At 61.6% G+C, this 54,010-nt stretch carries 36 protein-coding genes (1 of these 36 cut by a window edge); 17 read left to right on the forward strand and 19 right to left on the reverse strand.

From position 1 onward, the window contains the following. Positions 1-1,084, forward strand: partial view of an AAA family ATPase gene (locus tag GHT07_RS06615; RefSeq protein WP_194792858.1) — the end only. It extends 4,175 nt beyond the left edge of the window; only the last 1,084 of its 5,259 coding nucleotides appear in the window; the start codon falls outside the window, past its left edge; its stop codon occupies positions 1,082-1,084. Here the strand turns inward: GHT07_RS06615 and GHT07_RS06620 are convergent. Further along, complete coding sequence (locus GHT07_RS06620) at positions 1,078-1,554, reverse strand: FKBP-type peptidyl-prolyl cis-trans isomerase (RefSeq protein WP_153584264.1); 477 nt, start codon at positions 1,552-1,554, stop codon at positions 1,078-1,080. The two genes, GHT07_RS06615 and GHT07_RS06620, sit on opposite strands and share 7 nt — an antisense overlap. 65 nt (positions 1,555-1,619) lie before the next feature. On the opposite strand from GHT07_RS06620, the gene GHT07_RS06625 reads away from it, so the two are divergent. Both GHT07_RS06625 and GHT07_RS06630 read left to right on the forward strand, forming a co-directional pair. Next, on the forward strand, positions 1,620-2,300 hold the full coding sequence (locus tag GHT07_RS06625) for a ProQ/FinO family protein (RefSeq protein ID WP_228488208.1): 681 nt from the start codon (positions 1,620-1,622) through the stop codon (positions 2,298-2,300). 42 nt (positions 2,301-2,342) lie between these two features. Beyond that, entirely contained in the window at positions 2,343-3,224 is an 882-nt protein-coding gene (locus tag GHT07_RS06630) for a glycosyltransferase family 2 protein (RefSeq protein WP_153584265.1), read from the forward strand. Here the strand turns inward: GHT07_RS06630 and fusA are convergent. Further along, positions 3,221-5,272 carry an elongation factor G gene (gene fusA, locus GHT07_RS06635; RefSeq protein WP_153584266.1) on the reverse strand — a complete coding sequence of 684 codons (2,052 nt, stop codon included), beginning with the start codon at positions 5,270-5,272 and terminating at the stop codon, positions 3,221-3,223. The two genes, GHT07_RS06630 and fusA, sit on opposite strands and share 4 nt — an antisense overlap. A 264-nt stretch (positions 5,273-5,536) precedes the next feature. Between fusA and GHT07_RS06640 the strand changes: the two genes are divergently transcribed. From GHT07_RS06640 to GHT07_RS06650, 3 genes are all read left to right on the forward strand, one after another. Beyond that, positions 5,537-10,537 (forward strand): RHS repeat-associated core domain-containing protein, encoded by a 5,001-nt coding sequence (locus GHT07_RS06640; RefSeq protein WP_153584267.1) that lies wholly within the window; start codon positions 5,537-5,539, stop codon positions 10,535-10,537. After that, positions 10,510-11,127 carry a hypothetical protein gene (locus tag GHT07_RS06645; protein ID WP_153584268.1) on the forward strand — a complete coding sequence of 206 codons (618 nt, stop codon included), beginning with the start codon at positions 10,510-10,512 and terminating at the stop codon, positions 11,125-11,127. The genes GHT07_RS06640 and GHT07_RS06645 overlap by 28 nt, the downstream gene beginning before the upstream one ends. 215 nt (positions 11,128-11,342) lie before the next feature. After that, a complete protein-coding gene (locus GHT07_RS06650; protein ID WP_153584269.1) occupies positions 11,343-11,624 on the forward strand; it encodes a DUF6980 family protein in 282 nt (93 codons plus the stop codon). A 218-nt stretch (positions 11,625-11,842) separates the two neighbouring features. Here the strand turns inward: GHT07_RS06650 and GHT07_RS06655 are convergent, their stop codons facing one another. From GHT07_RS06655 to GHT07_RS06685, 7 genes are read right to left on the reverse strand one after another with little or no spacing between them, the layout of a single operon-like run. After that, positions 11,843-14,248 carry a GcvT family protein gene (locus tag GHT07_RS06655; protein ID WP_153584270.1) on the reverse strand — a complete coding sequence of 802 codons (2,406 nt, stop codon included), beginning with the start codon at positions 14,246-14,248 and terminating at the stop codon, positions 11,843-11,845. Positions 14,249-14,258: 10 nt separating this feature from the next. Further along, positions 14,259-15,017, reverse strand: coding sequence for an FkbM family methyltransferase (locus tag GHT07_RS06660; protein WP_153584271.1), 759 nt, complete (start codon positions 15,015-15,017; stop codon positions 14,259-14,261). A gap of 29 nt (positions 15,018-15,046) precedes the next feature. Then, on the reverse strand, positions 15,047-15,892 hold the full coding sequence (locus tag GHT07_RS06665; protein WP_153584272.1) for a DMT family transporter: 846 nt from the start codon (positions 15,890-15,892) through the stop codon (positions 15,047-15,049). Continuing rightward, a complete protein-coding gene (locus GHT07_RS06670) occupies positions 15,889-16,455 on the reverse strand; it encodes a phosphonate degradation HD-domain oxygenase (protein ID WP_323740824.1) in 567 nt (188 codons plus the stop codon). Before GHT07_RS06670 ends, GHT07_RS06665 begins: the two co-directional genes overlap by 4 nt. Before the next feature lie 19 nt (positions 16,456-16,474). Further along, the gene (gene phnY, locus GHT07_RS06675; protein ID WP_153584274.1) at positions 16,475-17,926 is read right to left on the reverse strand and encodes a phosphonoacetaldehyde dehydrogenase; all 1,452 of its coding nucleotides are present in this window, start codon (positions 17,924-17,926) and stop codon (positions 16,475-16,477) included. Continuing rightward, positions 17,916-19,130, reverse strand: coding sequence for a phosphonoacetate hydrolase (phnA, locus tag GHT07_RS06680; protein ID WP_228488209.1), 1,215 nt, complete (start codon positions 19,128-19,130; stop codon positions 17,916-17,918). The genes phnY and phnA overlap by 11 nt, the downstream gene beginning before the upstream one ends. Further along, positions 19,117-19,854, reverse strand: a complete 738-nt coding sequence (locus tag GHT07_RS06685; RefSeq protein WP_153584276.1) for a phosphonate utilization associated transcriptional regulator — start codon at positions 19,852-19,854, stop codon at positions 19,117-19,119. The genes phnA and GHT07_RS06685 overlap by 14 nt, the downstream gene beginning before the upstream one ends. A 209-nt stretch (positions 19,855-20,063) precedes the next feature. Here GHT07_RS06685 and GHT07_RS06690 point away from each other — a divergent pair, with 209 nt between their 5' ends. The 11 genes from GHT07_RS06690 to GHT07_RS06740 all read left to right on the forward strand — a co-directional run bounded on the left by GHT07_RS06690 (position 20,064) and on the right by GHT07_RS06740 (position 32,423). Then, the gene (locus GHT07_RS06690; RefSeq protein WP_407646595.1) at positions 20,064-21,113 is read left to right on the forward strand and encodes a putative 2-aminoethylphosphonate ABC transporter substrate-binding protein; all 1,050 of its coding nucleotides are present in this window, start codon (positions 20,064-20,066) and stop codon (positions 21,111-21,113) included. 104 nt (positions 21,114-21,217) lie between these two features. Further along, positions 21,218-22,270: a putative 2-aminoethylphosphonate ABC transporter ATP-binding protein gene (locus GHT07_RS06695; RefSeq protein ID WP_153584278.1), complete on the forward strand. Its 1,053-nt coding sequence runs from the start codon at positions 21,218-21,220 to the stop codon at positions 22,268-22,270. Next, the gene (locus GHT07_RS06700; RefSeq protein WP_153584279.1) at positions 22,270-23,988 is read left to right on the forward strand and encodes a putative 2-aminoethylphosphonate ABC transporter permease subunit; all 1,719 of its coding nucleotides are present in this window, start codon (positions 22,270-22,272) and stop codon (positions 23,986-23,988) included. Before GHT07_RS06695 ends, GHT07_RS06700 begins: the two co-directional genes overlap by 1 nt. A 49-nt stretch (positions 23,989-24,037) precedes the next feature. After that, positions 24,038-25,156 (forward strand): 2-aminoethylphosphonate--pyruvate transaminase, encoded by a 1,119-nt coding sequence (locus GHT07_RS06705; protein ID WP_153584280.1) that lies wholly within the window; start codon positions 24,038-24,040, stop codon positions 25,154-25,156. A gap of 40 nt (positions 25,157-25,196) precedes the next feature. Further along, on the forward strand, positions 25,197-26,555 hold the full coding sequence (locus GHT07_RS06710; RefSeq protein WP_153584281.1) for a glutamine synthetase family protein: 1,359 nt from the start codon (positions 25,197-25,199) through the stop codon (positions 26,553-26,555). Between the two features lie 95 nt (positions 26,556-26,650). Next, entirely contained in the window at positions 26,651-27,928 is a 1,278-nt protein-coding gene (locus tag GHT07_RS06715) for a M20/M25/M40 family metallo-hydrolase (RefSeq protein WP_228488210.1), read from the forward strand. Beyond that, positions 27,928-28,437, forward strand: coding sequence for a GNAT family N-acetyltransferase (locus GHT07_RS06720; RefSeq protein WP_153584283.1), 510 nt, complete (start codon positions 27,928-27,930; stop codon positions 28,435-28,437). The genes GHT07_RS06715 and GHT07_RS06720 overlap by 1 nt, the downstream gene beginning before the upstream one ends. Beyond that, entirely contained in the window at positions 28,434-29,567 is a 1,134-nt protein-coding gene (locus GHT07_RS06725) for an iron-containing alcohol dehydrogenase (RefSeq protein WP_153584284.1), read from the forward strand. Before GHT07_RS06720 ends, GHT07_RS06725 begins: the two co-directional genes overlap by 4 nt. After that, complete coding sequence (locus GHT07_RS06730) at positions 29,567-30,361, forward strand: gamma-glutamyl-gamma-aminobutyrate hydrolase family protein (RefSeq protein WP_153584285.1); 795 nt, start codon at positions 29,567-29,569, stop codon at positions 30,359-30,361. Before GHT07_RS06725 ends, GHT07_RS06730 begins: the two co-directional genes overlap by 1 nt. After that, positions 30,358-31,728: an aldehyde dehydrogenase family protein gene (locus tag GHT07_RS06735; protein ID WP_153584286.1), complete on the forward strand. Its 1,371-nt coding sequence runs from the start codon at positions 30,358-30,360 to the stop codon at positions 31,726-31,728. Before GHT07_RS06730 ends, GHT07_RS06735 begins: the two co-directional genes overlap by 4 nt. A 14-nt stretch (positions 31,729-31,742) precedes the next feature. Continuing rightward, positions 31,743-32,423 (forward strand): HAD family hydrolase, encoded by a 681-nt coding sequence (locus tag GHT07_RS06740; protein ID WP_153584287.1) that lies wholly within the window; start codon positions 31,743-31,745, stop codon positions 32,421-32,423. A 515-nt stretch (positions 32,424-32,938) separates the two neighbouring features. Here the strand turns inward: GHT07_RS06740 and GHT07_RS06745 are convergent. The 10 genes from GHT07_RS06745 to GHT07_RS06790 form a co-directional block, all read right to left on the reverse strand. Continuing rightward, positions 32,939-33,157 (reverse strand): hypothetical protein, encoded by a 219-nt coding sequence (locus GHT07_RS06745; protein WP_153584288.1) that lies wholly within the window; start codon positions 33,155-33,157, stop codon positions 32,939-32,941. A 503-nt stretch (positions 33,158-33,660) separates the two neighbouring features. Further along, the gene (locus tag GHT07_RS06750; protein WP_153584289.1) at positions 33,661-34,014 is read right to left on the reverse strand and encodes a hypothetical protein; all 354 of its coding nucleotides are present in this window, start codon (positions 34,012-34,014) and stop codon (positions 33,661-33,663) included. An 82-nt stretch (positions 34,015-34,096) separates the two neighbouring features. Continuing rightward, positions 34,097-36,322, reverse strand: coding sequence for a LysM peptidoglycan-binding domain-containing protein (locus GHT07_RS06755; RefSeq protein WP_194792859.1), 2,226 nt, complete (start codon positions 36,320-36,322; stop codon positions 34,097-34,099). 236 nt (positions 36,323-36,558) lie between these two features. After that, the gene (locus GHT07_RS06760) at positions 36,559-39,264 is read right to left on the reverse strand and encodes a DEAD/DEAH box helicase (RefSeq protein ID WP_153584291.1); all 2,706 of its coding nucleotides are present in this window, start codon (positions 39,262-39,264) and stop codon (positions 36,559-36,561) included. An 18-nt stretch (positions 39,265-39,282) separates the two neighbouring features. Beyond that, positions 39,283-40,797, reverse strand: coding sequence for a site-specific DNA-methyltransferase (locus GHT07_RS06765; protein ID WP_153584292.1), 1,515 nt, complete (start codon positions 40,795-40,797; stop codon positions 39,283-39,285). Between the two features lie 308 nt (positions 40,798-41,105). After that, the gene (locus GHT07_RS06770; protein ID WP_153584293.1) at positions 41,106-41,573 is read right to left on the reverse strand and encodes a hypothetical protein; all 468 of its coding nucleotides are present in this window, start codon (positions 41,571-41,573) and stop codon (positions 41,106-41,108) included. Between the two features lie 11 nt (positions 41,574-41,584). After that, entirely contained in the window at positions 41,585-43,369 is a 1,785-nt protein-coding gene (locus tag GHT07_RS06775; RefSeq protein ID WP_153584294.1) for a hypothetical protein, read from the reverse strand. Positions 43,370-43,561: 192 nt separating this feature from the next. Further along, a complete protein-coding gene (locus GHT07_RS06780) occupies positions 43,562-43,798 on the reverse strand; it encodes a hypothetical protein (RefSeq protein WP_153584295.1) in 237 nt (78 codons plus the stop codon). Next, positions 43,795-44,070, reverse strand: a complete 276-nt coding sequence (locus GHT07_RS06785) for a hypothetical protein (protein ID WP_153584296.1) — start codon at positions 44,068-44,070, stop codon at positions 43,795-43,797. The genes GHT07_RS06780 and GHT07_RS06785 overlap by 4 nt, the downstream gene beginning before the upstream one ends. A gap of 2 nt (positions 44,071-44,072) precedes the next feature. Further along, positions 44,073-53,972: a LysM peptidoglycan-binding domain-containing protein gene (locus GHT07_RS06790; RefSeq protein ID WP_323740825.1), complete on the reverse strand. Its 9,900-nt coding sequence runs from the start codon at positions 53,970-53,972 to the stop codon at positions 44,073-44,075. Between the last annotated feature and the right edge of the window lie 38 nt (positions 53,973-54,010).

Consider the following 54,010-nt stretch of genomic DNA (forward strand, 5'->3'; position numbering starts at 1 on the left):
CAATGTCCATCAGTGTTCGCTGCTGGTGGTGCCAATTTCCGCCCAGGGCGGCCCGCGCGCCCTGCTGGTGCTGGAGAACCGCGACGGCCGTGCTGCGTTCAACACAGACGGCCTCGACACCGTGATGCTCATTGCTGGCCAATTGGCGGTCTCGCTGGCCAATGCGGCGCTCTACGACGAAATGGAGCGGCGCGTGGAAGCCCGCACGCGGGAGCTGCAGCAGACGCAGGCGCAACTCGTGGCGACTGCGCGGCGCGCAGGCAAAGCGGAGGTGGCCAACAACGTCCTGCACAACGTCGGCAACGTGCTCAACAGCGTCAGCGTGTCGGCGAGCATCGTGCGGCGCACAGTGACCCACTCGCGCCTCCAAGGCTTGTCCCACGTGGTCGCGTTGATGAATGAACATCGCAGCGACCTGAGCGCCTTCATGGAAATCGACCCGAGAGGCTCCGCCCTGATGCCCTACCTCAATGGTCTGGAGCATGCGCTGGCCGAAGAGCGTGAGCAGGTGCTCGGCGACCTTGACAGGCTGACGCACAGCGTTGACCACATCACACACGTCATCGCGACGCAGCAGTCAGAAGCGGGGCAGTCCGGCTTTGTCGAGCTGGTGCGCCCGCGCGAGATCATGGACGAGGCCGTGCGCGTGTGCGCTCAGGCCATAGCGCGCGCCGGCTGTCAGGTCATTCAAAGTGATGAAGAGATTCCTGCTCTCCTGCTGGATCGCCCGCGCCTGCTACAAATCCTTGTGAATCTGATCGTCAATGCCACGCAGGCGATGGAAGGGGTGCCCGAAGCCGACAGGACGCTGGAGCTAAGCGCGCACGTGGAGCCAGGCGAGCCGCCCGTCCTGCTGATGTGGGTGAAGGACAGCGGCGAAGGCATTGCGAGCGAGAACCTGGAGCGCGTGCTGGCACACGGCTTCACGACTCGCCAGTTCGGCCATGGCTTTGGCCTGCACAGCAGCGCACTGGCGGCCATGGAGATGGGCGGCAAGCTCACGCCCTACAGCGCCGGCCGCGGCCACGGCGCAACCTTTACGGTGGCTGTGCCGCTGCAGCAGGCGGCAAGCCGGCCTCAGTGATGGTGCCCGTGCTCACCATGCACGTGGCGGTGGGCGATCTCTTCACCGCTGGCCATTCGCACGCTGACCACCTTCAGGTAGAACTTCAGCGCCTTGCCTGCGAGCGGATGGTTGCCGTCGAGATGCACCGTGTCGCCCTTGATCTTCATCACGTGGAACACATGCGGGTCGCCGCCATCGGTGCGGCCTTCGAGCTGGCCGCCGACCTTCACGCCCGGCGGAAACTCTTTCTTCGGGATGGTGCGCACCAGCGATTCGTCGCGCACGCCGAAAGCGTCTTCGGGCTGCAGTGACAGCTGCACCTCGAAGCCGGCCTCATGGCCGTCGAGCGCCTGTTCGATGGCGGGCAGCGTGTTGTCATACCCGCCGTGCAGGTAAACCATGGGCTCGCGGCTTTCCTCGATGAGCTTGCCGGTGAGTTCGGCGACCTTGTAGCGCAAGGTCACCACGGTGTCTTTGGCGATTTTCATGAGCGCAATTTTGCCCGCGATCGCCCGCGGGCTTGTGCCCGGCCGAATTTGCGTACAGTCACGCCATGTCAGAAACCGCCACGCATTCCGAAATGCCCCCCGAAGAAGCAGCCCCAGCGGCTGTCCAGCCACCTGCCCAACCGCCCGCCGGCGCGAAGTCGCCACGCCCTGCGCAGCAAGTGCTCGAGCGCCTGTTCCAGCTGTATCCGAAGATGTTTGGCGCACGCTTTTTGCCGCTCAAGCTCGGCGTGTTCCATGACCTGATGGAGCGCCACCCGGGCGACTTCGCCAAGGATGACCTCAAGGTTGCGCTGGGCCTGCACACGCGTTCCACCCGGTATCTTGAAGCCGTGGCAGCCGGCCATGCACGCCACGACCTTGATGCAAATCGTGTGGAAGACATCGCGCCCGAGCACGTGCATCACGCCATCATGGAAATCGGCCGCCGCCGCAGCGCTCGTGGCAAGGACGCAAGCGCATGGGTGCGCGAGCGGCTGGTCGCCGCGATCGAGGCGAGCGGCCTGTCACGCGACGACTACGAAGCGCGGGTGAGCCCCAAGGACGACGCAACGCTCGCCGCGCTCGATGCGGCGTTCGCCGACATTCGCGAGAAGCACGCGCGTGCCGAAGCACTTCGCCGCGCCTTCGAATCCAGCGGCAAGACGGTCGCCGAATTTGCAGACATGTATGGCATGCCGGCTGGTGACGTTCGCAAGCTGCTCGGCCTGGCCAAAGAAACACCCTGACCCCTGCCATCGCGCGCTTGCAACGCGCTGCGACGACGCACCATGACTGACCTTTGCTTCATCACGACCTGCCGCGGCCGGCTGGCGCACCTGAAAGACGCGCTGCCGACGTTCATCGCACAGCCAGGTGCCGGCACCGTCGTGGTGGACTACGACTGCCCGGATGGCACGGCAGACTGGGTCGCAGCGAATCATCCGCAAGTCACGGTCGTGCGCGTGCACGACAAGCCGCACTTCGAGATCGCCCGCGCACGCAACCTCGGCGTGCAGGCCGCCAACGCGCAGTGGCTGTGCTTTGTCGACGCCGACAACCGGCTCGCACCTGATTTCGCCGACCGTGTGCGGCCGCTGCTCCAGCGAGGGTTTTTCTATCGGCCCAGCCCGCGATCGATCGACGCTTCGGGCATGTGCATCTGCCATGTGGAAGACTTCCGCGCCATCGGTGGCTATGACGCCGTGCTGCAAGGCTACGGCGAGGAGGACGTCGACCTGTACAGGCGGCTGGACATGCTGGGCGTGAAGCTGGCGCCGTTTCCGGGTGAACTCCTGCAGATCGCCGCTCATGACGTCGGGCTGCGCACGCAGAACTACACCGTCAAGAGCGTGCGCCTGAATGCTGCGCTCAACCAGCTGTACTGCAACGTCAAGCTGGACATTGCGCGTCTCAAGGGCCTGAGCCACATTCCCGAAGACTGGCGCGCCAGGCTGTATGCCCAGGTATCCGAAGGCGTGCTGAAGGCCTACGCAGCGGGGCAGGACCTGACGTTTCGCATCGCCGTGGCGCAGCAGCGCACCAACTTGAAGACCGAGTTGACCACCGCGCTCGAATACCACCTGCGGCTGACGGCGCTGCCGCAGAACGCACCGCAAAACGCACCGCATAACGCACCGCAGATCGCACCGCAAGCAGCGAAAGCGCCCTAGGCGTCGTCCTTGATGCGGAACTGCGAGACGAGCAGCGCCTGCACCGAAGGCGGCACCGGCTCGTAGTGGCTGAACGCCAGCGTGTAGCGCCCTTGTCCGCCCGTCAGCGCATTCAGGCGCGACTGGTAGCTCGCCAGCTCCGACAAAGGCGCCTGCGCCAGCACCGCAAGGCCACTGGCAACCGTCGCGGTGCCGCTGACTTGCCCGCGCCGCGACGCGAGATCGCCCGTGATGTCGCCGATGTGGTCCTGCGGCGCAGCGATCTCGACATGAACGATCGGCTCCAGCACGCTGGGCCGCGCGGCCTGCACGGCAGCGATCACCGCCTTCTTGCCCGCCTGGATGAAAGCGATCTCCTTGCTGTCCACCGTGTGGTGCTTGCCGTCATAGACGATCACGCGCAGGTCCACCACCGGGTAGCCCGCGATCACGCCGGACTCCAGCGCCAGCCGCACGCCCTTCTCGACGGCGGGCATGAGGTTGTACGGAATCGCGCCGCCCTTGACCTGGTCGACAAATTCAAATCCCGCACCACGCGGCAGTGGCTCGACCTTGAGGAACACTTCGCCGAACTGCCCTGCGCCACCCGTCTGCTTCTTGTGGCGATGGTGGCCTTCAGCGGCAACGGAAATCGTTTCGCGATAAGCGATGCGTGGCGGGCGCGTGGTCACCTCGCACTTGTGCACGTCGGCGAGGCGTTCGAGCAATGTGCGCAAGTGCAAGTCGCCCAGGCCGTACACCACCGTCTCGTTCGTCTGCGCCACATGTTCGAGCCGCAGGCACGGGTCTTCGCTCACCAGCTTTTGCAGGATGTCGTGCAGCCGCTGCTCATCGCCGCGCCGCTTGGGCTCAATCGCCAGCCCGTGCACGGGCACGGGAAACTCCAGCGGCATCAGGTGAATGTGGTCGTCTTCTGCCGCGTCGTGCAGCACGGCGTCGAAGTGAAGCTCTTCCACCTTGGCGATGGCACACAAGTCGCCCGGCACGGCCTTCGCGATCTCCTTGAATTCCTTGCCGTGCAACGAGAAGAGATGCCCGACCTTGAAGGGCCGCCGCGCATCGCCGACATATAGCTGGCTGTCGCGCGTGAGCGTGCCCTGGTGCACGCGGATCACACCCATCTTTCCGACATACGGGTCCTGCGTGATCTTGAAAACATGTGCGAGCACATGCTTGTTCAAATCCGGCGCGGCGTAGAGCGGCTTGGCACTCGCGCCCTCACCATGGAGGAACTGCGGCGGGTTGCTCTCGGTCGGGTCGGGCAACAGGCGTGCGATCACGTCGAGCAATTCCGCCACGCCCGCACCCGTGCGCGCCGAGACGAAGCAGATTGGAATCAGGTGCCCTTCGCGCAGCGCCTGCTCCAGAGGCGCGTGCAGCTCCTGCGGGTCCACATCGCCATCGTTGAGGTAGCGCTCGACGAAAGCAGCGTCCACTTCCACCACCTGCTCCACCAGTGCGCGGTGCGCTGCAGCGACTGATGAAAAATCGGTCTGCGCGTCATCCTGCGCCAGGTTGAAAAAGCAATCGACCACTTTGCTGCCGCCCTGTGCGGGCAAGTTCAGCGGCAGGCATTCCTTGCCGAAGGCGGCTTGAATGTCGGCCACCAGCGCTTGCAGGTTGACGCCTGCTGCGTCGATCTTGTTGACGATGATGATGCGGTCGCGCTCGCGCTGCGCGGCCCAGTGCATCATGCGTGCGGCCATGGGCTCCACACCGGTTGTCGCGCTGATCACGATGGCCGCCGTCTCCACCGCTTCCAGCGCGGGCAGCGACTGGCCGAGAAAGTCCGGCGCGCCCGGCGTGTCGATCACATAGGCGTGCACGCCGCCGTGGCGCAGGTTGACGATGGACGAGTTGAGCGATCGCTGCGCCTTGCGCTCAAGCGGATCGAAGTCGCTGACGGTCGTTCCGCGCTCCACACTGCCGGGCGTGCCTGTCGCGCCGGCCTTCCAGAGCAGCGCCTCCACCAGGCTCGTCTTGCCCGCTGTCGCCGGGCCAACGAGGGCCATCGTGCGCACCGAGGCGATATCCGTGGGTGTTGGCATCGCATTCTCCTGTTCAGGGAAGAAAACCGGACGACCATCGTACGCCCGCCGGCACGGCGCCGCAGCTTGGTGTTACACCCGATGTAGTTTTAGCGAATGAAAGTCTGGAGAAGGCTGGCGACCATACCGCGTGATGGAGCAGGTCGTGCGGTGGCAGCTGTTGCTGAATGTCAGCTTCGCGAGAGCTGCGAAATCAGCCAAGTTGATCCAGCTCTTCAAGAGCCGCTATAGTCCGCGCATCAAAAAGTGTTCAGGGAGTGGACGGTGAAGAAAACCGTGAGCGTGGCAGTGGCCACCGCGTTGCGCTGCGTCATCGCGCTTGTGTTCGTTGTGTCGGGCATTGCACCTGCGCAGCAGCCCATGCAGTTTGGCGGGCCAGCCCCCGCACCCATGTGTTACGTGCAGGCCGACCAGATCTGGGGTGGACCGGAATGTTCACCGCCGATGATTGTGCAAGGTGCGTACGCGGCCATCCAGGAAGCCTGCAAACGTTTCGCGCGCAGTCACTCCCTGCACTTGGGGGGTGCCCACACGTGGTCGTGCGTGGCCGGATCGGAAGTGACATCGTGCGAGTTCTCCAATCCCACCATTCGGCCCGATTACGTAGGCGGTGTGGGCGCGAACGTCCTGTTGGATTTCGCTGCGCTGGACGTGCAGCCCAGCGGCAACCCGCTTGTACGCCAGCCGTGGGGCACAAGCATCTACGGCCCGGGCTGCGACTGCGCGGGCGGCTCCCTCATCAAGGCCGACGCAACATGCGCATGCCCGGTAGGCCAGTCGTGGAACGAGCAGACGCAGCGCTGCGAAGTGGCACCGTACCGCATTGAGTTGATTGGCGCGAGCAGCACCAAGGCGTTGATTGCGGGGCCGGTGCTCGCGCAGACAGCGAAGGTGACGAGCAATGGTGCGCCAGTAAGTGGGCGCAGTGTCACCGTCACCATCACTGGCGGAGCGACTGCAACAGGCACCACCAACGGCGCAGGCGAATTCAACTTCACGTACGTGCCGCCGTACAAGGCCACGACCGATACGTTGACGGGCACGTGTGACGGCTGCGCGAGCCCCGCAACCAAGCAGATCATCGTGCAATCGTGCGACCTGTGCGGCGGTGTTGGGAACCCGATCCAACCCGCCACCGGCGAGAAGCTGCAAGACGAATCCGATTGGCTCGACAGCGGCGCACATCCCCTGTCGTTGGTGCGGCACTACCGTAGTCTGTACAACACCGATGCAGGCATGGGCCCGATGTGGAGCCACGACTACGCAGCGACGGCGTTCAAGGGCGATGCAGACAGCCACATCCGCTTTGGCGATGGGCGCAAGGTGCTGTTCAAACGCGCAGCAACTGGCGGTTGGGTGGCAGACAACTACAAAGACACGCTTGCAGAAGATGCAGCGGGCCTGACGTACACGCGAGCATCAGACGAATCGCGTTGGCGCTTTGATACGGCAGGCAAGCTCCTGTCGATCACGCAGCGCAATGGATGGACGATGAGCATGGCGTATGCGGCCGATCGCCTTCAGTCGGTCACCAACGCATTCGGCCGGCGTTTGCAGTTCGCCTACAGCGCGCAAGGCAAGCTCGTTGGTGTCACAGCGCCGGATGGCCAGCAGATCAGCTACGGCTATGACAGCATGGGCCGCCTGGTCACAGCGACCTTCGCAGGCAACGTTACGCGCAGCTATCAATACAACGACACGCGCTGGCCGTGGGCGCTGACAGGCATCGTGGATGAAACCAACACGACCTATGCCACCTTCAGCTACGACGACACAGGCCGTGCAGTGAGCACCCAACATGCGGGCGCAGCTGGCAGCTTCAGCGTGACCTACTCGGGTGGCACCACGGCAGTCGGCACGCTCACTACGGGCGCGGTGAACTCGAACCTCTTCCAGTCCAGCGCACAGGTGAACGACCCGCTCGGCAACCCGCGCACCTACACGTGGCACGGCGGCGATGGCCAGATCCGGCTGGCCGGCACAAACGGCTCGTTCGACGGCAACCGCACAGCAAGCACCGGCTTCGGGCCACTGCACCTGCCGCAGTCCGAGACTGACTTCACCGGCGTGCAGACCACGTATACGTGGGACACAGCACGCGTGCTGAACCTGTCCACCACGCGTGCGGCAGGACGCCCCGAAGCCCAAACGCGCACAACGCAGTGGCACCCCACATTCCGCCTGCCCACGCTCATCACCGAAGCAGGCCGCACGACCGCGTACGAGTACGACGCGCAGGGCAACACGCTGAGTGAGACCGTGACCGACACGGCCAGTGGCGCATCGCGCACCACACGCTGGAGCTATACGAGCAACGGATTGGTCGCCACGATGACAGACGCCAACGGCGGCGTCTGGCGCTATGGCTATGACAGCGTTGGTAACCAACGCTCAGTCAAGAATCCGGCAGGCCACGAGACCACGTACACCCACGACGGCGCAGGCCGTGTGCTGAGTCAAACCGAGCCCAGTGGTCTTGTAACGACCTACGTGTACGACGCACGCGGTCGCATGACCAGCGTCATGCAAGGCGGCGAAACCACGAGCTATCAGTACAACGCACTTGGCCTGCTGACCAATGTGCAGCTGCCCAACGGCTATAGCCAGAGCTACCAATACGACGCCGCACAACGCCTTCGCACGATCGCCGACAACCTCGGCGCGACGATCCAGTATGAGTTGGACGCCGCAGGCAACCGCGTCAGCGAACGAGTGCTGGACGCCAACGGCAACCTCGCGCTGCAAACCGGCAAGCTCATCGACAGCTTCAACCGTGTACGTGCTCTGACCGGCGCGCAAGGCCAGACCACGCAGCTGGGCTACAACGCCAACGGCGAGCCGGTATCGGTCACGGACCCCCTGCAGCAAACAACAGCCCAATCGCTCGACGGCCTGAGCCGCCCAGTTCGCACCACCATGCCCGACAGCGCGAGCGTGACGACCGACTGGAACGCGTTAGACCAGCTCACACAAGTTACCGACCCCAAGGGCGTGAAGACCGGCTACGAGCAAAACGCCTTGGGCGATGTGAAGCGCCAGACCAGCGCTGATGGCGGCAACGTCACCTACGAGCACGACGCCGCAGGCAATGTGATCGCAAGCACCGATGCCAAAGGCATCAGAACGGTCATCACCCGCGACGCCCTCGGCCGCCCTACAGAAATCCGCTACGGCAGCGAGCCGGCCCAGCAGTTCGAATGGGACAGCAACAAGACAGGGTATCTGGCCAGCATCAGCGACAAGACGGGTTCACTCGTCTTCGTGCGCGATGCGCAGGGCCGCATCACCAGCAAGACATCCACGGTGCAGGACAACCCCACCACGCCCAGCAGCTACACGGTGACCTACAGCTACGCAGCCGGAGAGCTCGCAGGCATGACCTACCCCAGCGGCCTTGCAGTGAGCTACCAGCGCACGGCAGGCCGCATCACAGGCGTGACCGTGCGCGAGCCAGGAACCGCTCGCAAACCCAAGCCCACGATCCCGTTCATCAGCAGCCTCACGCACAACGCGCTCGACCAGCCGCAATCATGGACGTGGAGCACCGGCGACACCGCAGCACGCGCCTTCGACACAGATGGCCGCATGACGGCCACCGAGTTCTCAAGCTACGGCTACGACGCGGCAGGCCGCATCACCAGCATTACGCAAGAGCTGTGGGCGCAACGCACCACGACGCTGGAGCTGTACCGCACGCCCCTGACCTGGACTGTCGGCTACGACAACCGCGACCGCCTCACTTCCTTCACCCGAGCAGGCGCGAGCACCAACTACACCTACGACGCCAACTCCAACCGCCTCACGTCCATCGACAAGACCACCAGCGACACGGACATAGACGGCCAGTTCACCGAGCAAGACGCAGCCAGCACCACAAGCCAGGTGTCGTTGATGGATGGCGACAGCAACCGGCTGCTCGGCTTCACGCAAACACTGACCACCATGAGCAACGGCAAGGTCAAGAGCGTAGTGACCGCGCCCGTGAACTACATCGTCAACGCGAACGGATCAATGACGAGCGATGGCCTGCGAGAGTTCGACTACGACGCGGCGAACCGACTCGCCAAAGTGACGGTCAGCAAAGACGGCGAAGCCGCAAGAGTTGTGTATCTCACCAACGCGATGGGCCAGCGTGTGTTCAAGAGCGTCCCGCAAGCCGAACAAACGCTGCCGAATGAAACGACGCTGGACGCGGGCTTCATCGCCTGGCTCAAGAAGTCGTTCGGCTGGCTGTTCACGACACCGACAACAACCGGTGCAGGCCTAGGCACGGCATACGTTTACGGCGATGGCCCGATCCCCGCCTGGGCGATGCTGGGCGAGTATGACAACGGAAGCGCAGTGGGCAAAGGCAGAACGGAGTACATCTGGCTGCCGACGCAAGACGGCCAGGCATTGCCCGTGGGCATGTACCGCAACGGCAAGTTCTACGCGGTGCACGCAGATCACCTCGGCACGCCAAGACTGATCACGGATGAAGCGAACAAGCCAGTCTGGCAGTGGCCGTATTCAGCCTTCGGCAACAACACGCCGACGGGAGTGCTGCAAGCGACACCAAACCCGAAGCAGGCGATTACGAATCAGCCAGTGCTGTTAAAGGCAAGCAAGCCTATCGAGATGAATTTGCGGTTCCCGGGGCAGTACTTTGATGCGGAGACGGGGCTGTTCTACAACTGGAATCGTTACTACAGCGACAAGGGTGGGCGGTACATCCAAAGTGACCCGACCGGGCTTGACGGCGGCATCAACACGTACGGGTACGTCGCGGCAAGTCCTCTGAGCCTTAGCGATCCGATGGGGTTGCAGGCTGTTCCTACACCTTGGGGGCCAATGCCTCTGCCGCCACCAATGCCCAATACCGGTGCGGGTGGTGGACGCGGGGGTTATGACCCTAAGACGGATACGTACACACCTTCAGGAAACACTTCGAATACTGATAACTGCTGTTCTTCATACACAGACGTCTACGACGTTGGTCGCGATACACCAAAACATGGGTCAACCCAAATCGGGAATCGTGGAGCCGAGCCATCCAATCCGGAACTAGCCTTGCAAAATGCGATTGGCACAGGCGATTGGAAACTTGGGTATGACGGTCTGACCGGTCAAATCGTTATGTTTCGGAGGCAACGTACGGACGAGCGAAAATGTGTCAAGTATTGGCATGGATATGTTGTCTATCAGCGTGAATTGACGGCTGAACAATGGAGAGCGGGGCGTGATGCTGGCTTTCCGAAGTGGCCAAGAAAGCCGGGGGCGAAATGAAAGATGCGAGCATTGGGTTCTATTGCTTCAGCTTTGCGAGTTTCTCGATCGAAGTACGCGTCGATGTGCAATCGTCTGTAGATTTAACAAAACGATTTGATCATCATGGCCCTGACTTTGTGTTTGCCGTTGCAGAGATATGGCTGCATCAGGAAGGGCTAACGCATCTCATTATTCCCGCAACTCACCCGGGGAATTTTTTAGAAAACTTGAGGGACTTGGAAAAGCTCGTAATAGGTCCCCCATCCGTTGTAGGTATTGAGGGGCTCATCCCTTGTGGTGGATGGTGTTCGTGGATGGCCGCGTACTGGGATCGAGTCGAAAACGAGTGCAATACGGCCGATGACGAAAAACTGTATGACCTTCTGATTCCCTTGTCGTTTGTCGAAAGTAGAGTTGGTCATATTGCCGTGTACATGTATGGTGGCAAGAAGATATTTGAAGTGGCCACTCGTCTAGGTGAACATGAAGGACTTCACACGGTCAGCGTCTGGTCGCAATTCAATTCAGATGCTTTAGGGAATGAAATTGCGCATTTGGAGAAGGTCATCGCTGCGGATATTCGTGGTGCGATAAAGAGGCAGCCGTAGTAGGTGCCAACGTCCGCGTTCTTCTCTCGCAATCTATAAAGGGCCACCTGCAGCCCGTACCAGCCGCCTAAAGCTGAGAGTGAAGAATTGTGAAGAATTGGGGTCAGAGTCCGATTTCGAAGAATTGGGGTCAGAGTCCGATTTCGCTCTTGGGTCAGCGAATCCGGCAACAGGCAAGCCGACAAAGCCAGCCGTCCCAGGTAGAAAGATAACTTATGACATCTCCCACTCATTGCTGTGCAGCAATGGCAGCAGCGATTGCTGACCCGACCGTGCCCGTGCACTTCGTTCCGAAATTCAGGGAATATGGAATCCAAGTGCTTGATGGTGGCACGAGCTTTCACGAGCTGCACTTTTGCCCATGGTGTGGCACTCGATTGCCATCGTCGCTACGGGACAAGTGGTTTGATGATTTGGAGCGAGCAGGTATTGATCCGACAGAAATCGAATCCATCCCCGATAAGTATTCAGATCACCGCTGGTATTCAGAGTCGTAACCTTGTTGAGCAGGCAGAAGGTATATCTAAAAAAACTGAGCTTGCCCCTATTTCACGTATCCCTTAACCGAGACAGTTCAGCGGACTGACCTTGCCCCCCCTTTCGCGGACACCTTCACTCTAGGAAGAAGGTGTTCCACAGGGCCAATCGCAAGACGCCCTATCCGGCATAGTTCGGGAACAGCTCGTCGAGCTGGCGCAAGTCGATCAACTCGACCCTAAACGGGCGGCCAGCGATCATGCAGTGTCACTGCATGGTCCTGGCCCCACAGCTTGATCTGCGCGGGCGTCCCTGCATGCGGCTCGTTCGCGCATGCGCCACGCACGTAGCCGAGCGCAACGCATGCGCCCGCGAGCGGGCTGTAGCCGACCGATGAAATCTCGCCAACGGGTTGGCCATTCATCATGATCGTCTCGCCGCCCCATGCGTACACATCGGGCGGCAACAGCAGCGTCACGAGCTTCTTGCGCAAGGGCTGGCCCTGGCTGGCGCGCAAGGCCTCGCGGCCGATGAAGGGCGCGGCCTTGTCGAGCTTCACGCTGAACGCAAGGCCTGCTTCCCACGGCGATTCATCCGGCCCGAGTTCAGCACCCCAGGCGCGCCGGCCCTGTTCGACACGCAGTGCGTCCAGCGCGTAGTAGCCCGCATCGCGCAGGCCCAGATCAGCGCCCGCTTCGCATAGCGCGAGGTACACATGCCGCGCCATCTCAACGGGCACATACAGCTCGAACCCCGGCCCGCCCACATAGCTCATGCGCGCAGCGCGCACGCGTGCGAGGCCCAAGTCGATCTCTTTCGTCCATGAAAACTTCAGGCCCTGTGGTGACAAGTCATCGGGGCTCACGCGTGCGAGCAACTCGCGCGCGTTCGGGCCCATCACGCCGAACACGCAGTACATCGGCGACACGTCAGTGAGGAAGGCGTGTTCGCCTGCAGTGATGTGGCGATGGATCCAGTCCGCATCACGCGTGGCCTGCGCAGAGCCGGTGATGATGAGGAAGCGGTCTGCCGCGAGCCGCATCACCGTTAGGTCGCTCTCGAGGCCGCCGCGCTCGTTGAGCATCGGCGTATAGACCATGCGGTTGAGTGCAACGTCCATCTCGTTCGCGCACAGGCGCTGCAGCACGGCCAGCGCATCGTTGCCTTGCAGCAGCAGTTTTGAAAACGAGGTCTGGTCGTAGATCGCAACGGCTTCGCGTGTGGCGCGTTGCTCTTCAATCATCCATGGCAACCAGCCAGGCGTGGCAAGTGTGTGGTCGGGTCGCGTCGCGCCTTCTGGCCGGAAGTAATTCGCTCGCTCCCAGCCGTTCTTGCTGCCGAACTCTGCGCCCTTGGCCGCAAGCAAGTCATAGAGCGGCGACGTGCGCAGTGGTCGCGCCGTCTCCAGCTCCTGCCGCGGCCAGCGCATCGCATAGTGCAGGCCCAGCGTCTCGCCGGTGCGCTCGGCCAGTGCCTTGCGATTGCCGGTGAATGGCGCAAAGCGGCGAATGTCCACTTCCCACACGTCGGTGCTCGGCTCGCCACCTGCAATCCATTCCGCCATCAGCCGCCCTGCGCCGCCGCTGTTCGCAATGCCTGCGGAATTGAAGCCTGCGCACACAAAATAATTGCGCAGCTCCGGCGCCTCGCCGAGGATAAAGTTGCCGTCGGGCGTGAAGCTCTCGGGGCCGTTGAGCAGCATCTTCACTTCCGCCGTCTGGAGGCAGGGTGTGCGATGCATCGCGTTGTTCATCAAAATCTCGAATTGGTCCCAGTCTTCGTCGAGCAACTGGAACTGGAAGCTGCCCGGTATCGGATCAACCTTCCACGGCTTGGCCTTCGGCTCGAAGCCGCCCATCACCAGCCCGCCCACTTCTTCCTTGTAGTAGATGAAGCCATCAGGGTCGCGCATCACGGGCAGCATCGGATGCACGCCGGGAATCTGCCCTGTGACGATGTAGAAATGCTCTGCTGAAAACAGCGGAACGTTCACGCCCGCCAGTGCGCCGAACTGCCGCGCCCACTGGCCGCCGCAGTTCACCACTGTTTCGCACTTCACGTCGCCCTGCGCCGTGCGCACACCGGTCACGCGGCCGTTCTCTGACAACACGCCCGTGACTTCAATGTCCTCGACGATCTTCACGCCGCGGTTGCGCGCACCCTTCGCAAGCGACATGCACAAGTCAGCCGGGTTTGCCTTGCCATCGCCGGGCAGCCACAGCGCACCTTGCAGATCGTCGATGCGAAGAATCGGGTACTTCTCCAGCGCCTCGGCAGGCGAAATCTCGTGGCACTCAACGCCGAAGGCGCGCGCCATCGCGAGCTGCTTGCGCAGCACCTGCATGCGCTCGGGCGTCTTCGCGACGTTCACGCTGCCGCATTGCTTCCATCCGGTCGCCAGCCCTGTTTCCGCTTCGAGCGTGGCATACAGCTCGATGCCGTATTTGCTCATCTGCGTCATCGAGCGGTTGGGCCGCATCTGCCCCACCAGGCCCGCCGCGTGCCACGTCGTGCCGCTGGTGAGCTTGCCCTGTTCGAGCAGCAGCACGTCGGTGATGCCCAGCTTGGCGAGGTGATACGCGACGGAGCAACCCGCGATGCCGCCGCCGACGATGACGATCCGTGCCTGGTTCACCGTCAGCATCGCGTGCCTCTTATGGTTTGGGTTGCTTCAGGGCAGCGAGCTCGGCCTGCGTGGCTGCGAGTTGCTGCATCATCGCGTCGATGCGGTAGTCGACGAAGTTGTCCCACACGTTCGGCGGAAACTGGAAGTAGCGCTTGAGCTCGATCTGCTCGCGTGCCAGGTAGTAGCGATTGACGGCGTCGAAGTAAACGAACTCGTAGCCGCGCTCCAGCAGCAGCGGCTCCCAGCCTGCGTAGTTGGGAATCGGCCTGCCCGGCAGCACGCTCTCGAGCATGATGAGCCAGGGGCGGTGCTTGTTCAGGTCGATGCCTTCGAGCACTGCTTTCTCCGCACCTTCCACGTCGATGCTGATGACATGAATCGGGCCCTGCGGGCGGTGCTTGGCTAGCACTTCATCGAGCGTGACCATCGGCACCGTGACGGATGTGGCGGGCACGCCCAGCGCCTGGAAGTCGCGCACCGTCTCGGCGGAAGTGGTTGCGTTCTGCGAGCGGCCTTCAAACTGGAAGAACGTCACGTTGCCGCTGGTGTTGCCCGCTGCCGCAGCAATGTAGATGTCGTTGCGGCGAAACCGCGCCCAGTCGGGCGCGCATTCGGGCAGCGGCTCGATCGCGATGCCGCGCCAGCCCCGCTTGTACAAACCGTAGGTGTTGCTGTCGATCACCGGGTAGTGCGCCCCGACATCGACGAAAAAGCCCTGGGCGATGTTGCCGAACACGCGGTTCAGGTAAACATCTTCGAAGTTGCGCGTGTACGAGACGAATGCCATGAATTTCAGTATATCGACGGTTGGCCAAATTACCCCATTCGCAGCGCCATCACGCCCGCCACGATCGTTGCCGTGCCGATGGCGCGGCGCACGTTGAAGGCCTCCTTGAGGAACACGACGCCAAGAAGCGCCGCGAACAGCACCGACGTTTCGCGCAGCGCGGCGATGGTGGCGACGGGCGCACGCGTCATCGCCCACAGTGCAATGCCGTAGGAGCCAAACGACGCGAGTGCCGCCATCGAGGCCACGGGCCACCTGGCTTTTGCATAGGGAATGGCGACGCGCGGACCACGTCGCATGAACACAAGAATCGCAAAGGGCCAGCCGTCGAGCACGAACAGCGTTGCGACATATTGCAGCGCGTGACCGCTGGCACGCACACCCAGCCCATCGACCACCGTGTAGAGCGCAATCACCACGGCATTGGCCAGCGCAAAACCAACCGCGCGGGGCGAATCGAGCGCGTGGCGCGACAAGCCCAGCGTGAGCACACCACAGCTCACGCCCAACACGCCCGCCCACGCGAGCGGCGACAGCGTTTCACCGAGCGTGAATGAGGCCGACAAAGCAACGAGCAGCGGCGCCGTGCCGCGCATCAGCGGATACGTCAGGCCGAGATCGCCGTGGTTGTAGGCACCGGTGAGGGCAATGTAGTACGCGATATGGATGGTGAGCGAGGCGATCACATACGGCCACGCCTCGGCGGGCGGCCAGCCGACAACCAGAACCAGCGGGATGGCAAGCACCGAGCCCGCGAGGTGAATCACCGCCGTATCGAGCGCCTTGTCACTGCTTGACTTGACGAGCGCGTTCCAGCTTGCGTGCAGCAACGCGCCAAACAACACCGCCCCGACAAGGGGCCAGGTCAGGGTCATGCGCCAGCCGGCGTGGATGACAGCGAGCAGCGCGCCGCCCGTTGCAGGAAGTGCGCAAGCGCCGGCGTCTGCAAACCCTGCACCTTGGCCATGTCGTCCCACACGCGCAGTTGCACGGCCCGCAACGCGCCCTCCTGGCCGATGAAGGACTGCGCCTGCCCTTCGGTGTAGATGCCGCCTTGCAATGCAAGCGAGCGCTTAGAGTCTTCGGACAATGCTGCGAAGTAGCCCGGCTGCACAGCGCACAGGTAGCGCTTGGCATCGACATGCAGCCGGATCGGGTCGATCACGTTCGCGCCGAACTGCCCGCGCAGGAATGGCAGCGCACGGTATTGATGGATGTCGTCGATGCCCTGCATCGAAGGCGTGCCGCCCAGGTCGTGCAGCAGGTGCCCCAGGTCATGAAGAAGCGCCGCGGTCACCAGCGCGTCGTCGGCACCGGCGTCCTCGGCCAGCTTGGCGCTTTGCAATGCGTGTTCGAGTTGTGTCACGTCTTCGCCGCTGTAGCGTTCACCGCCGCGCTGCGCAAAGAGCTGTTCAATGTCGTGAAGGGTCAGTGCCACGGCAGCGCGTCCCAGGAGCTCACTGCCAGGGCAGCGAATAGGTCTTCAGATTGGTAAAACTCTTCATCGCCTCCTGCACGCCTTCCTTGTAGCCCAGGCCGGAGTCCTTGATGCCACCGAACGGCGTGAGCTCCAGCCGGTAGCCCGGCACCTCGCGCACATTCACGGAGCCGACATGCAGATCGGCAACGAAGCGGGTAATGTAGTCGAGCCGATTGGTGCACACCGCGCTCGACAAACCGTACGCCGTGCCATTCGAAATCGCGATGGCTTCGTCGATGTTGCGAAACGTGATGATCGGCGAGACGGGCCCGAAGGTCTCTTCGCGCACGAGCGTCGTCTCAGGGCGCACGCTGGCCAGCACGGTGGGCGAATACAACGCGCCGCTGCGTTGATTGCCTGCGAGCAATTTGGCACCCTGTGACACCGCTTCATTGACGCGCGATTCGAACAGCTTCGCAGCTTCTTCGTCAATCACCGTGCCCATGTCACTGGACTTGTCTTGCGGGTCGCCGAATTTCCAGGCGCGCGTTTTGTCCACCACCAAGTCGGTAAAGCGTTGTGCCACGGCTTCATGCACCAGCATGCGCTTGATGGCTGTGCAGCGCTGGCCCGAATTTTTGTACGAGCCTTGCACGGCGAGGCTCGAGGCTTCGTCGAGATCGGCGTCTTCCATCACGATGATCGGGTCGTTGCCACCCAGCTCCAGGACCACGCGGCGGTAGCCTGCCTTGGAGGCGATGTACTTGCCGATGGAAACGCCGCCGGTGAAGGTCACCAGATCGACGTGCTCGTTGGTGATGAGTTCATCGGCGATCTCGCGTGGATCGCCCGTGACAACGCTCAGCATCTCGGGCGGCAGGCCCGCTTCATAAAGCAGGTCGGCGAAGTAGATAGCAGAAAACGGCACCTTTTCCGACGGCTTGAGCACCATGCGGTTGTTCGTCGCGATGCTGGGCACCACCTTGTGCGCCACCTGGTTCATGGGGTGGTTGAACGGCGTGATGGCGCTGATCACACCCAGCAGCGGCGAGCGCTGCGTGTACACGCGCCGCTTCTTGCCGTGCGGCGTGAGGTCGCAGCTGAAGATCTGGCCGTCGTCCTTCAATGCTTCCGTCGCGCCAAAGAGCAGCACGTCGCTCACGCGGCCGGCTTCATACAGCGAATCTTTCAGGCACAGGCCTGACTCGGCGGTGATGAGCTGCGAGATGTCGCCAAGCCGCTCGCGGATCAGCGCCGCAGCCTTGTTCAGGATGGCAGCGCGTTCGTAGCGTGTGAGCGTCGGCTTGTACGCATGCGCTGTGGCAAACGCCCCGCGCACTTCTTCGAGCGTTGCCTTTGGCACCGTGCCGATACGCTCGCTCGTGTACGGGTTGAACACTTCGATGACGCGATCGCGCCCTGCTCCCACCTTCTGCCCCGCAATGCGCATTGCATCGAGCTGATGCTCGCGAATGAACTCACTGCGCATAGTTCAGCGCCAGGTCAAAGGCGTCGAAGTTGCGAAAGCGCCGCGTCATGTCCAGGCCCGGCAACTTGCGATTGAGGATCAATGGCACACGCTGCTCGCTCACGCCGCCGTGCGAGCGCAGCGGTGCATCCAGCCCTGACAGATCGTGGCGACTCGCGGCGGTGCCAATCACAGTGAAGCGCTCTGATACGCACACGACATCGCCAATGCGATCAGCCGGCAATTCGAAATGCGCGGCGGCCTCCTCGCGGCTGTACACGGCTTCCATGCCCTTGATCTTTTTCATGCTGGCGATCACAGCGCCCACATCAGAGCCAGCAGGCAAATACGCAGTGGCGAAAGAGCCCAGTGCGCCGTGGTGCACCACGTACGGATCGGTGATCGGCAAGATCACACGTGCCACACCAGCGCCCAGCTGCGCGTCGAACCAGTCCTGCAGGTAGATCACATCGGGCTGGCCATCCATCGCAACCTTTGCGTTCATGCCGTGGTCGGCTGTAAGCGCGATCACGCAGCCCAGCTCGTCGAGCTGCGACAGGTAGCCGTCCATCATCGAATAAAACGCGTTCGCGCCTTCAGTGCCCGGTGCGTGCTTGTGCTGCACGTAGTCGGTGGTGGAGAGATACATCACATCAGGCCGCTCGCGCTGCATCAGCTTCACGCCTGCGGCAAACACGAATTCAGACAACGCCGCGCTGTACACATCTGGCACGGGCAAGCCGACGATGGACAGCACATCGGCAATGCCGTTTTCTTCCATCGACACATCGTTCGATTTCTCCGACGAAAAGCAGATGCCTTTCATCTTGTGGCCGAGCAGCCGGCGCAGCTTGTCTTTCGCCGTGATCACGCACACTTTCTTGCCGGCATCGGCCAGTGCGGCGAGCAGCGTGGGCGCGCGCAGCCACTTCGGGTCGTTCATCATCACTTCCGTGCCGCTTGCCACGTCGAACAGGTAGTTGCCGCAGATGCCATGCACCGAAGGCGGCGCACCCGTCACGATCGACAGGTTGTTCGGATTGGTGAAGGTGGGCACGACACAGTCGGCAACGATGCCTGTGCCTTCGGCTAGCGCGCGCTTGAGCCACGGCATGTGGCCCGTGGCAACGGCTTGCGCCAGATAGTCGGGCTCGCAGCCATCGACACAGACCACGACCGTGGGCCGTGTGGGCAGCTTGTAGCTGCGGTGGTTAACGTTCAGCATGTTCGGCTTTCGCATGTTTGGAGGCGGCGCCCTCAGTGGCCCTCGCCTGGCGGCGCAGATCGTTGTCGATCGTGCGCTCCTTGCTGTCCATGGCGTGATCAAACATCGCGCGGCCAGCGGCGTCCTGGTCACCCGACGCGATGGCCTTGAGGATCTGCCGGTGCTCGTTCGCAGAGATCGGCAGCAGCCAGCCATCGGCCAGGTTCAACCGGCGAAAGAGCGACAGCTCTTTGATCAGCTTGCGGTAGATCGCCGTGAGCTTGCTGTTGCCCGCCATCTCGACCAGCCGGTCATGGAACTTCAGGTTCAGCAAGTGGTAGTTGTAGGCATCTTCAGCCTTGACGGCCTTTTCCATAGCATCGACCAGCGCGCGGATTTCCTTCAACTGCGCAGGCGTGATGTTCGCGGCGAGCTTGCGGCCGACCAGTTCATCCATCGACGCGCGCAGGTCGAAAATCTCCACCGCTTCATCAATCGGGATATCGCGCACGAACACGCCGCGATTTTTTTCGGTACGCACCAGGCCTGCTTCGTCGAGCATGCGAAATGCCTCGCGCACCGGCCCGCGCGAGACGCCCAGCTTTTGCGCCAGGTCGGCCTCAGTCAGTTTGCTGCCCGGCGCGTATTCGCCTTGCAGGATGGCGCGCTCGATCTCCTGCTGCACCACGGTAGTGAGCGAGCTGCTTTGAAGCAGTGCGATCGTGGGGTGAGGAACGGCGTTCATGCTCGCAATTAGAGCAGCAAATGCCAGATTGTCAACAATCTGCAAAAAACAATTGACATGAACGGTAGCTCAGCGTCAAATGATTTTCGAAGAGCCAAAGACGGGCGCGGACTACACGGGCGGGATGTTCAAGGCCCGTTGTCACAGCGCTGTCACCCGGGTACCGCAATCTCGAAACCTTTTGTCCTTGAGGAGTCATCAGCATGCGCATGAGTCTTGTACCGAAATCCGTGGTCCCGAAAATTCTTCTTGGCCTGAGCCTGGTGGCCAGCGCCGGCTTTGCCTTCGCGCAGAAGACGCAGCTGCTGGTTTACACGGCACTCGAAACCGACCAGATCAAGGCCTACCAGGAAGGCTTCAACAAAACCAACCCCGACATTGAAATCAAGTGGGTGCGTGATTCGACGGGCGTCATCACCGCCAAGCTGCTGGCCGAGAAGAACAATCCGCAGGCCGACGTGGTGATGGGCGTGGCAGCGTCCAGCCTTGCGCTGCTCGACAAGAACGGCATGCTCGAGCCCTATGCGCCGCTGAACCTCGACGCGATCATGAGCCAGTACCGCGACAAGCGGAAGGTGCCCGCCTGGTGGGGCATGGACGTGTGGGGCGCGACGGTGTGCTTCAACACGGTGGAAGCGGGCAAGAAGAACCTGCCCAAGCCCGAGACGTGGAAAGACCTCACCAAGCCGATCTACAAGGGCCAGATCGTGATGCCCAACCCGGCATCGAGCGGCACGGGCTACTTCGATGTGACGGCGTGGCTCACCCTGTTCGGTGACGACAAGGGCAAGGGCGGCGGCTGGAAGTTCATGGACGCGCTGCACGAGAACATTGCGCAGTACACGCACTCAGGCTCCAAGCCCTGCAACATGGCGTCGTCCGGTGAATACGTGATGGGCATCTCGTTCGAATACCGCGGCAACAGCAACAAGGCCAAGGGCGCACCGATTGATCTCGTGTTCCCGAAGGAAGGCCTCGGCTGGGACCTCGAAGCGTTCGCGATCCACAAGGGCACCAAGAAACTTGACGCTGCGAAGAAGCTCGCCGACTGGGCATCGAGCAAAGACGCGATGCTGCTGTACGGCAAGAACTTCGCCATCACCGCGCAACCGGGCGTCGCGCCGCCGCTGGCCAACGTGCCGAAGGACTACGAGCAGCGCCTGGTCAAGATGGACTTCATCTGGGCAGCTGACAACCGTGAGCGCATCCTTGCCGAATGGATGAAGCGCTACGACTCCAAGAGCGAAGCAAGGAAGTAAACCACTGTCATTGCGGGCCTGACCCGCAATCCAGTGGTGCGCCTGCAAAGCCGCTGCCGCTGGATGCCGGTTCGAGCCCGGCATGACATCCTCTGGGTAGCCGCTTGACTGAAGACTTGTTTCTCGACCTGCGCCACGTCCGCAAGGAGTTCGGCGCGTTCACGGCCTTGCGCGACATCGACCTGGCCATCCGCAAGGGCGAATTCGTCTGCTTCCTCGGGCCTTCGGGCTGCGGCAAGACCACGCTGCTGCGCATCATCGCGGGGCTGGAGGTGCAGACCTCCGGCGAGGTGTGGCAAGGCGGCGTGGACATCTCGCGCCTGCCGCCCGCGCAGCGTGACTACGGCATCGTCTTCCAGAGCTACGCGCTCTTTCCAAATCTCACTGTGGCGGACAACGTGGCCTACGGCCTCGTCAATCGCAAGACGCCACGCGCAGAGATTGCCAGGCGCGTGAGCGAGCTCGTCAAGCTCGTCGGCCTGCCCGGCAGCGAAGGCAAATATCCTGCGCAGTTGTCGGGCGGCCAGCAGCAGCGCATTGCCCTCGCGCGTGCACTCGCCACGTCGCCAAGCCTGCTGCTGCTCGATGAGCCGTTGTCTGCACTCGATGCGCTGGAGCGCGTGCGGTTGCGCCAGGAAATCCGGGCGCTGCAACAGAAGGTGGGCGTGACCACCATCATGGTCACGCACGACCAGGAAGAAGCGTTGTCGGTGGCTGATCGTATCGTCGTCATGAATCACGGCGCTATCGAGCAGGTCGGCACGCCGATGGAGATCTATCGCGAGCCCGCCTCGCCTTTCGTTGCGGACTTTGTCGGCAAGGTCAACACCATTGCTGTGCGTGTGCGCTCGGGCGCCATGCACTTCGGCACGCTGAGCTTGCCGTGCGACGGCCCTGATCGTGATGCGCGCATCTACCTGCGGCCCGAAGACGTGCTGGCGCGCCCAATCAACGAGGGCGATGCGCATGTGTTCGACGCGCGCATCGAGAAGATCGAGTTCCTCGGCTCGTACTGCCACGTGAAAGTGGCCGCGCCCGCGCTGGACGCCAACACGCTCACGGTGTACCTGTCGCTCAATTTCCTCTCCGAGCAATCGCTGGAGGTCGGCTCACCGCTGAAGCTCAAGCTGCTGCCCGAGCGCATCAAGGTGTTCTGATGGCAGCGGTGTTACCTGCAGCTGCCGCGCAGCCCGTGAAGCAATCCGCGCACTGGACCGACCGCATAGCTCATATCGCGCTGCTCCTCGTCGCGCTCGCGCTCACGGCCTTCCTTGCGCTGCCGCTGCTGTCCATCCTTATGCAGGCCCTGCAGGACAAGAGCGGCGACTTCGCAGGCCTTGCGAACTTCATTGAATACGCGCAGACACCGGCGCTGCTCACCAGCCTGTGGAACAGCATCTGGGTGTCGGCCATGGTGACGGTGATTGCCGTGCCGCTGGCCTTTGGCTTCGCCTATGCGCTCACGCGCTCACGCATGCCGTTCAAGCCACTGTTTCGCGGCATCACGCTCATTCCGTTATTGGCACCTTCGCTGCTGTCGGCTATTTCGCTGATCTACTGGTTCGGCAACCAGGGCGTGTTCAAGAGCTGGATGGCGGCGTTGGGCTGGAACGAGATCTATGGCGCGCCAGGCATCGTCATCGCGGAGTGTTTCGCGGTGTTTCCGCATGCGCTGATGATCTTGATCACGGCGCTGAGCCTGTCGGATGCGCGCTTGTATGAAGCAGCCGACGCAATGGGAACGAGCGCGTCGCGCAAGTTCTTCACGATCACCTTGCCCGGCGCAAAGTACGGCTTGATCTCTGCGGCGCTCGTCACCTTCACACTGGTCATTACGGACTTCGGCATACCGAAGGTGATTGGCGGCAGCTTCAATGTGCTGGCAACGGATGTGTTCAAGCTCGTCATTGGCCAGCAAGACTTTGCCAAGGGCGCTGTCGTCGCGATCCTGCTGCTGGCGCCCGCCGTGATCACGTTCGGTGTCGACAGCTACGTGAGCCGCCGCCAGACGGCCATGCTCACAGCACGAGCGATTCCATATCGCCCCAAGCGCAATGCAAAGTACGACGCGGTGATGACGCTCTATTGCTGCCTCGTCGCATTCCTGATGCTGGCGATGCTGGGCATGGCCGTGTTTGCTTCATTCGCGAGCTTTTGGCCCTACAACCTGTCGCCGAGCCTGCGGCACTATGTGATGGGCCTGGTCGATGCGGAAGTCGGCGTTGGCTTTCTCAACAGCTTGAAGATGGCGGCGGGCACTGCCTTCTTTGGCACGGCGCTGGTTTTCACGGGCGCCTACCTGCTGGAAAAAACCAAGGGCATGGCGGGCCTGCGCTCCATCGTGAAGATGCTCGCCATGCTGCCCATGGCCGTGCCCGGCCTGGTGCTGGGCCTGGGCTACATCTTCTTCTTCAACGAGCCGCGCAATCCGCTCAATGGCCTGTATCACACCGTAGCCCTGCTCACGCTCTGCACGATCGTCCACTTCTATACAACGGGCCACCTCACAGCGGTAACGGCGCTGAAGTCGCTCGACGGCGAATTCGAAGCGGTGAGTGCGTCGTTGAAAGTGCCGTTCTTCAAGACGTTCTGGCGCGTGACGCTGCCGATCTGCACGCCCGCGCTGGTGGACATTGCGCGCTACTTCTTCATCAATGCAATGACGACGATTTCCGCCGTCGTGTTCCTGTATTCGCCCGAAACAAAGGTGGCGTCGATCGCGATCCTGAATCTTGATGAAGCCGGCGAGATCGGCGCGGCCGCAGCCATGGCGGTGCTGATCGCCGTTGCATCGAGCATCGCCATGCTGTTCTTCATGGCGCTGGCGTGGTGGGTCAACCGCCGCACGCAGGCCTGGCGAGGCACCGATAAATAGCGCTGAAGAGACAAGAGACAACCGAAGAGACAACCGAAGAGACAAATCCATGGACCGCGACAAGATCCTCCTGACCCCCGGGCCACTGACCACGACACTGCGCACCAAGCTCGCCATGCTGCGCGACTGGGGCTCGTGGGACAGCGACTTCAATGCCGTCACGGCGAAGCTGCGGGCCAGCCTGCTCAAAGTCGTTCATGGCGACGAGACGCATGTCGTCGTGCCGTTACAAGGCAGCGGCACGTTCAGCGTAGAGGCGGCAGTGGCAACCGTGGTGCCGCGCGATGGCCATGTGCTCGTGCTCGACAACGGCGCTTACTGCAAGCGCGCCGCGCGCCTCACATCGTTGATGGGCCGCAACTGTACGCTGATGCCGTTCGATGAAGCCGCACAAGTCTCGCCCGCTGCGCTTGAGGACAAGCTGAAGGCCGACGCCAGCATCACGCACGTCGTGCTGATTCATTGCGAAACGGGTGCCGGTGTGTGGAACCCGCTTGAAGCGGTGGCCGAAGTCTGCGCGCGCTACGACAAGGGCCTGATCGTCGATGCGATGAGTTCATTCGGCGCGCTGCCCATTGATGCGCGTGAGGTTCGCTTCGACGCTTTGATCGCCGCCAGCGGCAAGTGCCTGGAAGGCGTGCCGGGCATGGGCTTCGTGTTCCTGCGCAAGGCGATCCTCGATGGACGTGCGGGCAACAGCCAGTCGCTCGCGATGGACCTGCACGACCAGTACACGTACATGGAAAAGACGGGCCAGTGGCGCTTCACGCCGCCCACGCACGTGGTGGTGGCGCTGGCCGAAGCCGTGGCGCAGTTCGAGGAAGAAGGCGGCCAGCCTGCGCGCCTGGCGCGCTACACCAGCAATTACCACACGTTGATCGACGGCATGGCACGGCTGGGCTTCATGCCGTTTCTGGACCCGTCGATCCAGGCGCCGATCATCGTTACCTTCAACGCGCCCGGCGATGCGCGCTACGACTTCAAGACGTTCTACAACGCGGCGCGGCAACGCGGCTTCATCCTGTACCCGGGCAAGCTCACACAGGTCGAGACATTTCGCGTAGGCTGCATCGGTGCGATCGGCCCCAATGAAATGGAACAGGCCGTGAACGCAGTGGCGCTGGCGCTGGAAGACATGGGCATAGCTTCGGGCGAGCCGGCGATCTGATCGCTCAAGCACCATCACGCACCTGCAGGAGACACACAAGATGGCAACCAAAGTCCACCCCGCACTCGCCGCCATCCGCAAGCGCGGCGCCAGCAAAGTCAAGGTAGCGTGCAGCGACATCGATGGTGTGCTGCGCGGCAAGTACCTGCACAAAGACAAGTTCGAAGGCGCGGCCGACAACGGCTTCGGCTTTTGCGACGTGGTGTTCGGCTGGGACTCGTCGGACCAGTGCTACGACAACACACAGGTCACCGGCTGGCAGCATGGATTTCCCGATGCACTCGCCCGGCTCGACCTGAACACCCACCGCAATGTGCCGTGGGACGGCGGCGTTGACTTCTTCCTGGGCGAATTCGTCAACGCGGATGGATCGCCCTACCCGGTGTGCCCGCGCCAGACTTTGAAGCGCGTGTTGAAGCGCGCTGAAAAGCTCGGCTTCCAGGTGTTCACCGGCATGGAATACGAGTGGTTCAACTTTCTGGAAACACCGCAGAGCTGGGCCGCGAAAGAAGGCGTGAACCCCCAGACGCTGACGCCCGGCATGTTCGGCTATTCGCTCTTGCGCGTGAACCAGAACCGCGAGTTCTTCAATGCGCTGATGGACGAGATGCTGGCCTTCCGCGTGCCCATCGAAGGCCTGCACACCGAAACGGGGCCGGGCGTTTACGAAGCGGCGCTCGGCTTTTCAGAAGCGCTGGAACAGGCTGACCGCGCCGTGCTGTTCAAGACGGGCGCGAAGGAGATCGGCTCGCGCTTCGGCATCATGCCCAGCTTCATGGCGAAGTGGAATGCGAAGCTGCCCGGCTGCAGCGGCCACATCCATCAAAGCCTGTCCGACGGCAAGACCAACCAGTTCTACGACGCGAAGAGCCCGCGCAAGATGAGCAAGCTCTTCGAGAGCTATCTGGCCGGGCAAGTGCTGTGCCTGATGGAATTCGCGCCGATGTTCTGGCCGACCATCAACAGCTACAAGCGCCTGGTCGATGGCTTCTGGGCGCCCGTGAAGCCGACATGGGGCATCGACAACCGCACGGCGAGTTTCCGCGTGATCACGGGCGGCGTGAAATCGACGCGGCTTGAAACGCGCTGCCCGGGCGCCGACGTGAATCCGTATCTCGCGATGGCCGCTTTGATTGCGGCGGGTATCTACGGCGTTGAGAAGGGCTTGAAGCTCACCGCACCGCCGATCACCGGCACAAACCAGGGCGCTGAACACATTCCACGCGCGCCACGCACGCTGCATGAAACCAACCAGATCTTCCAGCGCTCGAAGATCGCGCGCGAGATGCTGGGTGACACGTTTGTCGATCACTACGCTGCGACGCGTGACTGGGAGTACAGGCAGTGGCTGGATGGCGTGACCGATTGGGAATTGAAGCGCTATCTAGAAATCATATGAACGGGTTGGCCCACCCCCGAAGCGCCTGCGGCGCCTCCCCCTCAAGGGGGCGCAGCCACTGGCCCGGCAAAGCCGGTTCCAGGGCTGCCCTGGTATTGGCCGTTGGCTTCCTGGTGTTCGTTGGTGGCGTACACGCGCAGCTCACGGATACGGAACAGCGCATCGTCACCGCCGTCAAGCAGCGCTCGCCGGCGGCGCTCGAACTGCTGGAGCGCAGCGTTCGCATCAACAGCGGCACGTTGAATGCGCAAGGTGTGCGCGAGGTCGGCGCGATTTACCGCAAGGAATTCGACGAGCTGGGCTTCAAGACGCAGTGGGACGAAATGCCTGCTTCCATGAAGCGCGGCGGCCACCTGCTGGCGGTGCATGAAGGCTCGGCCGGCAAGCGCTTGCTGCTGCTTGGCCACCTCGACACCGTGTTCGAGCCGTCAAGCTCGGTGCCCTTGTGGGAGCAGCGCGGCGACAAGGTGCGCGGCCAGGGCGTGAACGACATGAAGGGCGGCGACGTGATCATGATCGAGGCTCTGCGCGCGCTCAAGAGCGTGGGCGCGCTTGACACGGCGCGCATTGAAGTCGTGCTCACCGGCGATGAAGAGCGCACCGGCTCGCCGCGTGAAACCGCGCGCGCATCCATGATCGCGGCGGCCAAACGGTCTGACTACGCGCTGTCGTTCGAAGGCTCGGGCCGGCACGAGGGCCAGACCACGGCTGTGATCACGCGGCGCTCATCAGGTGGCTGGACGCTGGTCGTGCGCGGCAAGGCGGGGCATTCGATGGGCGTGTTCTCCGAGCGCTCGGGCTTTGGCGCCATTTACGAAGGCGCGCGCATCCTCGACGCTTTCCGCCAGCAGTTGATCGAGCCCAATCTCACCTTCAACGTTGGCGCCGTGTTTGGCGGCACCGACACCAAGTACGCATCCGACACGGCAACGGGCACGGCGTTTGGCAAGTCGAACGTAATCGCGCGGGAGTTTCGTGCTGAGGGCGATATGCGCTTTCTCACGCCCGAGCAGGGCGATCGCGTGAAGCAGCGCATGCGCCAGATCGTGGCGGCGAGCCTGCCCGGCACGAGCGCAACGATAGAGTTTCGCGATGGCTATCCGCCCATGCCGCCTACCGACGCGGGCACGAAGCTGCTGCTGGCCTATTCGAAAGCCAGCGAAGACGCGGGCCTCGGCCCGGTCAAGGCCGACGACCCGGCCATGCGCGGCGCAGGCGACGTGCAGCACGTCGCGCCCTACACCACCGGCATGGATGGCCTCGGCGCGTACGGCACGGGCGCGCATACCGATGATGAAGACCTGGAGATCGCCTCCATCGAGCGCGGAGCGATACGCGCGGCGTTGATGATTTACCGTTTGACGAGGCCGTGATGGAGATACGCCGCCTCGGCCCTGACGACGCACCGGCCTATCGCGCATTGCGCATGCGCGCGCTGTGGGAATTCCCCGAGGCATTCACGTCGAGCTTCGAGGAAGACCAGAAGCAGCCTATTGAGGCGTGGGAAGTTCGCCTCAGCTCGGAACACATGATCTTCTGGGGTGCCTTGCAGGGTGAGCAGCTGTGCGGCATGGTCGGCATGGAGCGCGAGCGGCGCGCCAAGAGCCGGCACAAGGCCACGATGATCGGCATGTATGTCGCGCAGGAATTCTTCGGCACCGGCATGGGCCGCGCGCTGGTGGATGTGTTGCTTGACCACGCACGCGCTATCGGGCTCGAAGTCGTCGTGCTTACCGTCACCGAGGGCAACACCGTTGCCACCAACCTCTACGAAAGAGCAGGCTTTCGCTCGTTCGGCATCGAGCCGCGGGCGATCAAGGTCGAAGGTCGCCTCTTCGGCAAGAACCACATGTACATCGAACTTAACCCGTCCACACCATGAGCATCTCAGGCTTCAACTTTCCTACACCCATCCGATTTGGCGCGGGCGCGCGCCGTGAAGTGGCGAAGCACCTTCTGGGTCGCGGCTTCAAGCGGCCGCTGATCGTCACGGACAAGGCGCTGGGCGCGCTGCCCGTGCTTGCAGAGTTCCAGTCGCACCTGCAGGGGCTTGACGTGGCTGTGTACGCAGGCGTGTTCGGCAACCCGACGGCCAGCCAGGTGATGAAGGGCGCCGATGCCTTCAAGGCGCACAACGCCGACTGCGTGATCGGCTTTGGCGGCGGCGCAGCGCTCGATGTTGCCAAGGTTGTGGGTGTGGCAGCCACGCACGAGGGCGACATCCTCAATTACGTGTGGGATCACCCGCAGGTGCGGCCCATCGTCAACGAGTTGCCGTACTTTGTTGCGATGCCCACCACATCAGGCACAGGCTCGGAAGTGGGCCGCTCTTCCGTGATCAGCGAAGACGACACGCACCTCAAGCGAATCGTGTTCTCGCCCAAGGTGCTCGCGAAGATCGTGTTCGCCGATCCGGAACTCACGCTCGCCTTGCCCGCACACGTGACGGCCGCAACAGGCATGGACGCGCTCACGCACAACATCGAGAGTTACCTGTCGCCCGCGTATCACCCGCTGTGCGACGGCATCGCGCTGGAAGGCACGCGCATTGCGGCGCGGTCTTTGTTCAAGGCTGTGCATGAGCCATCGAACATCGAAGCGCGCAGCGACATGATGATGTCGTCGATGATGGGCGCGATTGCCTTCCAGAAAGACTTGGGCGCCGTGCACTCGTGCGCGCATGCGCTCGGCGCGGTGTGCGACATGCATCACGGCCTGGCGAATGCGCTGATGATCGACACGGTGCTTGCGTGGAACTACGAAGCTGTGCCGCAAAAGTTTGACGAACTGGCGCACGTGTGCGGCGTGCAAGGCGGCGGAAAGGCGTTTGTCGCGTGGCTGCAGGCGCTGAAAGAAAGCATTGGCATCAAGGGCCGGCTCGCCGATCACGGCGTCACGAAAGCGCAGTTCCCGCGCATGGTCGAGATCGCCACTGCCGACATTTGCCACCAGACGAATCCACGCCCTTGCACATCAGCTGACTTTGAGCGGCTGTTCCAGCAGGCCCTGTGATGCAGCGGTTGAAGATCGGCATCTCCGCGTGCTTCATGCACGCCGACCCGACGCGCGCGCTCTTCACCGGCAAGACGCTGCAGTATGTAGAGCAGTCAATCGCGCACTGGGTCATGTCCACGGGTGCGCTGGCCGTGATGATTCCAAGCCCCACCGGTGCCACGCAGCGCGGCGACGTCACGCTCGATCACTATGCGCAGTGGCTCGACGGCCTGGTGCTGCACGGCGGCGCTGATGTGTCGCCATTGACGTATGGCGAGCAGCCGCTGCAAGACAAGTGGTCGGGCGACAAGATCCGCGACGAGTACGAGATAGCGCTGGTCACCGCGTTCGAGCGTGCGGGCAAGCCGGTGTTTGGCGTGTGCCGCGGCTTGCAGTTGCTCAACGTTGCATACGGCGGCACGCTGTACCAGGACATTCCAACGCAGTTGCCGCAGGCATTGCCGCATCGCGATGCAGCGGTGTATGACAACAACTTCCATCACGTTGACATCAAGCCCGGCACGCGGCTCGCGCAGCTGTATCCGCAACTGCGGCGCGCCAAGGTCAACAGCATCCATCACCAGGCCGTGAAAGACCTGGCGCCGGGCTTCGATGTGGAGGCAGTGAGCGACCACGATGGCATCGTCGAAGCGATTCGCCGCAGCGACACGGCCAGGCCCTTCATGGCCGCCGTGCAGTGGCACCCGGAGTTCCATCGCGCAGGCACCGACACGATTGACGACGCAGCGCTGCTGCAGGACTTTCTGGCGGCAGCAAGCGCTGCCCAGCATCACAAGCCAACGACACCATGACCACCCTTTCCATCTACAACCCCGCGACCGGCGAGAAGATCACCGACTTGCCTGCGGACGACGCAGCCTCAGTCGCCGCGAAAGCCCGCGCCACGCATGCCGCACAACCTGCCTGGGCCGCGCGACCGCTCGCCGAACGCAGAGCCTGTATCGACCGCTTTCGCCAGGGTATCGTGCGCGATCTTGAGCAGCTTGCAGCAACGATGACGCGCGAGACCGGCAAGCCCATCAAGATGTCGCGCAATGAATTGAACGGGCTTTTGGGCCGGCTCGACTTTTTCAACGGCCTCGTCGAGCCGACGATGGCCACCGAAACGGTGTACGACGAAGCCGGCATGAAAGAGCGCATCGAGCACGTGCCGCTGGGCGTGATCGGCAATATCTCGGCGTGGAACTACCCGTGGTTTGTTGGCTGCAACGTGATCGTGCCTGCGCTGCTCACGGGCAACGCGGTGCTCTACAAGCCATCGGAATTCGCCACGATGACGGGCCTGGAAATAGGCAGGCTCTTGCATGAAGCAGGCGTGCCGAAAGATGTATTCACCACACTCGTTGGCGCAGGCGATGTGGGCGCTGCACTGCTGGAACAGAACATCGCGGGCCTGTTCTTCACCGGCTCGTATGCAACTGGCGCGCGCATCGCACGCGGTGTGGGCTCGCGCTTCATCAAGCTGCAGCTCGAACTCGGCGGCAAAGACCCGACGTATGTGTGCGACGACGCAGACCCGAGGGCCGCTGCCGAGTCCCTCGCCGATGGCGCGATGTACAACACGGGCCAGAGCTGCTGCTCTGTCGAGCGCATTTATGTGCACGAGAAGATTCACGATGCTTTCGTTGAAGCATTCGTGCAGACCGTCAAAGGCTTCAAGGCCGGCGACCCGATGAGCGACGAGACGTACATCGGCGCGATCACGCGTGCGCCGCAACTCGACGTGCTCGATGCGCAAGTGGCCGACGCAAAAGCCAAGGGCGCGACGCTGCTGGTCGGCGGTGCGCGCCTGCCCGGCCCTGGCAACTGGTTCGCACCCACCGTGTTTTCCAACGTCAATCACGACATGGAGTTGATGCGCGAAGAAAGCTTCGGCCCGATCATCGGCATCCAGAAAGTATCGGGCGACGAGGAGGCCATTCGCCTGATGAACGACACGCGCTACGGCCTCACGGCGGGCGTGTACACGCCTGATGCTGCGCGCGCGCAGACGCTGCTGTCGCAAGTCAACGCAGGCAGCCTCTACTGGAACTGCTGCGACCGCGTGAGCCCGCGCCTGCCATGGAGCGGTTTTGGTGACTCGGGCGTGGGCCTGACGTTGTCTACCTACGGCATACAGGCCTTCACGCGGCCGCGTGCCTGGCATCTGCGTTCCTGAGCGAACGCCAGTTCATGAGCCTGCCCGGCCTCGTCCTTTTCGATCTGGACCACACGCTGCTGTCTGGCGACAGCGACGTGCTCTGGTGCGACTTCCTCATGGCGCGCGGCATTCTCGACCGCGCAACGTTTGCGCCACGCAATGCAGAGATGGAGGCGCAGTACAAGGCCGGCACCGTGAGCGCGGAAGCATTCGCGGGCTTTTACGTGAGCACACTCGAAGGCCGTACGCGCGAGCAGTGGGAGCCACTGCGCCGTGAGTTCCTCGCGAAGGAAATCATTCCGCGCATTCCCGTGGCCGCGATGCAGCTGGTGCAGAGCCATCGCCGTGAAGGTGATTTGGTGGTGATGACCACGGCGACCAACCGCTTCATCACCGAGCTGACAGCGCAGCACTTTGGCATCGAGCACCTGATCGCGACCGAAGCGCAAGTTGATGCAGAGGTTTTTACGGGCCGCACCGAAGGCACGCTCAACATGCGTGAGGGCAAAGTGTGGCGGCTGGAGCATTGGCTTGCGGCACGCGGCCATACGCTGGACAACTTCCGCAGCACGGCGTACAGCGATTCGATGAACGACCTGGCATTGCTCGAAGCCGTGGATGAGCCGGTTGCCGTCGACCCCGATCCGCGGCTGGCCGCGCTGGCGTTAGCGCGTGGGTGGCCGGTGCTGAGGTTGCATCCGGTGGGGCGGTAGGGGCTGGGGCAGACGCCGCACGCGTAGCCCTTACTTTCTCAATTCAGTTGGTACGGCACATGGGGGCAGGTCACAAGACTTCGACGGTCTGCGCAAAGGCGCATCTGCGCGTCGCCGCGCGCGGGCGTGAAGCGCACGGACTCGGCCTATTGCTCAACCCCGTTGAAAGCAAGAGGTTGGGCATGCAGCCGAAGTGCTATTCGCTTCGCCAGCAACCGGTACACCTCTGCTGGCGGGGAGTCGCTTGCCACGAAGGTGATGCGGCGCAAGCAGTAGGCAGCACCTAGCTCTTCATTCGCCTCCCGTACACCCTCGAGAACCCACTGCCGCACTTCATCGGGACTTAGGCTAACGGGTTCATTTGCATTGAGTTGCAAAGGTTCTACGACCAGGGCGCCCCGATCATCAGACTCCGCAAACTCGATGCCAAGAAAGTTGTGGGTGGGACCAGTGATGCGTACTGCCTTGTAGGTACGACCGTCAGTGTGGAATTGCACAAGTCTGAATCGATTTGGTCAAAGAAATCGGGCTTCGTTCGTCTCATCACTCACGATGACAACGACCGGCCCATCAAGCAGGTCGCCGCTCGGAGTAAAGACGTCGAACACGACAGACCATTCTTTTGGCCGCCGATCGTCCCGCATTGTTAGGGCGAACCGAAGATCGAACCCGTGCTGATCGTGCGAGGAAACGAATTTTTCAGCAATTACTTGTACCAGCTTCTCGTGCAACATCACCGTATCGATCCGACAACGAGGTCAAGAATTCGCCAAGGCGCTGGAAGGAACTCAACTAAGAGCGGAGCATGCAGTCCACCCTCGCCCCGCCACCATCACATCATTCACCAATTCCCGACGCCCCACGCACGGCTGCGCTTTGAGCGAGTGCGTTAGCCGACTGCAAAAGTTCCCCAGCCAGCCGCCTCAACCTCAGAAGTAGTGGCTTCCCTCACGTTATGCACTTCGACATTCAACGCCTTCTCAAATGACTGCGCGCCTTGTGGATCCTTCCACTGCGATTCGCAGTCGTCGCACATAACTATGAGGTCGCTTGCCTGGGGCTTTACAGCCAAAAGCTGACCTTGTCTACAAATCGGACATTCGCCGAACAAGTACCGACCCATCAAGGACTCCTAACAATTGAGTTGTAGCCTTGAAAGAATCAAACAGAATCGCCCGAACTTGTTTGCATCAAGGACACCCGCACAGGCTTTCCGTTTTGTGGGTCACCAAGCCATTCATGCACGCCGGGAACTGGTCTCGTCGGAAACGTCGTTCAGGAGCGAAACGTAGCGGCTCAAAGCGTCTTCAAGAAACCCGTTCATTGCATCCTTCAAGTACGCCGCGATCATTAGCTCGTCGTATTGCTTTCTTGACTGTTCGGAAGTGTCGGCCAACTCATCCGAACAGAAGGGAAACGATTCGGCGAAGCGCGATCGAGCCGTCAGCAGTTCCGCTATAGCTACTTCATCGGTTCGGCTTCTCAGATGACTCAGGCCATTCAAATAGCTCCTTGCGTCCTCTTTGCAGCGGTTCAGATTGGTCGCGAAATAGCTCTGATAGTCGTCAACGTCTCTTTCGTCCTCATCCAAGTTTTCACAGTAGGGAGGCAAGAGGGTTAGTCGAAGAAACTTGAGCTCAGAGATCACTTCATGAAATGGTCTTGACATGTCTTTACCTCGGCCAAATATCGCGCAAGTTGACTGTACCTTGCGAGTTGAATGGAGTTCCTGTGGTCATGGCATTGCGCAAAGGAATGTAGTAGCTATGAATTGTGGGCCGGCCAGCAGCGAGGCCGCCCCCACCTTCGAACGAGAACACAGTCATCTGGCCGGTACCTTGATTGAAGGCAGCATATCGCGTCCCTCCCAAAGCGTGTATCTCGCTCTCCGGATTGACAATATTCAGTCTGGCGCTTGCATCGTATTTTGCTGGACTGATCACCCCCGCCTCCGTCGTCGCCAGTGATGGGTGCCGGTTGAACGCGTGGTTGTACAGCTCGTCACCTTGTCTGCTGGAGGGCTTCCATGAAGCTTGCTCCGAAAATGCTTGGCGCGCCAGGCTCTCCATTTGCGCGTCGCTTAGCGCACCACTAGCGCGGTTGGTTCCACCGAATCTCCGCGATCCACTAGCCGAACTCGCCCGCGACGCGCCACCCCCCATCGGAGCAAACAAACTATCAAGTGGCCCAACCAAGTCGGTAACCGCCGAGGCAACCTGTACATCGCCCCCAGACCAAATCGAAGCGCCGCTGGCGATGAGGCCGCCAATTGCCATCTTGTCTTGGCCGCCAAGGAAGTTGAGTAGCGCGTTGTTGCGAGCCGCAGCAGCGCGGCCAGCTGCTGGGTCGTAAGCAGACACGTACTGACCGGGTGAGCCATAGCGGCCAGCCTGTGCCGCAGGAGTCAGGCACGCACCGCCGAGTGCAACTTGACTCTGTACGGGTGAAGCCGCTGCGCTAGCGTACTGCGCGAACGCCGAGAGTCGATTCAGCTCACGCGTCTTCTCACTCAATGACTCACGTGCAAGTCGGGCGGCACTTTGCCTCTTTGCCGCGGCTACGCGCACCACGGCCGCATGGTCACTTGCTATGTCACTTCCGTTTCGATACTTGTACTCGGTTGCGGGGTTGTAGTTGTCGCTCGCTCTATCCATCTCGTTGCGATAGTCAGCGGCATACACGGCGTTGTAGTTGTCGCTTGCCAGATCCATCTGGTTTCGATAGTCGTACTGATGCGCAGGGTTGTAGGCGTCGCTCGCCCTGTCCATCTCATTGCGATAGTCATAGCCGCTAACGGGATTGCGACTTCCAGTCGCACCTTCGGCAATTGACAAGCCCAGAGCATTACCGAACGCGTCGACAGCAATTTGCTGCGCACTGATTCGCCCACCGCGCATCACCGCCGTGGCTGCACCCGCGATCAACCCCGTAGCCAGTCGGCCTGCGAAGCCGTCGCCAAGCTCGCGGCCCACTGCCGCTCCTACTCCGGCACCCACTGCACTGGCCGCAACCCCCTTCCAGTTAAAGCTCTTCTGCAGCCCCGTCACCACCGCGATTCCTTGCGTCAGCGCGCTCGTCTGCACGGCGCGCAGCACTGCTGTGGTCATGGTCGGGCCGGGTGGCAGTGCTGCGCCCACACCACCGCCGATGGCTGCGAGCGCCACGCCCTTCCAGTCAAGCTTGTTCTGCAAACCTGCTGCCATGCCAACCAGCTGGCTCGCAACCGAGCCTGCTGCTGCACCAATGGCACCTGCAGCAACCACGCTGGCACCGGTGCCCGTAGCAGTGCCCGCGAACACGGCGCCACCCACCTCCATCGTGGCTGCAAGCGTGCCCGCTGCTGCACCGCCTGCCGTTGTTGGCGCAGCCACGCTCAGCAGTTGCCCCACCGCACCTGCCGTGTACACAGACACCAGGATCGCCACCGCCATCATCAACACCTGCGCAAAGAAGTTGTCACTCGGCTGCGGCGGCAACGCAAGGTAGGGCGATGTATCGCCCACGATCTTGCTCGGGTCGTACAGCGCGAAGGTGCCCGCATCGTTGTGGCTCGTGCCCACCAGGTTCGGCAGGTTCAGCGAGACGCCTACGCGCAGCTGCGCATCGCTTGCGATACCGTTGGCCTCCGCGATCTGGTACCAGCGTTTGCTGTCACCGTAGGCGCTTTGCGCGATGCTCCGCAGCGTGTCGCCCGTCTGCACCGTGTATGTGCCCGGTGAGGCATTGGGGTAGCTCGGCGTGATGGACTTGTACCCCAGCTGGAAGTCCGCGATGTTGTCGTTGAAGATCGGGTTGCCGTCTTTGTCGCGCGCCGTGACGCGGTCCACGCCCTGGCCGTACTGCGCGAGCACTTCGCCATTGACGATGAATTCGCGCAGCAGGCGTGTGCCTTGTTGCACGGCCAGCACCTGCCCGCGCACGTCGTTGATGAAGGTTCGGTCGTCTGCATCGAGCGTCGAATCGACTGACTTCAGGTAGCCGTTCGTGTCGTAGGTGCTGGTGGTGGAACCCGGTTCGAGGTACGTGCTCGTACCTTTGACGCTGGCCTCTTTGTAGCCTTCGAGTTCGACGAGCGTCGTGTCGTACGTGTTCGTGACGCTGCTGCGAGCGTCAGCCGATCAGGCTATTCGCCGCTTCAACCTATCTTCTGTGCAATTTGCTGAGCAACGTCTCGTCCATCATGGTCACGTTCGACTGCGAATAAAAAGAGACAGCGGCCACCGCTCGACTGCTCCCATTGATGGCCTACTTGCTGCTTCTCACGCGAGTCGTCATTGGTTCGGTACGGCTCGCCTTTGTACTCAACGGCCAGCACACGGCCATCGACCAACTCGGCAACAAAGTCGGGATAGAAGTAGTCGGTCGCTGTTGGAAGCCAGAACGAGAACTTTTCCTGCCGCTCGATATTGCGCACCCACTGCTTTACCTTGACATGTGCGTCGATAGCGCGCGCACAGCGGAACTCTTCGGTCTCAACTCCAGCTTGTGTCTTTTCACGAAGATCGTGAATGGCAGGGTAGAAGTGCTTTGAAAACTCGTACGAGCCTTGATACATCAGCCGTGCCGGGTATTGCCCTGGTTGATAGTGAAAGCTGTAGTGCGCCAGATCTTCAACACCCGGCACCGCCATGTCACCGAGTCGGCCTTGAAAGCCGCGCGCCATTGCCATCTGGCGCAGCCGTGCAACCTCTTTGACCAGCGCTTGCGCCAACTGGAATCGGGCGCGAACAAGCGCTGTCAAAGTGAGTTTTCTATCTGCGATCAAGTGCGTCACCATCTTGACCAAATACGCTTGCATTTGCGCTTGCCCGATATCGCTCTGACGCACCTCCACGTCCAGCCACCGGATCAAATCTTGCTGGCTTGTGTGGCTCACTGTCTCGTTGAGCAGCAGTAGCTGTGCATCGGTGTGCCGGTAAGTTACCTTCGCGCCGTTGACATCAATCTCGAACGAATTGACCGTCTCGGTAATGGTGAACCCTGCCAGTTGCACCTGATGGTCAAGCAGGCTCCAGTCGCCCAGGCTAGATAGAGTTTCGCGCTCCACCACTTCAAGGTGCCCGTCCAGATCGAGGCACAGCTGCGGGATGGCTGCAAAGTCCAAACCTAACTGCGACGGTGCACGCATGGCTTGGCGCACGGCCCGGTGAGCATCGAATTGTTCTTTGACTTTTTCGCGTGCCTTTGCTGGCATTGCGTTGCTGATGAACACCTCAGCTTGGGCCAATATCTCACTGCTGACTTCACCCTTGAGCAAAACAGTGGCGCCTTGCGTGGTCTGCAGGACCTGTACGACCTGCCTGAGTTCATCGGGCCAATGCTGGATGTCAGGCACTTGCGGCAGGTCAATGTGGCAATCCGGCAAGACTGGCATCGCCGGGTAGCCAGCTCGATTCAAGGTTGGTGCGCCGCCTTCGCCACCCGCCAGGAGCAACGGCTGCGGTTGCGGAATGATCAGCGAAGCTGTTTCCAGCTTCTCAAAGCCCATGTTCTGCACCATGCGGTCTTTGAGCGTGGCAGCCGCCTGTGCGAAGTTATCGGCCACGATGTGGGCGTAGGCCCTGTTCAGCGATTCCTGTACGCGATTCTTTGCGTACGGCATGCGCAGCACACGCCCCAGCAACTGTTCAACGTCCTTGGATGAGTTGACTGATTGAAGGCTGACCAGCACGTAGGCAAACGAGCAGTCCCAGCCCTCTTTCAGGGCCTCAACGGTAATGACGTAGCGAACGGTGCAGGCTGGGTCAAACAGGTTGATGCCATCCAACTCCTTCTGCGTGCCAGTGGCAACGGCGATCTGATCTGCAGGAATGTTCTCCTGCTCGATCATGTGCGCGCGCACCACGGCCACCGTCGCTTCACCGTTGATCGGCATGGCCTGCACCAACGCGATAGGGCGCACGTAGTCCGGCTCACGCTGTGCGGCCACCTCCAGGCGGTCGCGCGTCAACACGGCATCACGCAGACAATCGCGCCAGCCTTGTGGATGCTCGGCCAGCACGATGGGGAGTTTGATCATCTGCTCGGCCTTGAGCTCAGCAGCGGCGACGTGATACAGCACGTTGTTGCCTGGTACGGGCGTCGCCGTCATTTCAATGACGCAGCTCGGATTGACGCGGCCGAGCGACTTGAAAAATCGGTCCGTGCGATTGTTGTGCGCTTCGTCCACGATGACGATGGGGCGCTGCAAGTTCATCCAGTTGGCCACTGAATACTTCACCCGCCCCAAGTCCTGTGTAGTCAAGAACGGCTGCGTCAGCAGGTCGGCTTCCTTCACCGTCTCCAAACCTGTGGCCAGATGCGACGGCAGATTGTCGAAGTGCGGTGCGAGTTCCTCAAAAAACGAATACACGTTGCGCTTGGCCGTATCGGTGACATTGAATGACTGGATCGTTGCCACGACCACGATGGCCGACTTGCCGACATCCTGCGGGCTGATGGTTTGCAAACTCTCCAAGTCGCACACGCGCACGCGGTCACCAAAATACTGCGCCAGCGCCTGCCGATAAGGGTGGCGCGCATTGGCAAGTGCTTCAAGCGTCTGCGTGCGAATGGTGTCTGAGGGCGTGAGCCACAAAGCAATGGGCGCATCGCTATCCAGCACGGCCTTGCCAGCCATAGCCACAGCGTGCGCCGCCATGATGGTTTTGCCACCGCCTGTCGGCACGCGCAGGCACACGCATGGGACGTCGCCAAACAATGCCTGGTGGGCCTCGCCTGTGCGGTTTTGACCGGCAAGGATTGCGGCATAGGCATCCGCCACCGGCTTGCTGCGAGTGTCCGTCAGGAACTGAGTCAGAACCGCAAGGGCGCTCTGTTGGTAGGCTTTGAGGGTCAGCATGTGGGTTGCTTTCGCTGCTCAACGCATCTTGATGTCATAGGGAACCTGCTTGAACGTGACGCCCTCGGCGGCGAGGCGCGATGCGCCTAACCGAGACATTTCGCCATAGACCACCTTCGGCCCGCCGTGCGGGAACACTTCGTTGATTGCTTTCAGCACGGCATGCGTCAGAACATTGCCGCCTGCTGGGCGACGGTCACCCAAGATGCCGTTGAATAGCAGGTAGTAGGCGGTGCCGTTGTGGACACCAAGTAGCGGCTTGTCGAATGCTTGATGCCCTGGTTCACCAGTCTCGAAATGCCAGACGTAAGCGGCTAGCGTGGCGAACTTCACATCGGCGCTGATGCGGCCATGATCGTCAAAAGCGGGATCACCCAAGGTGCAGAAGCGGAAGCCGCCGCCGCCCTGCCAACCCACTGCGGCACTGATGCCGCCCTGCTCACCATTGATGACCTTCTGCAATCGGGGCAGGCAGTGGGTGCGGGCGTGCTCGCCCATTTCGATGCCGATGTAGCGGCGGCCCATCTTGTGGGCTACAGCCGCGGTGGTGCCGGAGCCGAGAAAACTATCAAGGATCAGGTCACCTGGCGAAGTGGCAATGTGCAAAATTCGTTGAATGAGCCGCTCAGGCTTTGGCGTGTCAAATGCGTTGGCAGTCCCAAATAGCTCGTGAATTTCTTTCTTGGCCTGATCGTTGTTGCCAACTTCATCATGCGGCCACCAAGACCATGGAACCAATCCTTGGACTTCACTTATGTAACGGATCAAGCCCGGTGCTGAGTCTGCGTTCTTACCGAAAGAGACCCTGCCCTCGGCAACGAGTGCTTTGAACTTGTCCTCCAGTACAGACCAGTGCCGGCCCTCCGGGGGATAGATCGTCTTTCCTGAAGGTGTGCGAATTGGATACTGTTGATTCGGGCGAAGTCCAGCGCCATTCATCGGAACGAGGCGCCATGGGCCTTTCGGGTCATTATTGGCGTTCCGATAGGCCGCGCGAGTCTTGTCATCAATCTCTACAAGATTCCTACTCGTCCTAAACTGATCCTGATTCGTTGCATACACCAACAGATGGTCATGCGAGCTGCCGATAGCTGCGTTGTTATCTCGAGCGTACCGCTTCTGCCAAACACAGTTGGCGATGAAACGTCTACGACCAAAAACTTCATCCATCAAAACTTTGAGGTAATGGGCTTCGTTGTCGTCGATCGTTACCCAAATACTGCCATCCTCCGACAGTAAGTCACGAAGCACCACCAGCCGGGGGTACATCATCGACAGCCATTGACTGTGCTCCAGCTTGTCGTCGTAATGCTCAAACGCGCTTTGCGTGTTGTAGGGTGGGTCAATGAAAATACACTTCACCCGGCCCGCGTAAAACGGAATCAGCGCTTTCAGGGCAAGCAGGTTGTCGCCCTGAATGAGCAAGTTGTCAGCGGGCTCGCCAAACGCCCCCTCTTGCTGCAACAAGTGATAGGGCACCGCCCGAGTGGCCTCTTTGGCGCGACTCTTGTTTACCCAGTCTAGAAACGGCATTGGTGCATGTTCTCATTGGTCAATATTTGCCAGTGTATGCCGGGAGGCGGCTGCGCTATGAACACCACCGGGGCCGTGTGACTTCAAGGTCAGCGGTCAATCAATCACTCTGATTCCCACGCTTCGCACATCAGCGCAAGGGGCGTGATTGATCGACTGCCTACGCGCGACTGACAAGGGGAACTCGCAGAGCCGTACATGGAGGCCCTGATCATCCACGCCCGACCACAGCAGCAGCTCGTCGCACTTTGTCGGCAAGCCCAAGGCCTTCACTTGGTCTGCGACATCGGCCACGCTCATGCCTTGCTCTATCGCGCCTCGTATGCAGCCAGCACGCGCCCATCATCCGCATCTACATCCAGTTGCCACATGCTGCTGCCAGTCGGCGCCTGGAACACCACACCAAACGCACTTGACACCTTTGTCCGACTCGGCTCGAACCATGCAAATGCGCCAGCCTGATCGCGGCCGTTGATTTGCTGATGGTTGGCAAGCACGAAGCGCACCGTGCCGTCGGCGTTGACCACCCTCAGTTCGTTGTTCATCGCCGTGTCGTCGTGATCGACAATCACAGCAATGCCGTCGCGTTGCGGCAAGACTTTTGCGAGCAAGCCGAACCTGTTTGTGAGCACTACCGGGCGCTCATCAAAGAGCCATCTCGCCTCGATCACCTTCTCGGGCGTCCATCCTTGCTCAATCATCTGATCAACAGTCATCGCTTCGGGAATGGCCTTGCCATCTCGACGGAGTTTTACGAAGTCCTTTACGCTGTGCATATCTGATCCTCCTAACGCAACACACGAGGCTGTTCAACCACACGCAGATTTCTCGCACCCAAGAACTGCACCTGCTCAACTCCACCGGAGTACGTCTCGAGCGGACCGGTCAAACCACGATTCACCAATTGCGGTGCCGTCGTTTCTACAGTGACGACACGTGACACATCGGCTTTGAATTGGTCGAGGATAACCAGCTTATCCCGTGCGAAGGCTTGCGTGGTCACCTGCCCGGGTGTGGCGAAGCCGCCGAAGACCTGCTTGCCTTCCATCAGCGCTGCCGCTTGGCCCTCGCTAACCACCATGTTGTAACGCGTGCCAATTGGCACGATCTCGTGCGTAACGATCGTTCCGTTGAGCCACGAGGGCAAGTCTCCCGCAGCAATGCGCGCCTGGTTTACCGACGCAGCGGTGTCGGCGCTCAGCACTCTGGATGCGGTGCCCGTTGCAACACCAACATCAGTTCTTGCAGTCAAAAGCCCCAGCTTGCCGAGCATGCTGCCTAGCAACGGCGCCGCTTTGGCTGCCAGCATCTCAGGCGCTGCGATTGTCGCAGCCGCATCGGGCAAGCTCTTGGCAACACCATACTGGAACGTGTCGTAAAACGGATGCGGTGTTGCGTCCGCATACACGCCCGACTTGCCATCCCACGCGCTCAGGTAGGTCTGCGCCGACTGCGAGGCATACGCGCCTTGGGCCTGAGGCCGCAAGCGCAGCATGGCCGCCGGGTCGTAGCGAATGTCACGCGCCAATTCGGCCAAGCGCGTGCCTTCGCGCTGCAGTTCTCTCGCGCTGTCATTCGCAACACGAGCATGGCTTTGCCTGCTTTGTGTGGCTATCTCTGCTGCGTAGTCTGGGTGCTTCGCGCCAAGGATCGCGGCATTTATACGTCTTTCCCACGCCGTATCGCTTTGAATGTCTGAGCCATTTCGATAGGCGTACTCACCGGCCGGGTTGTAGTTATCGCTTGTCCGATCCATCTCGTTGCGGTACTCGTACTGGTGCGAAGGGTTATACGCGTCGCTGGCCTTGTCCATCTCATTGCGATAGCCGTAACCGCTCACCGGGTTGCTGCTGCCGCTCGACCCATATGCGATCGATTGGCCCAGCACTTGGCCAAACGCGTCGACGGCAATTTGCTGCGCACTGATTCGCCCACCGCGCATCACTGCTGTGGCCGTACCCGCAATCAACCCCGTAGCCAATCGGCCTCCAAACCCATCGCCAAGCTCGCGGCCTACTGCGGCTCCGACGCCCGCACCCACCGCCGATGCAGTGACTGAATTCCAGTTGAACGAGCGCTGCAGACCGGTCGCAATTCCCACTCCTTGCGTGATGCCGTTGGCGAGCACGGCTTTGCCGATCACGTTGTTGAAGATCGAATCGCCCAGGTTGACCGGCTTGCCAACGTTGACGCCGTCGAGTCCGGTGATGCCATTGATGCCGGCGCTCACGCCACCCGACACGAGGCTCGCGCCTACGCTCTTCCAGTTGAACTTGTCCTGCACGCCGGTGGCAACGCCCAACGCTTGCGACGCAACGCTCCCCGCCGCGGCCGAGGCCGCGCCAGCGATAACTGTTGCGGCGGTTGTCTTGCCGATAACGGCTTCGACCGCAGACAGTGTCTGTGGCCCCAGATAGAGCGACACATAGAGCGCCACTGCCATCATCAACACCTGCCCGAAGAAGTTATCGCTCGGCTGCGGCGGCAGCGCGAGGTACGGCGACGTATCGCCCACGATCTTGCTCGGGTCGTACAGCGCGAAGGTGCCTGCATCGTTGTGGCTCGTGTCCACCAGGTTCGGCAGGTTCAGCGATACGCCTACGCGCAGCTGCGCATCGCTGCCGATGCCGTTGGCCTCGGCGATCTGGTGAACGAAGGGCCGCAGTCGCGACGCTCGTGCTTGATGGAACTCCAGCCCTTAGCGGCTAAGGAGTTGGCGGAGTGTTTTCTCGTTGAAGTGATCGAGAGAGACTTTTCTCGATCCTTAGGCCTTCACGCCCATCCAGTTGCAGAAGATCGCATATACGAAGTCATACGCGGTTTCCACAGCGTCGAAGACTCCCAATTCGTCCGGCTTGTCACGTTCAACGTAGTACACCTTCGAGCGGCCTCCATCATCCACCTCGCACACGCAGTCGCTGTGCCGAATGCTGCCGAGTGAGTAACTGTTCGGCTTCACGTCAAGTGCGGTGAGCTTTGATTCCAGTTCTTCGCGTTTCATTGGTATTGGCGCGGGAAGGTTAGTGCCACCTGGTCCCGATCACAAGTGAAGCCTTCCTCTGCCTTGTTGTGCGGAGTCGGCGTCACCAGCCAATGCCGAAGCTCCGAGTTGCCCGCAATCCGCGCACGCACATCATCACTAAGGGGGTCGCGCATATGGATCACTTGTCGGACCTTTGTCCAACCCTCTGAGATTTCAGCGATGTCATTGCCATGTTCCACGGCGATTTGTACAGCCCTATCAATTGCAGAAGAGAGAGTTTTCTTGGTCATGCTTACTGCCCCAAAGGAATTTGCCTAATCAGCTTCAGCGAAGCTTGGAAGTGTCGTATGAAGAATTGGTCTCCGCCGCCTGACCCATGTCCAGGATTGGCCGTAGTCACTCCTGTCGGCACAGTTGCAGATTTGACCACCTCATACTCCCCCACCATCGGCCTGTAGCCAAGTTCGGGATGTCGCGCAACTTGCAAACTTTGGAATAGAGTCGCTCGGCTGCCCTTGCTCGCTTCAAGCGTTGCGGCAGAAGTGTAATAGGACGACTGCCCAGGTAGCCCCCCTATTACACGATCGCCCGCCTTCAGCGTTGTCAGCCTCCATTCATCGGCCCCATACCCCCAGCGAACCTGATCGGTGCGCGCTAAATGAATTTCAAATTTCGATGCCGCGTTACCGGCACGTGTGTCTGCAATATTGCTCAATACGCGCGCGCGCGTAGCCGCTTGCTCTGCGGCCCTTCCAGCGAATGACCCCACCTCACGCCCTAACACCGGGAAGGCGTTGACAGCCACACCCGTACCCCAGCCCACAGCTCGACCAATCACTGGCCCGCCTATCGCATCGAACGCCGCTTGACCAACACTACGGGGGAAGAACTCACTCGCCACGTACCCAGCTGCATTCAAGCCATATCGCCACCCGTTGCTCTGCGCGCCGTTCTGCACATACTGGTCTTGTGCGTTCTCTACCAAGCCACGCAGGTTGTCGTTCGTGCCATCGTAGATTTGCTTGATGGCCGAGTCCTGTCCAGCGTCGAACGCAGCCGCTTCGGCCGCTGTCATGCGTTGTCCAACGAGCGTGCCGCCGCCATCGTGCGGAATCCACACATCTTGGCCCAGACCTGTTGTCTCGCGAACGTTGCCTGCGCCGCTCGCATACAAGTTTGTCGTGGCCTGCGCTTCAGCGGCCCGGTAGCTGGCACTCGCCGCTTGTTTCTGTGCATCTCGCGCCTTCAGCGCGTTGATGATGTTGCCGTAGTACTCCTCGTCACCAGCCGTGGTGCCACCCTGACTCAGGCGCAAGACGCTGGAGGCATCGGCGAGCATGGGGCCAGCGTCCATCACTCGCGCCAGTTGCTCCGCATTGCTAATGATGTCGCCACGCGCATTTTGGTAACCCATTGAGTAGGGATCGTTAGCTCGATCTGCTCGCGTGAAGTCGCCCGTGGCCAGGTCCGATTGCGCACTGCTTGAGCCGTATGCGAGGCTTGCGCCAATACTGTTTCCGAACGCGTCGACGGCCACCTGCTGCACGCTCACCCTTCCACCCCTGAACGCAGCAGCCGTCGCGCCAGCCGCCATGCCAGTCATCAGCCGCGCGCCAAACGTATCCGCTGCCGACTTGAAGGAGTCACTTGCCAACTTCCCAACTGCGGCTCCAGCAGCACTCGCCGCAACGCCCTTCCAGTTAAAGCTCTTCTGCAGCCCCGTCACCACCGCGATTCCTTGCGTCAGCGCGCTCGTCTCCACTGCGCGCAGCACGGCTGTGGTCATGGTCGGGCCGGGTGGCAGTGCTGCGCCCACACCACCGCCGATGGCAGAGAGCGCCACACCCTTCCAGTCAAGCCTGTTCTGCAAACCTGCTGCAATTCCAACCAGCTGGCTCGCAACCGAGCCTGCGGCTGCACCAATGGCGCCTGCAGCGAACACGCTGGCACCTGCTCCTAGTGTGCTGGCTGCGGTGCCTGTAGCGGTGCCCGCAAACACGGCGCCACCCAGCTCCATCGTGGCAGCAACCGTGCCCGCCGCCGCGCCGCCCGCTGTTGCTGGCGCAGTCACGCTGAGGAGTTGCGCCGCAGCACCCGCCGTGTACACGGCCACGAGTACCGCCACCGCCATCATCAACACCTGCGCAAAGAAGTTATCGCTCGGCTGTGGCGGCAGCGCGAGGTACGGCGACGTATCGCCCACGATCTTGCTCGGGTCGTACAGCGCAAAGGTACCCGCATCGTTGTGGCTCGTGCCCACCAGGTTCGGCAGGTTCAGCGACACGCCCACGCGCAGCTGCGCATCGCTGCTGATGCCGTTGGCCTCAGCGATCTGGTACCAGCGCTTGCTGTCGCCGTACGCGCTTTGCGCGATGGAGCGAAGTGTGTCGCCCGTTTGCACCGTGTACGTGCCCGGTGATGCATTCGGGTAGCTCGGCGTGATGGACTTGTACCCCAGCTGGAAGTCCGCGATGTTGTCGTTGAAGATCGGGTTGCCGTCTTTGTCTCGCGCGGTCACGCGGTCCACGCCCTGGCCGTATTGCGCGAGCACTTCACCATTGACGATGAATTCGCGCAGCAGGCGCGTGCCTTGCTGTGTGGCGAGCACTTGGCCACGCACGTCGTTGATGAACGTTCTGTCATCTGCATCCAGCGTCGAATCGACTGACTTCAGGTAGCCGTTCGTGTCGTAGGTGCTGGTGGTGGAGCCGGGTTCGAGGTACGTACTCGTACCTTTGACGCTGGCCTCTTTGTAGCCTTCGAGTTTGACGAGCGTGGTGTCATACGTGTTCGTCACGCTGCCCGTCTTGACCTTGTACTGCGTGATGTTGCCCGCCGCGTCGATGGCGTTGTTGAACGTGCTGTATCCGGCGGTGTTGTTGTAGCCGGTCACTTCCTGCACGATCAACTGGCCGTTGGCGTTGTACGAGCTTTCGCGCTGCTGCGAGCCGTTGCCGGCGAGCGGGTTCTCGTTGGCATCCTTGCCATACAGAACCTTGAGGTAGTCCTTGGGCAGATCGCCCAGCCCGCCCGTGCGCGTGACGCGGCTGGCCGCGTCGTACTGGCGTTTGTCGATCAGCAGCCAGGTGGTGCCAGGGTCGTTGATCAGTTCGCCGTCGTCGCGGCTGATGGTGGCCAGGCGGTTTAAGCCGTCGTAGGTATATTTTTCGGTGGCGATGCCGTTGCCGGCGATGTAGCCGTACAGATCCTCGCCATTTGCCTTATGACTGGTGACGATCTTCGTGATCTGCTTGCCGCCCGTACGGTCCGTCAGGCGGTTGCCGTTCTTGTCGTAGGTGATCTCATGGCCCTGCGACGGCAGAATCAGGCCAGTGGCATCGTTGCCATCAACCACCGTCATGCGGTTCATCGCGTCGTACTGGTAGTAGCGCGCGGTGTCGGTGACCTCATCGGTCATGCCCACGGTGTTCACCACGTGCGTGGTGACGCTCGTGCGGTTGCCCACCAGGTCGTAGTCCATGCGCGCCTGAATGTGGTCGTCGGCCATCCAGCGCAACCTGCCCAGGCTGTCGTAGCTCATGTGGTTGTCTTGCACGGTGATGCGCGAGCCGTTTTGCGTTACGGCCACGTGCTCGCTCAGCTTGTGGCCCGAGAGGTCGTACGTGTAGTCAGTCGTCTGCATGCCGTTGGCCGTATCGACGACTTGGGTCATCTGGCCTGCGCCGTCGTAGCCATACAGCAGGCTCTGGCCGCGTGTGTTGGTCTGCGACTTCATCTGCATGGCGTTGTCGTACTTGTACTCGTACCGCGCTTCGCCAATGTCGGTGTGGCTGAGCACATGGCCGAAGTAGTCGTAGCTCCACTTGGTGATGCTGCCCAGCGCATCGGTGTCGCTGGTCTTGCGGTCTCGGCTGTCGTAGGTGGACGTTGATTGTTTGGTGCCGGTGGGCAGCGTGACGCTGGTGACGTTGCCGCGCAGATCGTAGGTGTAACGCGTGACGTTGCCCGCGCCGTTGGTCTGGCTGGTCATGCGGCCGGCAAGGTCCCATCCGGTGGACTCGGTGATGTTGCCCGTCGTCTGGGTGAGCTGGACCGTCAAGTCGAGTGTGTTGTGGCTCGCGGTGTAGATGGTGAAGCCGGAGTACGCACCGCCACCCAACGACTTGCCCCAGTGGGTTGTCGAGGTCTGCAAGCCCGCCTTGTTGTACGTGTAGGTGGTCTTGTTGCCTTCCGCGTCAATGTTGGTGGTTCGCTCGCCGAACACGTTGAAGCTGTTGGCGACGATGCCGCCATCGGCATGGCGCTCTTCAACCAGGTTGCCCTGCGTGTCGTAGCGCATGCGGTTGAGGTTGCTTGTCGTGGCATTGATGTACTCGCGCACGCCGACTTGTCGGCCCATCTTGTCGTAGTACACAACGCTCGACAGTTGCGCAGCGCCTGCGTCATTGGGCACGTACTGGCGGGTGAGTTGACTATTCGCGTTGTACTCGTAGCGGGTGACCCAGAGCGAATTGCGCGCGTCGCTGATGGTGAGCACGTTGCCCCAACGGTCGTAGGTTTGATTGACGGTGGCAGTCACGCTACCGGGCGCGATACGCGACTGCTGCAAGACGCGGCCCAGCGCGTCGTAGCGGGTGTTGGTGCGGCGCAGTGAAGTGTCGGCGGCAGCGCTTGCTGCGGTGACGCCGGCTGCCCTGAGGTCCGCGTCGTTGTACGCAGCGCCCGAGCTCTGGATTTGTGCGGTGCGATTGCCCAGGCGGTCGTAGAGGAAGATGGTCGCAACACCATTGTCAGCATTCGTGCGCCACAGGCGGCCTGCCTTGTCGTAGTCGTAGTACTCGCTGGTGTTGCCGTTCACGCCCTTGGCGATGATGTCACCGAAGGCGTTGTACTTGATGTCGGTGCTGACGACTGCGCTATCGACGGCGTTGTTGGTGGGCGTGATGTCGCGTGTGAGGCGGCCGAGGGCGTCGTATTTGTAGGCGTGGAAGATGGTCGCCGATGCAGTGCCTGTCCCGAGTGTTTGCCACTGCTTCACGACGCGGCCGTACACGTCGTAAGACGCGTAGCGGTCGGCACCATTTGCATCGACGGTGCGCGTGGCATGGCCGTCGATGTCGAAGAAGGAGTAACTCGTGCGGTCGTTCACTGCGTCTGCAGCAGAAGGGTTTGCCACCACCGCAGTGCCGTTTGCGTAGTCGATCTGCACGACGGCATTGCCGTATATGTCGCGCTTGTAGACGGTCAGCGGCGTGATCGTCCCCGAGGTTTCTCCTGCACGCACCGGTTTGGTCACGGCAGTGATGCGGCCCAGCAAGTCGTAGTAATTGCCTGTGACGCCGTCTGCGGTTTCTGTCGTGACGACGTTGCCCGTCGCGTCGTAGCCGTAGCGCGTGACCACGTTCGTGCTGCTGGTCACGAACGTGTCCTGGTCCGTCACTTCGACGTTCAGGCGCGTTTCTGTTTTCTTGCGGTTGAGGCTGTCGTACTCGAAGGTGGTGGTGCGGTCGGTTGTGCTCGTTGGCGGTGCTGCGGGCTTGGTCGCTGCAGTGATCGTGCCCGTCAGCGCTTTGGCGTACTCAGTGGTTTGCGTCACATTGCCCAACACGTCATACGAGTTGGTCGTGAGGTAGTTCGCGCCATCGACGGTGGCCGTCAGGCGGCCCGCGTTGTCGTAATAGTTGAACTGGTTGTAGGCGGCTGTGCTCGCCGTGCCTGCGCTCTTGAAGCGCGCAACCTGGATCAGCTCGCCGAAGGCGTTGTAGAAGTTGTCGGTCAGGGCGCCGGCCCGGTAGTACTGCGCGGCGCCTGTGGCTTCAGGGTCGAACACATCGACGGTGGGCTCTGTCACCGAGTCCACGCGGCCCATGCGGTCGTAGGTTGTGAGCAGCACGCGATCTGCGGCGCTGTCTTTGACGAGCTTGGCGCTGGTCATGTCCGCAGTGTTAAGCGACGTCTCGGTGCCCGTGAGCGTCATCGCGTTGGCATAGCGCGTGAGGGTCGTTGTGCCGCCGAACACATCGAGCGTGTAACCGGTCACGTAGCGCATCGCGTCGACGTCGTACGTCACTCGCCCAAGCTGGTCATACACCTTGTAGCTGAGCGCACCACCCACATCGCGGTTGCGGATGGCGTTGCCCAATGCGTCGTAAGTGGTCTCGGTGTAGATGCCGCCTGCGACGGCTGCATCTGTTCGCGTGGCTACGTTGCTCTGCCCGTTCACCGCAATCGCTGCGTCAGTCTCGGCCACGTACACGGCCACGTTCGGGAAGCGCGTGCGGATCTGCCTGCCCAGTGCGTCGTACTCATAGCTCGTCGTGCGTTGCTCGGGCCGGCCCACTGCCTCGGTACGCGAGAGCAAATTACCTGCCGCGTCATAGGTGTTGGTCGTGCGGATCACGCGTGCAGCCGTCGTCATCACCAGACCGCTCGTGACGCTGGTGACGTCCACGCTGGGCGTGTACTCGTCGGTCAGGCGGCCTGCAGCGTCGTACTCGTACGTCCAGATCGCATTGCGTTTATTCTGGAACGTGAGTTTGTTGCCCACGCCGTCATAGGTGTAGCGCTCGGTTTGGCCGAGCGCGTCGGTCACGCTGCTTGTGCGGCCCGCGCCGTCGTAGGTGTATGTCGTCGTTCGCGCGGTGATGCCTGCGCCGCTGTCCGTGATGGCAGTCGAGCGGTTCAGGCCGTCATAGGCATAGCTCGTGATGTGACCCGCGCCGTCGGTCGTCGTAGCGATTCGGTTCGCCTTGTCGAACGTTTGCGCCTGCACGCGGTTCGCCGTTGATGTTTTCACCAGCGCCGCGTTGATCTCGTCGCACGTGGCCGTCTTGCTCAACGCATTGAACTTCGCAGCGTCGATCACGTTCGCGTACTGCGTGATGCTCTTCACATTGCCCGCGCCGTCATAACTGCGCTCTGCGACTGCGCCGGTCGCGTCCACGGTGAACACGAGCCGGTTCGCTGCGTCGTACGCCATGCGCGTGATGCGGTCGTTGCCGTCTTCAGCAGGAGTGCCCTGCGCCCGCGGCACGCCCGGGGCGGGTGCTGCGCCAAGCTTGGCGTACTGGATGCTCGCCGTGATGTTGCCCGCCTTGTCGTACACGGTGCCGGTGATGGTGCCGAGCGAATCAACGGCGTAGATCTGCCGGCCCGCCGCGTCATACGTGTAGTTGGTGATGCGGTCCTTGCCAGAGCTCGCATACGTAGAGTTCACCGCTGCTAGCGCCACGCTCGTGCCCGGTGTGATAGCTGTGGCGAATTGAACCAGCTGCGTGACGTTGCCGTCCTTGTCGTAGTAGCGGCGTGTGACGCCGCCTACCCCGTCCACGCTCCAGATCAGGCGGTTGTCTGAGTCGTAGGTGTATGTGGTGATGGCGTCTGGCGTCGTCGCCGCTGCGCCGGGAATGACCTGTGTCGTGCCGTTGAACGTGGCCGGGTCAATGGCCTTGGCGTACATGCGCTGCTGCGTGAGGTTGCCGTCCAGGTCGTATTGGAATGTCGTCACCGCGCCCGCACCGTCCACCGTGTAGATCGCGCGGTTGAAGCTGTCGTACATCGTGCGCGTGCGGCGGTCGTCCACGTGGTCCGTCGTGACGAGGTTGGTGGGCGTCCAGCCCGCAGCCACACGATTGACATAGGCACGGCGCTCAATGACATTGCCGTTGCCGTCGTACCAGAAGCGCTCTGCCTCGTTCAAGCCGTTGACCGTTGCCGTGAGGCGGCCGTCCATGTCATAGACGCGGTAGATCGTCTGGTCGCCCGCGTCGCCCATCACAGCGGCGATGCGTTGGGTCACTTCTGCGAGCGTCGTTGTTGCGGTGACGCCTGCGATGGTTTTGGCAAGGCGCGTGGTTTGTACCTCTCGCCCATTGGCGTCATACGCGCTGTACTGCACGTTGCCTGCACCGTCGACCGAGCCGAGGGTGTCGCCGAACGCGTTGTAGTGGTAATACGTCGTGTTGCCGTTGGCATCCTTGGTCGACGAGACGCGCCCATCGCGCAGGTACTTGTAGTCAATGCGCGCGTCTTGCCCTGCGGTCTGCAAGCTGCTCACGAGCGCGGCAGCGCCCGCCACATTCACCAGGCCGCCGCTGAGCGTGGCGAGCACGTCGGCCGTTGCCCTCTTCTGCGTGTAGCGGATCTCAGCGAGCTTGTTGTCCAGCGTGTCGTAGTCGATCTCGCTCACGCCGCCGGTGGCATCCACCGTGTAGACCAGGCGATTTTCTGGGTCGTAGAAGAACAGGGTTTTGTTGCCCGCGCCATCAGTGGTGCTGATGCGCCGGCCTGCGAGGTCGTAGGCGTGCGTGAGGGTGCGGCCGTCTGCGGTGGTCTCTGCAATGAGGCGGCCCAGGTCGTCGTAGGCGAGCGTGACGGCGACGCGTTCATTCGTCAGGCCCACCGAGGTTTTTGTTTGCGTGAGCAGGCCCAGCGTGTTGTACGTGTGCTCGGTCTTGGTGCCGCTTGCATCAAGTTCTTGCGTGCAGCGGCCCAGCGCGTCGTAGCTCAGGCTCGTCGTCAGGTCCTGGCCGGCAGTGGCGGCTGGCTTGAAGTCGCTCAGCTTGGATGACCAGGTGAATGTGCTGGTGACCTTCTTGACGTAACGCGTGGTCGAGGTTTGACGGCCCGCGAGGTCGTAGCCGTATTCGGTGTAGTTTTTATTGGCATCGACTTGCGCGATGAGCTGACCCTTGCCGTCGCGCAAGTACATCGTGGTTTCGTCTTGGGTGCTGGCGCCCGCGCCTGTGACTAATGCGGCGAGCGTGCCTGTGGCTCGCTGCGCAGTGGGAGTCAGGTTGTACGAGCGCTTGGTCTGCACCAGCTGGCCCGCCGCGTCGTAGGTCATCTGTGTGACGTAGCCAGCTGCGTCGAGCGTGCCAATGAGCAGGTTGTCTGCGTCGTAGAAGTTGCGCGTGACGCGGTCGCTCAGCAGGTCGGGTGTGGGCGCAATGGCAGAGGGCAAGGGCTTGTTGCCCAGAGCGGCCATTTGAGTGGCCGTCAGGCGCGTGGCGTATTCCTTGGTTGACAGTAGCAGCGACGCACCGTCGTACGTGAACTCGACGACTGAGCCCTCGGCGCTGACGGTCTTGACCAGTCGCCCGGCAGCGTCATAGGCGCGCCACGTGCTTTGATCCGTCAACGTCAAGGCTGCCGGGCGGATCGTGTCGATGACGGGAGCCAGGGCATTGCCTGCTGCATCCACCAGCTTCGTGAGGACTACCGCCGTCGTGTACTTGACCGTGCGCGAGAGCCGGTCCGCCGCGTCGTACATGTATTCGACCAGCGTGCCATCACCATCTACTTCACCGGCTAACCGTCCCTGCGTGTCATAGACCTTGAAGGTGCGAACGCCTGTCGCATCCGTCGTCATGACCAAGCGGTCGTCCTTGTCATACGCGTACTGCGTCGTCCCCAGGTTCGCCAGCGCTGCGTTTGTGTTGTAAACACTCAGCACATTACCTGCGCGATCTGTGGTGCTGATGCTCGTCTGGTTGTTCGCCAGCTTCACCTTGGTTTGCATCAGCGCGTCGTCGTAGCTCGTGAGCGTGACTTCGCCCAGCGCATTCGTCACCTGCAGCAGGCGGCCCAGGCCGTCGTACACGTTCGTGGTCACGCCTGAGGTTGATCCCGTCGCACCGGGTTGGGTTGTCGTCCACACCAAGCCTTGTGTCGTGTACGTGTAGCTGGTAGTGGTCTTGCCTGCAGCCAGACCTGCTCGAAGTGCGTCCACGCCTACATACGTCGTCTTCGACTCCAGCTGCCCCCGCGCGTCATAGCTCAGGTCGGTGCGCATGATGCCTTCGACGGGCTGGGTCTGCGCCCACGCGGCCAGTGCTGTCTCAGTGATCGCGCCCGTATACGTTGACTGGTCGTAAACAAAGATCGTCGTCGGCCCGACGCTGCCCACAGCGCCCGGCATCTTCACCGTCTGATATTCAGTCACTCGACCCTGCGCAGAGACGACGAAGCGCAGCTCGGCCGGTTTAGTTGCGTTGTAGATGTAGTTGGTGGTGGCTGGTGCGGCTGCTGGTGTCACCGGGCCTTGCGTGCTCGCGGCCACGTGATACACGGTCTCCGTCTTGAGCGTGTTGTTCGCGTTGTACGTGCGCTCGATGGTGTTGCCCGCTGCATCGCGCTGCGATTGCTGGTTGCCTCGCGTGTCGTAGCTGAATGTGGTGGTCTGGCCTGCGCCGTCGGTCACGCTCGCTACGTCATCGACGTTGGCATTCACGTAAGAGAAGGCGTGCTCCAGTTGCCCACCGACGTCAA

The sequence above is a fragment of the Caenimonas koreensis DSM 17982 genome (genome assembly GCF_009646335.1).
In the GTDB taxonomy this organism is placed as follows: Bacteria; Pseudomonadota; Gammaproteobacteria; order Burkholderiales; family Burkholderiaceae_C; genus Ramlibacter; species Ramlibacter koreensis.

Coding starts and splice junctions, on each gene's coding strand:
- fusA (WP_153584266.1), bottom strand. CDS start 5,272: ATGCCAACACCCACGGATATCGCCTCGGTGCGCACGATGGCCCTCGTT.
- GHT07_RS06740 (WP_153584287.1), top strand. CDS start 31,743: ATGAGCCTGCCCGGCCTCGTCCTTTTCGATCTGGACCACACGCTGCTG.
- GHT07_RS06770 (WP_153584293.1), bottom strand. CDS start 41,573: ATGCACAGCGTAAAGGACTTCGTAAAACTCCGTCGAGATGGCAAGGCC.
- GHT07_RS06725 (WP_153584284.1), top strand. CDS start 28,434: ATGAGCATCTCAGGCTTCAACTTTCCTACACCCATCCGATTTGGCGCG.
- GHT07_RS06720 (WP_153584283.1), top strand. CDS start 27,928: ATGGAGATACGCCGCCTCGGCCCTGACGACGCACCGGCCTATCGCGCA.
- GHT07_RS06690 (WP_407646595.1), top strand. CDS start 20,064: ATGAGTCTTGTACCGAAATCCGTGGTCCCGAAAATTCTTCTTGGCCTG.
- GHT07_RS06630 (WP_153584265.1), top strand. CDS start 2,343: ATGACTGACCTTTGCTTCATCACGACCTGCCGCGGCCGGCTGGCGCAC.
- GHT07_RS06665 (WP_153584272.1), bottom strand. CDS start 15,892: ATGACCCTGACCTGGCCCCTTGTCGGGGCGGTGTTGTTTGGCGCGTTG.
- GHT07_RS06730 (WP_153584285.1), top strand. CDS start 29,567: ATGCAGCGGTTGAAGATCGGCATCTCCGCGTGCTTCATGCACGCCGAC.
- GHT07_RS06700 (WP_153584279.1), top strand. CDS start 22,270: ATGGCAGCGGTGTTACCTGCAGCTGCCGCGCAGCCCGTGAAGCAATCC.
- GHT07_RS06620 (WP_153584264.1), bottom strand. CDS start 1,554: ATGAAAATCGCCAAAGACACCGTGGTGACCTTGCGCTACAAGGTCGCC.
- GHT07_RS06780 (WP_153584295.1), bottom strand. CDS start 43,798: ATGAAACGCGAAGAACTGGAATCAAAGCTCACCGCACTTGACGTGAAG.
- GHT07_RS06745 (WP_153584288.1), bottom strand. CDS start 33,157: ATGTTGCACGAGAAGCTGGTACAAGTAATTGCTGAAAAATTCGTTTCC.
- GHT07_RS06765 (WP_153584292.1), bottom strand. CDS start 40,797: ATGCCGTTTCTAGACTGGGTAAACAAGAGTCGCGCCAAAGAGGCCACT.
- GHT07_RS06650 (WP_153584269.1), top strand. CDS start 11,343: ATGACATCTCCCACTCATTGCTGTGCAGCAATGGCAGCAGCGATTGCT.
- phnA (WP_228488209.1), bottom strand. CDS start 19,130: ATGCTGAACGTTAACCACCGCAGCTACAAGCTGCCCACACGGCCCACG.
- GHT07_RS06785 (WP_153584296.1), bottom strand. CDS start 44,070: ATGACCAAGAAAACTCTCTCTTCTGCAATTGATAGGGCTGTACAAATC.
- GHT07_RS06625 (WP_228488208.1), top strand. CDS start 1,620: ATGTCAGAAACCGCCACGCATTCCGAAATGCCCCCCGAAGAAGCAGCC.
- GHT07_RS06710 (WP_153584281.1), top strand. CDS start 25,197: ATGGCAACCAAAGTCCACCCCGCACTCGCCGCCATCCGCAAGCGCGGC.
- GHT07_RS06760 (WP_153584291.1), bottom strand. CDS start 39,264: ATGCTGACCCTCAAAGCCTACCAACAGAGCGCCCTTGCGGTTCTGACT.
- phnY (WP_153584274.1), bottom strand. CDS start 17,926: ATGCGCAGTGAGTTCATTCGCGAGCATCAGCTCGATGCAATGCGCATT.
- GHT07_RS06705 (WP_153584280.1), top strand. CDS start 24,038: ATGGACCGCGACAAGATCCTCCTGACCCCCGGGCCACTGACCACGACA.
- GHT07_RS06660 (WP_153584271.1), bottom strand. CDS start 15,017: ATGGCATTCGTCTCGTACACGCGCAACTTCGAAGATGTTTACCTGAAC.
- GHT07_RS06735 (WP_153584286.1), top strand. CDS start 30,358: ATGACCACCCTTTCCATCTACAACCCCGCGACCGGCGAGAAGATCACC.
- GHT07_RS06685 (WP_153584276.1), bottom strand. CDS start 19,854: ATGAACGCCGTTCCTCACCCCACGATCGCACTGCTTCAAAGCAGCTCG.
- GHT07_RS06655 (WP_153584270.1), bottom strand. CDS start 14,248: ATGCTGACGGTGAACCAGGCACGGATCGTCATCGTCGGCGGCGGCATC.